Source organism: Rhizobium sp. NLR8a (assembly GCF_019685235.1).
GTDB lineage: Bacteria > Pseudomonadota > Alphaproteobacteria > Rhizobiales > Rhizobiaceae > Rhizobium.
In genome coordinates, this window is the sequence record NZ_JABDWI010000010.1 from 1 (window position 1) to 56,586 (window position 56,586).

Genomic DNA, 56,586 nt, shown 5'->3' on the forward strand with positions numbered 1-56,586 from the left:
ACGACGCCACGGTGCAGAAGGTGCTGATCAACGGCGTCAAGTGGGCCTACAACCCTGAAGGCGCGTTGACTGGCATTACCGACGCTCCAAATGTGCCCGTGGAAAAGGCATTGGAGCCGATCGTCGAGCGCGGCCCGAAACTGCACCAAGCCGGCGAAGCCGGTTATCGCTGAGGAGCATTCATGCGACTACTCGTTCTTGGCACGGGCGTGATGGCGAAAAACCAGCTCACCCACTTCAGCAAAATCGACGGGGTGACGGTGGTTGGCGCTGTCGACACCGACCCCGACCGGCTTTCCGCCTTTGCCGACAAGTTCAATATCGAAAAGCGGTTCCATTCCTTGGATGAGGCGATCGCCTGGGGCGAGTTCGAGGCGGCGACGAACATCACACCCGATCGCATCCATCACCCGACAACCATGGCGCTGATTGCGGCCGGCAAACATGTGCTCTGCGAGAAGCCGCTTGCGGAAAACTATCCGAAGGCGCTGGAGATGACGGAAGCGGCCGAGAAGGCCGGCGTCATCAACATGGTGAACCTTACCTATCGTAACGTCGCGCCGCTGCAGCGCGCCCGCGAGATGGTGCTATCAGGCGAACTCGGCACGATCAAACATGTGGAGGCGTCCTATCTCCAGAGCTGGCTCGTATCGCGCGCCTGGGGCGACTGGCGCACCGAATCGACCTGGCTGTGGCGGCTTTCCACCGGCCACGGCTCGAACGGCGTGCTCGGCGATGTCGGCATCCACATCCTTGATTTCGCCGCCTATGGCGCCGCCACCGACATCGACCATGTCTTTGCGCGGCTGAAGACCTTCAACAAGGCGCCGGGCGGCCAGATTGGCGAATATATGCTCGACGCCAATGACAGTTTCACCATGTCGGTCGATTTCGCCAACGGCGCGCTCGGCGTGATCCATGCCAGCCGCTGGGCGACGGGCCACCTGAATGAGCTGAAACTGCGCATCTACGGCGAAAAGGGCAGCCTCGAGGTCATCCACCGGCCGGCCGGATCGGAACTGCGCGGCTGCCTTGGAGACGATGCCGAGACCGCCACCTGGAAGGACATCGAGGTGGCGCCGGTGCCGACCAACTACCAGCGCTTCGCCGAGGCGGTGGCAAGCGGCATCCAGCCCGACCCTAACTTCCGCCACGCCGCCAATCTGCAGAAGGTGCTCGACCTCGCCATGGAGACGGAGCGCGAGCGGCGCGAACTGAAGGTCTGATCAGCGCCTCGAAATAATGAAACCACACGGTCGGTCAACCAGCTGGCCAGCCGCTGGTGCATGCGCACGAAAACGGCCCCGCCGAGGCGGGGCCGGAGGTGGCCGGGCCGCAGCATGCGGCCTCGGCGGTTTGATTATTCGATGACCTGCACGACGCGATGGGTGCGGGGTTCGACGATCACGCGGCGGTCATTGATGACCGTATAAGCATATTTCGGGTTGTCGGGCACCGGAGTGACGACGACATCGGCCGGAAGCGGCTTGCCGACGACGATCGGCTGCTCGACGACCACGCGGGAGGTCGGGGCCGGCTGCTGCTGAACGTAGGTGACGACCTCACGCGGCGGCGGATCGACCACGGCACCGGCAACGCCGCCGGCTATGCCGCCCACGGCAGCGCCTACGGGGCCACCGACGATCGCGCCGGTGATGGCGCCGCCGGCAGCGCCGGTCACGGCTCCGTCAGCCAGAGCGTTGGTAGCAAGCGACGACAGCGCAAGGGCGCCGGAGACAAGTAGGATCTTGTACATTTTGCTTCTCCTTTGCTGGGGTTGCGTTTGGGTAACGACGACGCCAAATCGAGGTTCCCGCAGCAAAGAGTCACGCTTTGGAAGGCCGGTTCATATTCTGTGAGGCGGCTGAGGCCTCCGCCGGATTGGATTATTCCAGGCGTCGGCGGAATAGCCAGGCGGCGGCGCTGAGCGTCACCGTGGCGATCAGCGCCAGCGGGATGGTCTGGTTCACCACCTCGCTCAACGGGATATCCTTGAGGAAAACGCCTTTGACGATCACCAGGAAATAGCGCAGCGGATTGACGTAGGTTATCGGCTGCAGCCAGCCCGGCATGTTTTCGATGGGGGTCGCGAAGCCCGAGAGCAGCATGGCCGGGACCATGAACAGGAAGGCGCCGAGGATCGCCTGCTGCTGCGTCATCGACAGCGCCGAGATGAAGAGGCCGAGGCCGGCGACCGAGCCGAGATAGAAGATCGCGCTGCCGTAAAGCAGGAAGAGCGAGCCGCGCAGCGGCACCTCGAAGAGAAAGACGGCGGCGAGGATATAGACGGTGATGTGGAAGAGGCCGATCAACATCGGCGGGATGAGCTTGCCGATCAGGATCTCGTGCAGGCGCAACGGCGAGACCATCAGCTGATCGAAGGTGCCGAGCTCGCGCTCGCGGGCGATCGACAGCGCCGTGACGATCAGGCCGATGAGGAGCGCGATGCTGGCGATCAGGTTCGGCACCATGAACCATTGATAGGTGAGGTTCGGGTTGAACCAGTTGCGCGGCACGGATGAGACGATGCTGGCGCCGGCGCGTTTGCCGGCCGTGGTATCGGCGGCAAGCGCCGCGCCGATCTGCGAAAGGTAGCCCGCAACGATCTGCGAGGCGTTCGAGCGGCGGCCGTCGAGCACCACCTGCAGGTCGCTCGGCGTTCCCGCTTCGATATTGCGGGAAAAATCCGGGCCGATTTCGACCGCGGCGATGACCGTCTGATTGTCGATCGCCACCTGGACCTCCGCCTGCTCGGCGGCGATCTCGATATTGCGGAAGGTCGGCGAGCCATCGATGCGCTCGATCAGCTCCTGGCCCCAATGGCCGCTATCGCGGTTGAGGATCATGACGTCGACATTGCGCACTTCGAGCGTCGCCGCATAGGAAAAGACGAGAAGCTGGACGATCGGTGGGCCGATCAGGATGGCGCGGCCCTTGGGGTCGCGCAGCACGGCGAGCAACTCCTTGACGATGAGGGCGTAAAGCCTTGTCCACCCCATCTCAGCCAATCCTCTTTCTGGTGCTGCGTGCGGCCAGCACGAACATGACGCCGCCGATCGTCAGCATGACCGAGATTGCTCGACCGAACATTGGCCAGATGTCGCCGGCGAGAAACACTGTCTGCAGGCTGGGGATCAGGTAGCGGGCCGGCACGATGAAGGTGATCCACTGGATGATCCTGGGCATAGAGTTGATCTCGAACAGGAAGCCCGAGAGCAGGAAGGCCGGCAGGAAGGCGGAGATCAGCGCCAGCTGCGAGGCGAGGAACTGGTTCTTGGTTGCCGTCGAGATCAACAGGCCTTGCCCCAGCGCCGGGATCAGGAAGGCGGCCGACAGGGCATAAAGCCCGGCGACCGAACCGCGGAACGGCACGCCGAAGAGAAAGACCGCAAGCAGCACGCAGAGCGTCATCGAGGTGAGACCGAGCAGAAAATAGGGCAGGATCTTGCCGGCGAGCAGTTCGACGGCCGTCGCCGGCGTCGCCATCATTGCTTCCATCGTGCCGCGCTCCCATTCGCGGGCGACAACGAGCGAGGTCAGCAGTGTACCGACAAGCGTCATGACAATGGCTATCGAGCCCGGCACGAGGAAGTTGCGACTGGTCAGCTCCGGATTGAACCAGAAGCGCTGCTCAACTGCGATGGCGGGACTGTGGGAGGCGACGTCCGCCTGCCTCTGCTGTTCCCAGTTGGCAACGGCGCCCTGCGCATAGTTCTGGACGAAATTCGCCGTGTTCGGATCGGAGCCGTCGACAATCACCTGGACCTCCGGGCGGTTGCCGGCGGTATAACGGGTGGTGAAATCGGCCGGGATGACGACGATGCCGCGCACCTTTCCGATCACGAGATCTTCTTCGAACAGGCGGCGGTCACGGCCGATCACCACGTCGAAATAGCGCGAGGCCCGAAAGCTGGCCGCGAGGTCCTGCGTCAGCGGCGTCATCTCTTCGGTCACGAGGCCAATGCGGGTGCGCGTTGTATCGAGCGAGACGCCGTAGCCAAAGAGGAAGAGCAGGATCAGCGGCAGTACAAAGGCGATGAGGATGCTGCTCGGGTCGCGGATCGCCTGGAAGCTTTCCTTGCGCACCAGAGCTGCAAGACGCCGGAGCCGGCCGGAGGAAATGCTCATGATGCATCCTCCGCTTCCGATTGCTGCACCAGCGCGATGAAGGCGTCCTCCATCGTCGGGTCCGGCGCATCCCTTGTCGCGACACGTGCCTTCAACTCATCGGGAGAACCGAGCGCGATCGAACGGCCGCGGTAGATCAGCGATATGCGGTCGCAATATTCCGCCTCGTCCATGAAATGGGTGGTGACGAGCACGGTGACGCCTTTTTCGACCAAGCCGTTGATATGCGTCCAGAACTCGCGGCGAGTGATCGGATCGACGCCGGAGGTCGGTTCATCGAGGAAGAGGGCGCGCGGTTCGTGCATGACGGCGCAGGCAAGCGCCAGCCGTTGCTTGAGCCCGAGCGGCAGATCCTTGGCGGGTTCGCGGGCGTGGCGGCCGAAATCGAAAATATCGGCCATTAGCGCGATGCGCTCGCGCCTGCGCTGCCGACGAAGGCCATAGACACCGGCGAAGAATTCCAGGTTCTGCATGACGGTAAGATCGCCGTAGAGCGAGAATTTCTGTGCCATATAGCCGAGCTGATTGCGCGCTTCCGCAGCGTCGCGGCGAAGATCGAAACCCGCAACGCGGCCTTCGCCGCCGGTCGGTTTCAGCAGGCCGCAGAGCATCTTGAAGGTGGTGGACTTGCCGGCGCCGTTTGGCCCAAGCAGGCCGAAGATCTCGCCGCGGCGGATATCGAAGCTGATGTCGTCGGCGGCGGTGAAATCGCCGAAGCGCTTGGTCAGGCCCTTGGCCTCGATCACCGGCCGGTCGCCCTCGGCCTTCAGCGGCTCTTGCGCTTCGGCAAGCCGGGAGCGGCCGCCGGGGCCGCCGCCGAGCATATCGACGAAGGCATCCTCGAAACGGGCCGGGGCTGGGGAAAGCGATGCGCCGTTACCGGCCTTGCCGATATCGGGCGTCTTGCCGCTGGCTGCGACGAGGCGGATCGCCTCGCCCTGGATCACGCCGTCGATGACCCCATCGGCCTGCAGGAGTTCGGCGAGAACCTGTCGACGGCGCCCCGTGACGTCGGAGACCCGGAAGACGCGGTCTTTGACGCGCTCGGTCATTTCGTTCGGTTTTCCCGAGAAGAGCAGTTTTCCCTGGTTCAAGAGCAGCACGTGGTCGCAGGCTTCAGCCTCGTCAAGGTAAGCGGTCGACCAGACCACGCCGATGCCTTCCTTCGTCAGGTTCTCAACCATCTTCCAGAGGTCGCGGCGCGAGATCGGATCGACGCCGACGCCCGGTTCGTCGAGCAGCAGCAGGCGCGGCTTTTTCAGAAGCGCGCAGGCAAGGCCGAGCTTCTGTTTCATGCCGCCGGAGAGCTTTCCGGCGAGCCGGCCGGTGAAACGCTTGAGGTCGGTGAAGGTCAACAGTTCGTCGAAGGCGCCGGCGCGTTCGCTCTTCGGCAGGCCGCGCAAATCGGCATAGAGATCGAGGTTTTCCTGGACCGAGAGATCCTCATAAAGACCGAAGCGCTGCGGCATGTAGCCGGTCGCCGCCTGAATGCCGGCGGCGTTCTTTCTGGTGTCGAAGCCCAGAACCTCCATCGTTCCGGTATCGGGCAGCATCAGGCCGGTCATCAGCCGGATCAGCGTCGTCTTGCCGGCGCCGTCGGGGCCAACGAGGCCGGTGATCGCGCCGCCGCCGATGACGCCGGAGACGGCGTCGAGGGCTGCAGGCGCACCCCCAAAGCGCTTGGTGACGCCGTCGATCCGAACGAGCGGCCTGGCGTCTCGACCGGGTTCGGGGGCAGTCATTGTCCGCCTGCCGGTGGCGCGGACAGCCGCACCGTGACCGGCATCCCCTGCCGCAGGTCGGGGCCGGGTTTGTCGATGACGATCCTCAGGCGATAGACGAGATCGGTCCTCAGTTCAGGCGTTTCCACCGACTTCGGCGTGAACTCGGCGACCGGCGAGATGAAGCCGATGGTGCCTTCATAGGGTCTATCCGGCAGGGTATCGGAGGCGACGGATACTTTCATCCCGGGGTGGATGCGGCCGAGATCGGGCTCGGCGACGTAGCTGCGCACCCAGACAGGTTCGGTGAGTGAAAGCACGAAGACGGTATCGGCCGGCGAGACGATCGCGCCATTTTCCCGCACCCGCGAGAGGATGACGCCGTCGTTCGGAGCACGCAATTCGGTGTCTGCGAGCGAGGTTCGGGCCGAGGCGAGTGTGGCCTCGGCGGCCTTCAGCTGGGCGTCGGCGGCGGCGATATCCTCGACGCGTGAGCCTTCCTGCAGCAGCTTCAGTGCCTCGCTGGCGGATTGCGAGCGGGCGGCGGCCATCGCCTTTGCGGCGGTCGCCTGGTCGAGGTTCGCTTCGGAAATCGTGCCCTGCGGGCGAAGCTGGCGGGCGCGGTCATAGGCGAGGTTGGCATTCTGCAGATCCGCGAGGCTTTCGTCGTAGGCAGCTCGCGCTTGGGCGATCTCGGTCGGCCGCGGGCCGGCCTTCAGCTTGTCGAGCGTCGCGCGAAGGGCAGCGGCATTGGCCTCGCCGGAGCGAACGGCGAATTCATAGGGTGCGGCGTCGAGGTTCGCCAGGACCGTGCCGCTCCTGACGACATCGCCCTCGTCGACGCGCAGTTCGGAGAGGCGGCCGCTGACGCGGAAGCCGAGCGAGACCTGACGGATATCGACATTGCCGTAAAGGACGAACTCGCGCCGCGCCTCGGGCAGCCAGCCGAACCGCTCGGGCAGGCCGTACCACCAGGCGGCGGCACCTGCCGCAACCAAGAGAAGGATCGCGAGGGGGAGGATGCGTTTCATGCTGCGCCTCCTTTCGGCGGGCCGATGACATCGGCCAGTTCGGCAGCAAGGCCCCGGAGGATTTCCACCTGTTCCGGGCCGAAGGCGTCCCATTCCATCTGGGCGAGTACGGAGGCATGGGCGAAGCGGAAGATGAGGATGCTGCCGACGAGGTTGAAAGTGCGAAGGCGCACATGTTCGGACGCCGGATCCTCGCCGAGAATGGCGCCGACCAGACGCCGGCCCATTTCGATCATCGGCCGCATGATGCCTTGATAAACCCGCTTGAAAGCTTCGGTCGGCTCCATCTGCTCGCGGATGAGGAAACGGGCCCAGGGTTCGGATTCCTTGGCGACGAAGAGCGTCACTAGGGTCTGCAGAACCTCGGTCAGGAAGAGTCGGGCGTCGGCTTCCCCGAGCGGCTCGCCGGCTGCGTCGAGCGCCATCAGATGCGCGCCAATGCGCGCCCGCATGCCGCTGACATGAGCGTCGATCTGCATCATCAGATATTCGGCGGTGGCGATATAGAGGCCTTCCTTACTGCCGAAATAATAGGGAATCGCCTGCAGGTTGACGCCGGCGGCTTCGGTCAGCTGGCGTGTCGAGGCGCCATCGAAACCGTAGCGCCCGAAGACGTCGAGAGCGGCGGTGAGCATCTTCTGGCGCGCGATCTCGGCGCGGGCTGAAGCTGGCGGGTTTGGCTTGTCGCGTTCTCGGGTCATGACATTTTTATAGCGTCGTTAGTGAAATAAGTCAATCGATTGATTATATCGCGGCAACCACTTTCGGGTGAGGACGCAAGCTGCGACTTTCCCTGCCTTGGATCAGGATGAATTCCACGCACGGGCCCCAATATGCCAGGTGTCATTCTCGGCGGCTCTGAAAGCATATTGTTTCGCGTTATACGCTCATTTTCTGACACAAAACTGCCTTGCTCTTTCCGTATCGGCAGATCGATGCGTATTCAGATCTATATTATCGCGCTGCTGTTGAGCGCCATTATGTGGTCGATCTCGTTCGATGCGGCGCGAGAATCCTATCATGCCGCCCAAAGTGCGGGATTGATGCCGAACCTGCATATCAACAAGAAGCTGGATCGCATTCTCTAGACTGCGATCAGCGTCCAATCATGGACGTTTTGCCGATGCCGCCGTCCAGCCGCCGGCCAAGGCGTTTTCATGCCTGTCTCGAGCCCTTCCGTATAGAAAGTCGAATTTCGTAAAATTTGATCGATCTGCTTAAAAGCCCTGCAAATACTGACCTGTAGAGTGTTCTCATGAAGGCGGCCGAAGCGTGGACAGACGCGTCGATCGCTTGGAGCCGGGTGAAACGAAAGCCCGCCGATCCGAAAACGGGGACTTCGACATGCAGAAAACTCTTGCCGCCATCGCCCTGACCTTGAGCATTGCCGCGGGGGCCGGTCCGGCCTTCGCCATCGGGCCTGCGAGCCTCGCCCGCGACCTGATCTACACTTCCGCCATCGGCCGTTCGCCTGAAATTCCCTTGACGACACGCGCCGGTTTCGTGCGGCCGAGCGCTCCCCTCGTTCTGCGCGGCCCAGCTGTGGTCGAGGCCAGGGGGTATCAGTTCAAGGCCTATTCGCGGAGCCTGAGCGTTGCCATCGAATATGTATTCTCGACGGCGGTCGGCGCTGTGGAAGCGGTCACGTTCCTCCGCTAAAGCAACCCGCTTCAGGCATCCAGTTCTCGACGTACGTCGATATACCAGTCGACGAAGGCCTTGACGCCGACGTCCAGTGTCGTGTCGGGTTTGTATCCCGTCAGTGCCACGAGAAGATCGGGTGCAGCGAAGGTGCGCGGCACGTCGCCCTTTTGCATTGCCAGCATCTTGCGGATGGCAGGGCGGCCGAGCGCTTTTTCCACCGTCTCGACGAAATCCATCAGGCTGACGGGCTGACCGCCGCCGATATTGACGACGCGGAAGGGCGCCTGGTGCGAAAGTGTTTCGATCCCAGCGTCACCGAGGCGATTTTCCTCGCTCGGGGCAATTGCCGACAACCTGACGATCGCTTCGATGAGGTCGTCGATATAGGTGAAGTCGCGGCTCATATTGCCTTCGCCGTAGATCTCGATTGGCTGGCCTTCGAGCATGTTCTTGGCGAATTTGAACAGCGCCATATCGGGCCGGCCCCATGGGCCATAGACGGTGAAGAAACGGAAGGCCGTCGTCGGGATCTTGTGGAGATGGGCATAGCTGTGCGCCATCAATTCCATCGATTTCTTCGTCGCCGCATAGATGGTCAGCGGCTCGTCGGCGCGATCGGTCTCGCGGAAGGGGACCGTCGCGTTGGCGCCATAGATCGATGATGTCGAGGCCAGCATCAGGTGGCGAACTTCAACCCGCCGGGCGATTTCCATGATATTCCAGGAGCCTTCGACATTCGAATGTATATAGGCTTCGGGATTTTCCAGGCTGTAGCGGACGCCGGCTTGCGCGGCGAGATGGATCAGGATGTCAGGCGCGGCCGCGGAGACTGCCCCCTCCAGCGCCGGCCGGTCCTCAAGCATTGATATGACAGGCCGGAAGGCCGGAAACTGAGAGAGTGCGGCGTGACGCATCTCTTTGAGCTTGACGTTGTAATAAGGCGTGAGGCCGTCGAAACCCGTCACCTCATGCCCTTCCTGCAACAGGCGCCTGGCCAGATGAAAACCGATAAAGCCGGCAGTGCCTGTAATGAAGTAGCGCATTCCCACCTTTTTCTCGGCTCCCTGCCGACGGCAAAAGCCGGTTCCGTAAAATGGCACCCACTTACAGGATAAAAAGAGGCCGAGTCGATAGGCCTTTGAAAGATAGCACCCGACGCGGCTCTGCTGTCCTCGTTTCCGGACATTATGCTGCATTGCACCATAGGGGCTTGCATGTTATGGGCGACGGGTCGTCTCGCGCACGATGCCGAAAAGGTTGAGCGGTTTTCGGGCGACATCCTGTTCAGGCGGAACCAGGGATTGATGAGAAACATAGTTTATTGGATTCTCTCTGCGTTTCTGACCCTGGCCATTGCGGTTGTGTCGCTGCGCTATCTCACGAATTTCTGGCTGCTCTCCTTCATCTACAGTTTTCAGATCCATCTCGGCCTCACATACGCCGCCGCCAGCCTCGTCATCCTGGCTGTCAGAAGACATGCTTACGGCGTTGCCCTTCTGCTTGTCTCGCTGCTCCTCACGGCGCACGGCGTTATCATGCTACGTGAATTTGCGGAGGACGACAGGGGAACGGGAACGGCGCCGCTTTTCCGTCTGATGTCGTTCAACGTTGCGATCGATAACTGGAAAAATTCGACCGCCATCGCGGATATGGTGATCGCTTCGAACGCCGATGTCGTCAATCTGCTCGAAGCCAAGCCGCTGACGTTCCATCTGCAGCGATTGTTCAAGGTCTATCCGTATCATATCGGTTGCGACAACGGCAAAGACAGCTGCGATACACTGGTGCTGTCCAAGCGCCCGTTCGTGACCCGCCAGGTCGCGAGCATCGGCAGCTTGCGAAAAGACAGGCTGGTCGCAGCGAGCGTCGATTTCGGCGGGCAAACCGTCAATCTCGTATCGGCCCATCTGACCAAACCCTATTACGACGATTACCAGATGGAAGAGTTGGGAGATCTCAGCAAAGCGCTTGATGCGATCTCAGGTCCGCTGGTGCTGTCCGGCGATTTCAATTCGTCGTCGATCGCCCCCAGCATTCAGGCTCTCCTGCGCAAGCAGAAGCTGAAGACTATGGCGCCCGAACCGGCGACATGGCCGATCGCGGCCGATCGATACGGCATCGCCATCGATCACATATTCGCGCGCGCGCCGCTTCATCTGACGTCATTGAAACGCCTCGACGACAATCTCGGCTCCAACCATTCCGGCCTGATCGCCGAATTCATTGTCGATAGGAGCGGCGAGACGGCGCCGGCACAATAAACAGGCAAGATAAGCCGGGCTGAAATCAGAATCTGGTTCGGCCGCCCTTGCGGTCGATCATCTGAAAATTCTTGCCGTCAGTCTTCACGTTGACGCAGTCGGTCGACTTGTCGGGAAACCGGACACAGACCTCGCCATTGTTGATCTTGTAGCCATTCTTGCTGCCTTCGCGATATTCATAGCCGTTGCTGCTTTCTTTCAGCTCCGACGTGCCGGGCAGATGCTGGCGGATTTCCGCCTCGCTTGCGGCGCGCATGTTCGCCGTTTGGGCAAAGGCCATTGCCGGCAGCAGGATTGAAAGAAATCCGGCGAGGGCGGGCAGGGTACGCATCAGAGGACATCTCCTGTCAGGTCTGTCGGCTCATTCATTCTACGAGAATCCCGGAGGGGAATTCAACAGGGATGGTGGTCATGCCGGAAGCGCCGGCGGGCTGATCTGGCCTGCCTGTCGTTCCGGCACTTGGCTTATGTTCTTCCGAATTCGTCAACGATGCGGATGATATCGTCCTCGCCGAGATAGGAGCCCGTCTGAACCTCGATGAGCTCGAGAACGATCTTGCCGGGATTGGCGAGACGGTGGACTTCTCCGAGCGGGATATAGACGCTTTCGTTCTCGCGCAGCATCTGCACGTTGTCGCCGATCGTCACCTCGGCCGTTCCCTTTACGACGACCCAGTGCTCGGAGCGATGGTGGTGTTTTTGCAGCGAAAGCTTCTTGCCCGGCGTGACGAAGATGCGCTTCACCTGGAAGCGGTCGCCGTTGAAGATCGAGGTATAGCCGCCCCAGGGGCGATAGGACGTCGGATGGGTTTCGGTGAATTTCGCCGTGGCGGAAGCGGAGGCCAGCATCTTGACCAACTGCCCGACATTCTGGCTGTCCTTGAGCGGACCGACATAGACCGCGTCCTCGCTGGCGATGACGGCGACGTCGTCCATGCCCTGGACGGCAAGGTGCACGCCGTGGGTCATGACGAGCGAGTTGCGGGTGTTGACGACGGTCGTGTTTGCGGCGGCGACATTGCCGTTGTCGTCGCGGACGCCTGATTTCCAGACCGCATCCCAGCTTCCCATATCGGACCACTTGAAGGGCGAGGGGACGACGGCGGCCTTCGAGGTCTTCTCCATGATCGCATAGTCGATGGAGATATCAGGGCTCTTTGCGAAATGATCGGCATCGAGGCGGGTGAAGTCGAGATCGCGGCTTGCCTTGGAAACGGCCTTGCCTGCCGCCTTCAGTACGTCGGGCGCATATTCCTGAAGTTCGGCAATCAGCTCTGTCACCGGGAACATGAAGATGCCCGAGTTCCAATAGAAGCCGCCATCGGCCAGCATCTGCTCGGCCTTGTCCAAGGCCGGCTTTTCCACGAAGCGGCTGACCTTGTGGGCGCCGTTTCCGAGCGCTTCGCCGATTTCGATATAGCCGTACCCGGTCGCGGGCTCGGTGGGGTTAATGCCGAAGGTGACGAGCTTGCCAGCAGCGGCCGCATCGCGGGCGATGCGGATGCAATCGAAATAGCTCTTGTCGGCAAGGATCTCGTGATCCGAAGCGAGCATCTGGATGATCGTGTCCTTGCCGAAGAGCTCGGCGGCGAGCGTCGCGGCGGCGGCCACCGCTGCGGCGGTGTTGCGGGCAACGGGCTCGAGCAGCACGGCGGCGAGCGGAATGGCAAGCGCGCGGGCCTGCTCGGCGACCAGGAAGCGGAATTCCTCGTTGGTGACAACGATCGGGGCTTCATAGAGCGCGGGATCGGAAACACGTTCGAGGGTGTCCTGGAACAGCGTCTTGTTGCCGACGAACTGAATGAATTGTTTCGGCGCGGTGGCACGGGAAAGCGGCCAGAGCCGGGTGCCTTTACCGCCGGCCATGATCACGGGAACGATTTTCTGCGTCATAGGCGGGTTCCTTGAAATACGTTTTCGTCGCATGATTGTCGGGCGCCTGCCCAGTCTCTAATTCGATTGAGCCCTGCCTGCAGCAGGGCCAGAGCTGCAGTTTCGCTTCCGGCCTCGACGTAGCAGCGCATTTCCGGCGCGTTGCCGGACGGGCGGAAATGGATGATCCCGCCATCTCCGAGCGTCACTCGAAGGCCGTCTATGTCGGATTTCGCCGCCACCTCGCCGATCGGCAGCAGGAAAGCGGAGAGATTTTCATCCGAGGCGCGCAGATATCCCATCAGCGCCGCACTGGTCTCGACCGCGAAATTCTCCAGGCGGTCGGCGGCGGCAAAGGGCAGGCGATAGGAGGCGGCGATAACAGAGAGCGGCTGCCGGCGTTTGGCGGCGAGCGACAGGATCGCCAGCATCGGGACGAAGCAATCGCGTGTCGGCAGGGCGCGCACGGCTCTGCCGTTAATAACGAAGGGGGTTGCGGTCAGCAGCCCGCCATTGGCCTCGAAGCCCATTACGTGATCTCGCCCAGCGGCGACGGCTTCTTCCATGCCTGTTATGACGAAGGGCGAGCCGACGCGGGTGCGCGTGACGGTAAAGGAGCCTGCTGCCTCGATGCCGGAATTGGAGGTCACCGGTGTCACCACCGTGCCGGCTCCAAGGAAATTGGCTGCCACCAGGCCGAGAAGATCGCCGCGCAGTGGCGTGCCGGTTTCGTCGGCGACCAGCGGGCGGTCGCCATCGCCATCCGTCGAGACGATTGTATTGAAGCTGTGATCGGAGACCCAGCGCTTCATCAGCGTGATAGTCTCCTCGGAAACGGCTTCTGTATCGACCGGAATGAAGCTTTCCGAACGCCCGAGAACGGTGACCTCAGCGCCATAATGGGCAAGAACGTCGACCAGGAGATCACGGGCTACGGTGCTGTGCTGGTAGACGCCGATCTTCAGGCCGGACAGCGCGCCTTGCGGAAGCAGGGCCGTATTGCGTTCGAAAAAGAGCTGTCGACAGATCGCCTCACGATCTTCCATCGCCGCTGGCGCCTGCATGACCGCTTCGCCGCTTTTCTCGATTTCGGCGGCCAAGGCGGTAATCGCAGCCTCGTCCGATTTGTCGATCTCGCCGTCCGAACGGTAGAACTTGATGCCGTTGCGGTCCGCCGGAATATGAGAGCCGGTTATCATCAGGCATGCGGCCTTGCTTTCAAGACCATAAAGAGCAAGGGCTGGCGTCGGGACATTGCCGCAGTCGAAAATGCGGAAGCCGAGCGCGGCAAGCGCGCCAGCGCAATTGCCCGAGATTTCGGGGCTGGAATCGCGAAAGTCGCGGCCGATCAAAATGACGTCGCCGGTCTGTGCCTTGCCGCTTTTCAGCAGATATTTGCCGAACGCCATCGCGTAGAGAGCCGAGGCACGACCCTTGAGATCCACTGAAAGTCCGCGAAGGCCGCTCGTGCCGAATTTCATTTGAAGAGGTGCCTCCAGTTTACAATCAAGGTTCTACTCAGGCCGCCTGCCGGCGTAAATACCGAAGCCGTCATATAGTTAAACACGAACGACGATGCCTCGGACAGCCTCTCGCAGTCTTCTCCCGCCGATCCTAAAGACGTAGACCCATTGCCGACAGGCATTGCAGCGTAGATCGATTTTGTTAGAACCGTGTGTCCATTGTTTCGTCCTATGCTGAAGGGTTCCTGATGAGCGATACATCCGTCAGTCTCGATGAGGGCTGGAAGGCCGCGCTGGCGGGGGAGTTTTCAAGCCCCTATATGCAACAACTCAAATCCTTTCTCGTCGCGCAGAAACGAGTGGGCAAGCGGATCTTCCCGAAGGGCAGCGAATATTTCCGCGCTCTTGATCTGACGCCGATTGTCAACGTCAAGGCCGTCATCCTCGGACAGGATCCCTATCACGGGCTTGGGCAGGCTCATGGACTATGCTTCAGCGTCCGACCCGGCGTGCGCATACCGCCCTCGCTCGTCAATATCTACAAGGAGATGGAGACGGATCTCGGCATAGCGCCAGCGCGCCATGGTTTTCTCGAACATTGGGCAAAGCAGGGCGTGCTCCTGCTGAACAGCGTGCTGACGGTCGAGGAAGGGCAAGCGGCCGCCCATCAGGGCAAGGGGTGGGAGCGCTTCACCGATGCCATTATCGGCAAAGTCAATGACGAATGCGAATCTGTCGTCTTCATGCTCTGGGGCTCCTATGCCCAGCGCAAGGCCGCATTTGTCGATACCACGCGGCATCTGGTGCTCAAGGCGCCGCATCCCTCGCCGCTTTCGGCCCATAACGGCTTCTTTGGCTGCAAACATTTTTCCAAGGCGAACGCCTTCCTTCAGTCCCGCGGACGGGCGCCGATCGACTGGCAATTGCCGGCAGATCCTTACGGCGCCTGATGTGAACGCGGCGCGATCTTCGTTCACTAATAATAGACAATGCGTTTTGGTCTCTGGGTCTATTCCGGAGGCCGGCTGAGGCGCATTTATGATCCATCAAAAGCCCGCGGACTGCGGGCAAGAAAGGGGTCTCACATGCTCGATCAGATCAAGGGTCTGCACCACGTCACGTCGATGGCGCAGGACGCCCGCACCAACAATCAGTTTTTCACCCATGCGCTCGGCCTGCGGCGCGTCAAGAAGACTGTCAATTTCGATGCGCCTGATGTCTACCATCTCTACTATGGTGATGAGACCGGTGCGCCCGGCACGATCATGACCTATTTCCCGTTCCCGAAGATGGCGCAGGGCCGGCCCGGGACCGGGGAAGTCGGCACGACGGTATTTTCTGTCCCGCAAGGCTCGCTCGGCTTCTGGAGCGACCGCTTCGCCACGCTTGGTCTCGGCGGTCTGAAGGCTGAGGAAAGCTTCGGCGAAAAGCGCCTGAACTTCTCCGGCCCGGACGGTGACGGCTTCGCGCTTGTCGAGGTCAAGGATGATGCCCGCCAGCCCTGGGCGCATGGCGGCATCAGCGAAGACCACGCCATTCGCGGCTTCCACTCCGTCGCCATGCGGCTGAGAGACGAGGGCGCGACGGCCGAACTCTTGAAGTTCATGGGTTATCAAGTGGCTGAGGAGCGGGACGGCATCAAGCGGCTGATCAAGTCTGACGGCAACGGCGCGCACCTCATCGACCTTGAGACGATGCCGAACATTGCCCGCGCGCTTCCCGGCGCCGGCTCCGTCCACCATGTCGCCTTTGCCGTCGAGAATCGCGAAAAGCAGCTCGAAGTGCGCAAGGCCCTGATGGATACGGGCTATCAGGTGACGCCTGTGATCGACCGTGATTATTTCTGGGCGATTTATTTCCGCACGCCGGGCGGTGTTTTGTTCGAGGTCGCGACCAATGAGCCCGGCTTCGACCGTGACGAAGACACGGCTCATCTCGGCGAAGCGCTGAAGCTGCCGCAGCAGCACGCTCATCTTCGTGCCTTGCTCGAGCAGCATCTGCAGCCGCTCGAAGCTTAGGGAGGGCAAGATGACCGAAACCGGATATGTGCACCGGCTGCGTGCCGGTGCACCTGACAAACCTATTCTGCTCGTGCTGCACGGCACCGGCGGCGACGAAAACCAGTTCTTCGACTTCGGCCGACGGCTGTTGCCCGAAGCAACGATTCTTTCGCCGCGTGGCGATGTTTCCGAATACGGCGCGGCGCGGTTCTTTCGCCGCACCGGTGAAGGGGTCTACGACATGTCCGACCTTTCACGCGCGACGGAGAAGATGGCGGCCTATGTCAAGGCGTTTGCCGACGAATATCGGGCTTCCCACATTCTCGGCCTGGGTTTTTCGAATGGGGCGAATATTCTTGCTAACGTGCTGATCGAAAAAGGCATCTTCGATGCGGCGGTTTTGATGCATCCGCTCATTCCGTTTCAGCCCCAGGCTCGCTCGACGCTCACCGGAAGAAAGGTTCTGGTGACAGCCGGGCAGCGGGATCCCATCGCTCCGGCCGCGGTGACCCAGGCGCTGTCTGCGCACCTGGAGGGCCGGGGCGCGGAAGTCAGGACGGTCTGGCATGCCGGTGGGCACGAGATCGCGCCATCGGAGATCAATGCGGTTAGCGACTTCCTCGGCGGCTATTGACCTTTGCCACAGTGGCCAAGACTGCGAACGGGGCCGGCGAATGCCGGCCCCGCATCGTCGCTGATCGACCAATTATCTGAAGCGCGTCGCGATCTTCCAGATTCGCTCCTTGCGCTTTAGGTCGCTGATTAGGCATGGCGTTGCTGCAAAACCGCAGCACAGTTTTGCGCGACATGCTCAGGGGCGATGAGGATATTTGCCCCTTATTGCCTTCATGTAAAAATTCCCCGGCGATTCTGCCATCGTCAAACCGACGACGACGCCTTTGGGGACACCTTCATATTCTCGTCTCTGGCCGTTGGTCAGATAGACCCGTAGATGCCGGCTGTCTTCGTCGTAGCTGATCGCCTCGATAAGTTTCGAATCAACCGCAGTTTCCACTTTGCACCCCGCAGTTTTGGATCTCAGATTCCTGATCAATAATCGTCATTCACGCTCGCACCGCACCATCTTTAAGCGGCGTCGCAGGGTCGTCAAGCGTGATCTGCTTTAACGTTCATTTTTTCCGGATGCCTCTCGCTGTAGTTGATTTATGCAGCTTTTCCGGAGGCCTCGCCTGTGGAAAGCCGTCGGTTTCGAGTTCTCCCCGGTCTGGAGACTTTGGGTGGCACAGCCGAATATGAAAGAATCGATCCAGTAGACAGAAGATTAACCGGCGATTAATCATCATGTCCTAAAATACAACTTGATATTGATGATGATATCTTCTCAACGAAAACATAAGTACAGAAACGCCGTTGTCCGTGGCAGCCGTTTAGCTATCGTTGGCGAGCTTGCCTCGCTTCGCACCCAGGATTCACGCAGGAGACCCTTGCGCTTTCACCTGGGAGCTACAGGGATGGACAATCCGCATTGTTTGATGTGTTGGACGCGCAGCGTTCTGTCGCGACCCCAGACGAGGCTGGTGAAGGCGATTCAGCAAGCGGCGAAAGATCAGGTCGTTTTGAATGTGGCAATAAGTTGCGGCTACATTGTCAACGCCGCGATCAGGCCAACTTCTTATGAACACTGAGTTGCGTGCCATTGCAGCGATGGATGGGAAATCGATCAACCCGCCAATCGGTCGGGTCTCATAAATGGGTTACATGTCTAATTATCTAGGACGGTGGCGACAACAGATACCGATACTGGCCGGCAATCGTAAGAAGCGCGCTCGGTTGAGCTTTGCCGAAGGCGACTTCGCTGCGGTCTACGCCATGAGCGATGTTCACGGATGTTACAACGAGCTCGTCGAGGTGCATCGCCGCATCGAGGAGGATGCAGCACGCATTCAGGGGCCGAAACTCATCGTCATGCTCGGCGATTATGTCGATCGTGGACCCGATTCGAGCGCGGTTCTGGAGTTCCTGAGCAAGAACCCGCCGCCAGGATTTCAGCGCCTGGTTCTTTGCGGCAATCACGATGCTGAACTGGTGAAGCTCTATCGCAAACCGGCTGGTATTCTCGAATGGCTGGGTTTCGCCGGGACGGAGACGCTGCACTCATACGGCATCGATATCGAGCATCTCCTGCAGTCGGCGGCGGGAAATGAAACGATCACCCGCGTCATTCGCAATATGATACCCGAGCGGCATATCCAGTTCCTGGAATCGCTGCCGATCATGGTGCGCCTAGGCAGGGTGGTTTTTGTGCATGCGGGCGTCAGACCCGGCATCGATCTCGAGAAACAAAAAGACAACGACCTGATGTGGATCCGGCAGCCCTTCCTGGACGAAGGACCGCAGCTTCCTATCCTCGTGATCCACGGACATACTCCGGGGCGAGCCCCGACATTCGGTCCGCAACGCATCGGCATCGACACCGCGGTGTCGGCGACGGGCCGGCTGACCGTACTGACGATCAAGGGGACGAGGGTAGGGCTGCTTTAGCGCGCCGTGCGACTTTTCAGACGAAGGACGCGCTCTCCGCACTTCTGGATTTGCGCATCGTATTTTTCCAAGAGTCATTTCTGATCTTCGTGCCGATGCGCTCGGCGAAGAGAGCGTGGCGCACGCTCCAAAAACAAACGCCGCGGGATTGTGCCGCGGCGTCAGAAGGTTCACATAGCTGCCAGGCTCCGTCAGGCGTCCTGGTAAAGATTGGTGCCGATACCGGTATAGGTAAAGCCGTGTTTGCGGATTTCGTCGCTGCGATAGATGTTGCGCAGATCGACCAGGACCGGAGCGCGCATCGACTGCTTCAGGCGATTGAAATCGAGTGCGCGGAACTGGTTCCATTCGGTAACGATGACGATGGCATCGGCGTCGGCCGCGGCTTCGTAAGGGCCGTTCGCATATTCGATGTTCTCGATGACCTTGCGGGCATTGTCCATACCCTCTGGATCATAGCCGACGACCTGGGCGCCGGCGTCCTGCAGCGTCTGAATGATGGCGATGGCCGGGCTGTCGCGCATGTCGTCGGTGTTCGGTTTGAAGGTCAGTCCGAGGATGGCGACTTTCTTGCCGCGAATGTCTCCGCCGACCGCCGAAATGACCTTGCGGCCCATTGCCCGCTTGCGGTTGTCGTTGATCGAGATCGTCGTTTCGATCAGACGGACCGGTGCGTCGAAATCCTGCGCCGTCTTGGCAAGGGCAAGCGTATCCTTGGGGAAGCACGAACCGCCGTAACCCGGACCGGCATGCAGGAACTTGGAGCCGATACGGCCGTCAAGGCCGATGCCGCGCGAAACGTCCTGGACGTTTGCGTCGACCCTTTCGCAGAGATCGGCGATCTCGTTGATGAAGGTGATCTTCATGGCCAGGAAGGCGTTAGCCGCATATTTGATGAGCTCGGAGGTGCGGCGGCTCGTGAAGACCAGGGGAGCCTGGTTGAGGTAAAGCGGACGATAGACTTCGGTCATGGTCTCGCGTGCCCGGTCGTCGTTCAGTCCGACGACGATCCGATCAGGACGCTTGAAATCCTCGATCGCCGCGCCTTCACGCAGGAATTCGGGATTGGAGACGACGGCGACGTCAGCCGAAGGATTGGTTTCCCGCACGATGCGCTCGACCTCGTCTCCAGTGCCGACCGGCACCGTCGACTTGGTGACGATGACTGTGAAGCCTTCCACATAGGTGGCAATCTCGCGCGCAGCCGCGTAGACGTAGGAGAGATCGGCATGGCCGTCGCCGCGACGGGACGGCGTTCCGACCGCAATGAACACAACGTCGGCGCCACGAACGCTTTCGCCGACATCCGTCGAAAACGACAGGCGGCCGGTGCTGGTGTTTTCAGCAACCAGTTGATCGAGACCCGGCTCGTAGATCGGAATACGGCCCTCGCGAAGAGCCTCGATCTTACTCAGATCCTTGTCGACGCAGATGACGTCGTGGCCGAAATCCGCAAAGCAAACGCCTGAAACGAGGCCGACATAGCCTGATCCAATCATCGTGATGCGCATATTTCCCTCAAATCATTAGAGTAGAACGTCATGCTGCGTCGCAGCATGGCGTTCGTCATACTGAATCTGGGCCAAAAGACAATATCGAAGATCGCTTAATACCCACATCGGAAGTCGTGTCGAGGGTGCCGCTGTTCGTTGCCGGCCACCCGCTCGACAGCAAAAACATAGGTTTATGTGGGCGATATGACAAGTCGAGCCGTTCGTGAGAGCCGGCTCGATTTCAATCCGGGAATGAGACGAACCGCTCTATCGGCTGCTCGGCTGCTACAGCCGGTACCAGAGGTACGGGTCCGTTCCCGATTGGATCTTGTCCCAGCGCAGATCTGTATCGCGCCAGTTCTTGATGCTGCTTTGCCTGTTGTCGAGGACCAGATCGCCCTTGTCGGTTCTGACCACGAGGACGGCATGCCCTTCGCCGGAGGGTGTATAGGCCGTTGCAATCCGCAAGGCCCGCGATGACCAGCCCATCGCTATCAGCCGGCTGCGCTTGGTCAATGCAAAATCTTCGCAGTCGCCGCTGCGCACATTCACCTTCCAGACATCGCCGTTCAGTTCGTTGCGGGAATCGTTGCGGCCGATCATGGTACGATTGACCGTGTTGTTCACATTCTTCAGCTGCAGCATTTCCTTGTCCGTCAGTGCGATGACCGCCAGACCGTTGTTGTCGCGGCATTCGGCAGGGTTCTGGGCGCAGAACAGCACCTGGGCGAAAGGCGGAACGATCTTTTCTTTTTCGGAGATATAGCTGACCTCGGAACTGCTGGTCAGGCCGCGGGCGAAACCTGCGGGGCCGGCCGCAAGTGCAGAGCAGGCATTTCCTACTGTAAAAGCCAGTGCCAGAAGTGTAACGAAGGTTTTCTTCATCTCTTAATCCCCGTCAGGGCAAGCGATTGAGATCAGGCTTGCCTTTTGGCTCAGTCAATGGCATGGCGATTTAGTGATCTGCCAAGTATTGGGCACAGAACGCCTGTCCCGTTTCTGCTACTTGAAGGAGCATAAGCGGGTCCTGTCTCGATTGGCTTAAGCCGTTCGCGACAATTTTAACGATGTGGAATTCTGTTGCACTTTAACACGCAAGCGCTTGATATGCAACTTATGTTAGTACGAGTATATTAACCGTAATGGTTGTGATTGCCTCGTTTTCCCTGCCGGTGAGTGAAGTCCCAAATGTTATCCAACCTCATCAACAGGCAGGTCTTGCGGGAGACGATTCTCGTTGCCTTCATCGGCCTGGTGATATTGACGCTCATTCCTTTTGGGAGTGTCACACCTTTGCCCTTCGCCTTCGCCGCAATCGGAATGTTTGCTCTCGCGATCGTTTCGATATTGCTGTTTGCCGAGCCAATACAAAGCAGGTGGGTGTTCAAGATCGCCTTGCTTTTGCTCGTCGTGCTGGCGAGCTGGGCATTCATCCAAACGATTGAACTGCCGGCCAACTGGCTGGCAAACCCCGCCTGGGGCGCTGCGCGCGATCTGGCGGGCGTCCAATATGCGGCGATCTCCGTCGAGCCGGCCGACACGCTTGCGTCGATACTCAGGGTGGCCCTGCCTTTCGTGACTTTTCTGACCGGACTTATCTTGTGCGATACCGATCAACGAGCGCGGAAAGTGCTCACCAGCCTGGGGCTCGCGGCGGGGGGCATCGCTGTTTTCGGCCTGCTGCAATTTTCGATGTTTCCCACCATCCTGATCGTCATAGAGAAACACGCCTACCTCGACAGCCTGACGGCCGTCTTCGTCAACCGCAATACGGCCGCGACTTTCCTCGGGCTAGGAACGTTGCTCATGCTGACGCTGGTCAGGGACAATGCCCGGTCTTACTCAGTCCATCCGCCCGGCGAACCAGGCCGAAACCTTCTGCTCTTGAGAACGTGGATCTATATTCTGCTCCTATGCGCATGTTTCACCGCGTTGATGCTGAGCCGATCACGCGCCGGAATATTCGCGACCTTTGTCGCCGCGCTCATTTATTTTCCCTGGCTTGCCCTCAATTGGAAGAGTTCAAGTCAACATTTAACACCGGTGTCGAAATGGCGTTCGGTAGTGAAGTTTCTCTCGGCGGTCATTTTCGTCGTCCTGTTGCTGAGCATGTTTGCAGGGCAGGCGATTTTGCGCGCGCAGGAACGGCGGCTCGAGGATGATGATCGTTTCTGTATTCTGCCCGGCATATGGCGTGCCATTTCGGATCACTGGCTAACGGGAACCGGCCTTGGAACCTTCCGCACCGTGTTTTCCGCCTACCGCGATCCCGCCTGCGGCATCTTCGGGATTTTTGACCGTGCACACAATTTCTACCTCGAAGGCATTCTTGGTCTGGGGATAATGTTTCCGGTTGCGACGTTTCTTGTTTTCGCAGTGCTTGCGAAAGTCTTCCGGCGCGGGCTCTCCGACAGGCGGCGCCTGCGACATTATGTTCTGCTCGGCATAGCGGGGACGGTTCTGGTCGCCCTTCATGCCGCGGTCGATTTTTCGCTGCAAATCCCTGGTTTCGCGGTATTTTTTTCCGCATTCCTGAGCGCCGTCGTTGCGATCAGCCTCGGCCGCAGTCGCGGCGAAATCGATCGGCAATATGGGTGATCGATCCGCGCCAAACGGCTTTAAATGAATGGAATTTATGAAGGTTTTTCGAAAATACCGATTGATTGGGGGCTGCGGGTTGACTCTTAAACGCAAGAAATTTTATAGCGGACCCAGCCTTTAGATTATTGCCGGCGTCAGAGAGCCGGGCTGAGCCGTTCGTTTACTGAAGGGCTCGGCGTTGCCGGGCTGCCACAGTTAGAGAATGATAAACGGCATTCGGTAATTATTGATCAGGGATTGTCTTGTAATTTGTCCGATTGCGGAGCAGTAGCTTCAAGGGCGTCAACACGGGTTATTCTATGGGTTGTTTTCCTGTCGGTAGTACACGCGTCGCCATTGTTGTAGCGCTAACGAGTATTTTGGCAAGCTGCACGTCCTTGCCAAGATCCGGTCCAGATCACAAAGATGTCGATCGAGGGGCCGCGGTAAAGGTAACAACGAAGGAGCGTCGCGTCGGTATCGACTACGCCCTGGTTGACCTCAGCAAGAACGTCCTGTCCTATTTCACCTCTCCGCAACCGACCTCCTTCAAGGGTTTTGGCGGTGGGCGCGGTGGAGCGCCTGAAATTCCGCTCGGTTATGGCGATGTCGTCGAGGTTGCGATTTTCGAAGCTCAGTCCGGCGGTCTCTTCATTCCCTCCGACGCCGGTAGCCGGCCCGGCAATTATATCTCTCTGCCGGCGCAGACCATCGATAGAAACGGAACGATCACGATCCCCTATGCGGGTCGCGTTCCGGCTGCGGGTCGCCTGAAGGAGACCGTCGAGCAGGATGTCGAAGATCGTCTGGCCAGCCGCGCAATCGAGCCGCAGGTGGTTATCACCACGACAACCAACCGCTCCAGTCAGGTGGCCGTGCTTGGTGACGTCAACAATCCGCAACGCGTTCAGATCAGCCCGGCCGGTGAGCGCATCCTCGACGTCATTTCCGCCGCGGGTGGTTTGACGACCAATAACATTGAAACGAATGTGACGCTGCAGCGCCGCGGCAGAACGGCGACCGTCGCCTACAATACGCTGTTGAAAAATCCGGCGGAGAATATCTATGTCGCGCCGGATGACACGATCTCGGTCGATCATGAGCGCCGTACCTATCTCGCGCTCGGCGCCGCCGGCGTCAGCGGCCGGTTCGATTTCGAAGAGTCGGATCTGACTCTCGGGGAGGCCATCGCGAAGGCGGGCGGCCTGCGCGACGACCGAGCGGACCCAGCCCAGGTTCTGCTCTATCGCCTTCTCCCGAGGAAGACGCTTGCGGCGATGCATGTAGATACGACGCGGTTTGCGGGCGATACGGTTCCCGTGATTATCCGCGCCAATCTTCGTGATCCGGCCACCCTGTTTGCCGCTCAGCAATTCAAGATGGAAGACAAGGATATTATCTATATTTCCAATTCGGACTCTGTCGAATTGGTCAAGTTCCTTGACATCGTAAACTCGGTATCGTCCACTGTCGCCGGCGTGTCGGACGACGCACGCGATACCCGTAATGCGGTGCAAGAACTCGGAAATTAAGTGGGAAAGAGCCGGCGCCGAACGCGTACGATCGGCGCCGCGGCCTGTTTTCGACAGCGGATTTGATGAAGGAAGCCACTTTTATGGCAAGGTTTAGTGTTCATCGTAAACTTGCATATAGCGGAATTGCCGCGGCAATTTTTGTCGGCATGACGTCGGGCGCCTTTGCGGCTGCTTGCCTGGGTCCTGCAAACCTGACTTCCATTGATGTCGGCGGATTTACGGCCAATCCCGCCGTTCTGCTCGATCTGTCCGATCCGTTGGTTCTGTCGTCGCGTGTTCGTGCGCTGGTCGGAAGCAGCAACGACGCGCTGTCGCCGGTGATCGAGCAGGCCAAGAAGGCGAATGCCGCACAGATGGCGGCCATCGGCTCCGGTCTCGCGCGGGCGGCAAACAGTTGCCAGGTGACAGATCCGCAATTCAAGCTGGTTATCGAAAAGGCTGTCGCCGAGGCGGCGAGCGCCGATCCGAACCTCGCGCCGCTGCTTGCTGCCTTTGCAAAGGTCCTGGCCGAAGGCGGGACCGCGGCGCTCGGCCCCGGCGCAAGTGCCGCCGCCGCAGCACCCGGCATCGGCAATGATGGGCAGGTTGGACAAACCGGCCCGGGGTCGGACGATGGCACGCCTTTCGACGGCGCTGCGACGACTGCCGGTACGCTGATAGTTTCGAACGCAGATTCCGACTCGTCTTCGAGCACTACTACCACTACTACGTTTGTCAGCACGAATGGGGGAGGACAGTCGTCCGCTGACACGACGGAGTCGACGAGTCAGAGCGTCCCGGTCACACAATAGCTGGAATTGCCTGTAGATCTTGGCGCTTGACGCCTTTGTTGGAGATCGAAATTGCTGTCGCCAGATAAACTTACGCCGCGTATCGACGCCTCCCGCGATACAGGAAACGAAGCTGATTTCATCGATTTCGACAAGCTGATCGCAATTGTTCGCCGGCAATGGCGGATCGTAGCGGTGTGCGCTTTCGCCTTCGCCATTCTTGGTGTCGTCTATGTGCTGACTGCGGTGCCGGTCTACACGGCCGAGACCAAAGTGCTGATCGACCGCAGCGACAATCAGATGATTAACCAGCTGGCGGCTTTCGGCCAGCTGGACGATGACGAGGGCACGGTCCTCAGCCAGGTCGAGCTGTTGAAGTCCGACACGATCGCCTATGCGGTCGTCGACAAGCTGAAACTTGTCGATGATCCTGTATTCACGGCGCAGAAGAACTCGCTTTTTTCTGTCGCAACGCTGAAATCCCTGGTCAATTTCCGCTCCTGGTTTGCCGACGACGGGGCCGTTGCTCCTGATGCGGAAATGAAGCGGCGATGGGCTGCGGAAACCGTCGCCGGAAATATCGATGTCGAGCGTGTCGGCAAATCCTACGTCCTCGACGTCAGCTATACCTCGCAGTCGCCGGATCTGGCGCGAGAAATCGCCGCTGCCATCGCCGATGTTTATCTGGTTGATAAGCTCAATTCGAAATATGAGGCGACACGCCGGGCCGGCGAGTGGCTGCAGGAGCGTATTGAAGAACTCCGGCAGCAGGCGCTGGACACCGACCTCGCAGTGCAGAAGTTCCGCAGCGAGCATGGACTTGTCGAGGCAGGATCGGGCACTTTGCTCAGCGAGCAGCAGCTTTCCGAACTGAACAGCCAGTTGATCAAGGCTCAGGCCGAAACGGCGCAGGCCGAGGCGAAATATACTCGCATCAAGTCGATCATCGAAGCCAAGCAGACCGATGCGATCGTGACCGATGTGCTTGACAGTTCGATTTCAAACGACCTTCGCAAGAAATATCTGGAAGCTTCGAAGCTCGAGGCCGAGATCGAGGCGCGGCTTGGTCCCGACCACGTGCAGGCAGTCCGGCTCCGTGCTGAGATGGCCGAATACGAACGGCTCATGTTCGACGAGCTGAATCGCATCGCCGAAAGCTATCAGAGCGAGCTCACCGTTGCGCAATCCCGCGAAAAATCGCTGCGCGACAGCGTTGATAAGGCAACGGGTGTGGCGGCAACGGCGGGCGAGACGCAGGTGCAGCTCCGCGAACTCGAGCGGACGCGGGATACTTACAAGAACCTCTATCAGAGCTTCCTGGCGCGCTATCAGGAAGCGATCCAGCAGCAGAGCTTCCCAATTACCGCCGCACGCATCATCACGACTGCGGAGACGCCGACGAAGCCGAGCGCGCCGAAAAGAAGCCTCGTCATCGCTTTCGCCATGTTCCTGGGATGCGCGTTCGGTAGCGGCATTGGCGCTTTCCGTGAATTCCGCGATCGCTTCTTCCGCACCGGTGACGATGTCAAGGATATGCTCGACGTCGAATCACTTGGCGTCATGCCGTTGATCGAGAACAACGTCGAGGATCCGACGCTCGTCGATCCCGGGAACCCGCGAAGCATCGCCAGGGGCGGCAAGACCACGACTTATGTCGAGGAGCATCCGCTGTCGGCATTCGCCGAGACGCTTCGAAGCGCGAAGATCGCGATCGATATCAGTGCCTCCGACCAGCGCTGCAAAGTCATCGGTGTGGTGTCGAGCTTGCCCGGTGAAGGCAAGTCGACGACCGCCATCAATTTTGCCAAGCTTTTGGCCATGCAAGGGGCACGGTGCCTGCTGATCGACGCCGATATGCGCAATCCGGGAGCGACGCGGGCCATCGGCCGCCACGCGGAGGCCGGCTTGCTTGAAGCAATCGTCGACAATCGCCCGCTGAAGGATCTCATTCTCCTTGACCCCAAAACAAAGCTCGCATTCCTGCCGACCGTGGCACGCTATCGCGTCCCGCATTCGTCGGAGCTGCTCGCGTCGCGCGGTATGGATCAGCTTCTCGAGCTTGCGCGTCAAAGTTTCGATTACATTATCGTCGACTTGCCTCCTCTGGCTCCGGTGGTGGATGCACGCGCCATTAACCCGAAGCTCGACGCGGTCGTTTTCGTGATCGAGTGGGGCAAGACTTCGCGGAAGGTGGTTCAGTCGACACTGTTGTCCGAACCGGATCTCTATACGAAGTGCGTCGGTGCCATATTGACCAAGGTCGATCCGGCGCAGATGAAGCTCTACCGGACATTCGGTTCCAGCGAGTATTATTATAAGCGCTATTCGCGGTACTATACCGAAAGCTGATGCTCGGCATTCCGTATGTTTCGCCCACGAGAATCGTTTTCCTCCTCGTCGCTGTGGTCTTTACGGCGCTGGCCGGCCGAGAACTCTATGCTTCGATAAGGACGGCCAGCATTTCGCTTGTCGCCGAGAGGATAGAACGCGGCGAAACTGTCGCGAACGATGTCGCGGCCAGATATGCGGCGCGCGCTGTCGAGGTGGTCGACGGACACTATTGCCGATCTGACATCGTCGCCGCCGGCGTCACGCTCATTCTGACGCAGCTCGATCGACAGAACGTCAATGTCAACTACGACGCTTGGGCCGCTGCGGCGTCAAATGCGCGTCAATATTTGCGGCATGCCCTCTCGTGCATGCCGACAAATAGCAACTTTTGGCTTCGACTTGCGGCCGTGCAGTCGAAAATCGCAGAAGATCCAGTCTCGATTGCGGAAATGATGAAGCGTTCGGTCGTGCTCGCGCCCCACGATCAAGGAATGATTTTATCGCGGTTTTATTTCTGGAACGATTTTACCAGCGTAACCCTTTCCGCTGCAAAGATTGCGCTTGATAGCGATCTCACCACAATGCTGAAACTTGGCGATCGCTGTATGGTCAATGCCGCGATAAGGAAGGTCAACCCGCAGCTCCGCCCGATCTTCGATCGAACTTGGGCGAGCGTAGGAGAGGGGGCTACAGCGCGGTTTCGACAGCGCTGTGGCAGATAATCGTTCTCCGCCATTCCTGAAGAGCGTAGCAAGCTTAAGCTGCCTAAACCCGCATCTGAGATGAAACATTGTCAGAGCGGACAAAGCAGGTCTTGATACAACATCAACAACGTCCGCCGCGTAAGCGGCGGGCGCTGCATCATCGATGGTTTATCGATGATCAGACGGTTGCGCCGGAGACGACGTCCGTGCCCGTGATGTTGAGCGTTAGAATGCCGACATCCGTATGGCCTTCACCGTCGGAGATCTTGTAGTACTGGATTGTTTCGGTGATATGGTCGCCTGGAGCGATATCCGAAGCTAGGTCATAGGTAAACGAGCCGTCCGCCTTGACATGGAAGGTCCCATAGATGCCGGCAATGTTCGTTGTTGCGGTCGGGTCGCCGTTTACGCTGGTGTTGGCGAACTGACGCAGGAAAAGATGGCCATTGTCGCCAGGAATGTCGTTGGTCAGCAGATTGCCGGCGATGGCGTCGCCCTCGTTGAAGCTGAGATGGTCGTCAACAGCAATCGGCTTTACCTGGGTGACACCCTGGATATTCAGCGTGAATAGGCCGAAATCGGTATGGCCGGCGCCATCGGAGATCTTGTAGGAAACCCGTTCGTGGAGCGTCTCACCGGCGGTGAAGCCGACCTTTGCAGCGTCACTCAATACGTAAGTATAGCTTCCGTCCGGCTTGACGTAGAACGTTCCGTAGTCGCCTGCGATTGCGGTAATCTGATTGTTGCCCTGCTTGGCACCAACGCTCTGGTGGTCGAAGGCGCGAAGGAAAAGGTTGCCATCGGATGTGTCGTTGCTGAGCAGGTTCCCGGAAATGACGTCGGTTTCCAGAAATGTTGCAGTATCGTCGGTTGCGTGAATAGCCATCTGTGTCTCTCCTTGAAATTGCTCTTCGCCGGTCACTTTTGACTTCGGCAAGCCGGATGATTAAGAGTATCTTAATACATGGAGTCAAGCGTGTAGTTAACAACAGACAAGCACTTCAGAGTGTATTGATCTGCAAGTATACGCGCGCAATGTGCATAAGTCGATGAAAGTCCTAAATATTATAGTTTTAACAATTAGTGATCGCCTGTGCCGTTGCAGCCTCGCTGTATGGTTCTTTCGCGATTAGAAAATCGTTGTTCCATGACAAATGTAGTAATCTTGTCCGACAGTGTATCACCCCGTAGGGCTATTGTGTAATCGCGACGGATTATTAAGCGGAATTGCAAAGTCGCAGGGCTCTCTCCCCTCGGTTGGTAAGTATATCGCCGAAAATAAACCCTTCCGTTTACCGCATATAGGTTCAGTTTGGGAACGTTGTGCTGCGCTGGAGCGGGTATATGCCGGCTTCAGCTTGCTGCGGATCACAGTGCGGTAGTGTGCTGCACCGAGGTAGAATGGGCGTCGGGGGGCTCTGCAACCTTACCGTGATGCAATACTTTGAGTACACTAGAATAATCATGCTTGGAATGTAAGAATATTCCGAGATATCGCGCATTTTAGTGTTTCATTTTAGCAGCCGGTGAGATGTCCGCAGTTAGAAGGTCTTCCATAACCTCGGGAGATCGCAGCATGACCGTCTATTACGTGAATTCAGTGACGGGATCCGACTATAACAGCGGAACCGGTGAGAGTTCAGCCTTTGCGACGTTGTCTGCCGTGGAAGCCTTGAAGCTGAATCCCGGCGACAGCGTGTTACTCGCTGCCGGAAGCGTCTTCAACGAACAGTTCGATCTGAAATATTCCGGGACTGTCAGCGCTCCGATCACCATCGGCAGCTATGGCATCGGTAATGCGCCGGTCATTCACAGCAGCAATGACGGGATCCACGGTTCCAAGGCCTCGAACATCATCATCGAGAATATCAAGATTGCCGATACCGGCGCCAACGCGATCTATGCCGGCAGTGTTTCGAACTGGACCGTGCGCAATGTCGAGGTTTCGAATACCGGCCTGTCCGGTAAACCTGGTTCGGTCAGCTTCCAGAGCAGCCAGAATATCACCATCGAGAACAGTACGCTGACCGGCGTGCATTCCGACGGGATCTGGATGGACAAGGTCAACGGCGTCACCCTCATCAACAATACCGTCACCAACAGTCTGGGCAGCGCCGCAGATGCGATCCAGCTCAACGACAGCAGCAATATATTGATCGCTGACAACCACCTTGATCAGACGGCTACCAACAGCGCGAAGGGTGTCCTGGTGCTGATCCGGGCGACCAATGCTGTGGTCGAGGGCAACACTCTGGTCGGCGGCGGCTTTGGGGTGAGCGCGCAGGCGGGAACGAATATCGCCATCCACGACAATGAGATCTCGGGATATGGCGGCTATAGTTGGTCGTACGGTATTGGTCTCGGCGATCAGGGGGATGCGAAGAACTACGACATCAGCGGAAACTACCTGCATGACGGCGTCTATGGCGTCTTGGTCAGCGCCGTCGGCAACCCGAGCTACATCCGCGAGAACATCGCTGTCCACGACAACGTCTTCGACGAACTGTCCTCGTCGGCTTTGAAAGTGGACAAACCGGCATCGGGCTCGTTCTACGACAATATCATCGACAGCGATGTATCGACGCTCACGATGCCGGCGACAATCGCCGCCCAGAATACGTTCTCCATCGGAGAGAACAAGACTCTCGAGCAGGCGCAGGCAGAACTAGACAGCGCCACAGGCAGCGCGAGCGGCAACACCTCGCCGGCTGTCGCCGAGCCGGTGGTGATGCCCCCGCCGACCACCACAACAGCTGCTCCCACCACAGATGCAGTCGTCATTCCCAAAATTGTCGCAGTGCATGACACCTTGAAGATTTCAGCCGATACCGGCGGCGGTTATCATGGCAATCTGCTGGAGAACGACAGCGCGAGCAACGGAATCGTATTGCTTCGCCGCTTCGGCGATAGCGCAGTTGACAAGCATGGCCTGACGCTGGCGGGAAAATACGGGGTTATTCATGTTGAGAGTGATGGCGACTACACCTACACGGTCGACGCCGCGAAAATCGCTGGTTTGACCGGAAAAGTGAGCGAGACCTTCCAATACAAAATCTCCGATGGCGCTTCCCATATCGATACCGACAGCTTGAGCGTCTCCATTAACATCGACGCATTCCACGGCACTCATGTCTCGCAAATGCTGGCTTGATGCAGATCCCGAAGCGCTTCCCCGAGCGGCGGAAGTGCTTCAACCTTCAAGTCCGTCGAATGCTGTCGCTATCGGCCGACGCTGAAGTCTCGCGATGATTTCGAAACGATTTTCCGCCGGCTCCCCGAAATTATTAACTAAAGATTGCATTTATAGTTAATTCCCCAGTAAACATCGGACCTAAGCGCGCCACATGTTTGCCGCTTTGAGCCGTTATTCGGCGGCTTGTGATTATCACTTGCTTCGGCCGGTATAATTATCATAGCGTTAAAGTTAGGGCCCCTGAAATTGTTCGTGATAAATTTGTATTTTCGGTCATTCTTCAGTGGGACTCATGGGCTAGGTTATAGGCCTGCAAGCGGGGGTCGGCATCGGTGCCGGGCCACCGAAGGCAGCCATGTCAATGATTGGGCTTGATAGGCCCGCAACTGCAGTGTGCATCCGCGTATTGACCGGATGCGCCATGCGGTAGGAGAGGATTGCTTCGTGTTTCAAAGTTCGACAGCTGACGTCAATGAACCGTCCAAAGCCTTGCGGAAATGCAAAGGAGGGCTGATCTTCATCGGCATAGCAAGCGCGCTTATCAACATCCTCTACCTCACAAGTTCATTTTTTATGCTTGAGGTGTATGATCGCGTCATTCCCAGCAAAAGCATCCCGACGCTGGCCGCCTTGGCAATACTTGCGTTAACTCTTTACGCTTTTCAAGGCGCATTCGAAGTTCTTAGGAGCAGAATGCTCGTTCGCGTTGCCGGTGCGCTTGACGAGATGGTCAATGGGCGGGTGTTTCGGGCGTTGATCAAAGCGCCGCTGAAGGTCAAGATCGGCGGAGACGGGCTTCAGCCCCTGCGGGATTTCGATCAGATAAGAACCTTCCTGTCCGGCATGGGCCCGACGGCAATGTTCGATCTGCCCTGGCTTCCTTTCTATCTCGTTATCTGTTTCCTGTTCCATCCGGCAATTGGATATATCGCGATCGGCGGATCGCTCGTTCTCGCCATTCTGACGTTCCTGACCAACCAGGGCACGCGCACGCTCTCCAAGCGGCAATCGGAAGCCGCCAACATGCGCAACGGATTTGCGCAGAGCTCGATCCGCAATTCCGAGGTCATTCATGCCATGGGCATGGCAGGCACCATGGCCGAGATCTGGGACCGCAAGAACGGCGAATACCGGAACATCACCCGGCAGGCATCGGATGTCGGCAACGGATATGCGACGCTGTCGAAGATTTTCCGCATCGCCCTGCAATCGGGAACGCTGGCAACAGGCGCGATCCTGGTCATTCAGGGTCAAGCCTCTTCGGGTATTATCATCGCCGGTTCCATCCTGACGTCCCGCGCTCTGGCGCCTGTGGAGGCGGCGATCGGAAATTGGCGCGGTTTCGTTTCCGCCCAGCAGAGCTGGGCGCGGCTTGCGAACCTGCTGAAGACAATTCCGGAGATCCAAGCCCCTCTCGCGCTGGCTGCACCTTCCAAGCAGGTCACGGTTGAAGGTGTCGCCAGCGGACCGCCGGCCGGCCAGCGGCTGGTCATTTCCGATATCAGCTTCGGCCTGAAAGCCGGGAGCGCTCTCGGGGTCATCGGCTACAGCGCCTCTGGCAAATCGTCGCTGGCGCGGGCGATGATGGGCATCTGGCCGACGGTCAGGGGATCCATTCGTCTGGATGGCGCGGCGCTTGACCAGTGGGACGGCGACGCACTCGGCCGGCATATCGGTTATCTTCCGCAGGATGTCGAGCTCTTCTCCGGCACCGTCGCGCAGAATATCTGCCGCTTCGCTAAAGAGATGTCGCCGGAAGCGGTGGTTACCGCGGCGAGGGCGGCGCGCGTTCACGACCTCATTCTGCGTCTGCCGAACGGTTACGAGACCGAAATCGGCGAAGGCGGTGCTGCGCTTTCTGCGGGCCAGAGACAGCGTATCGCGCTTGCGAGAGCGCTCTACGGCGAACCATTCCTCGTCGTGCTCGATGAACCGAATTCCAATCTCGATGAGGAAGGCGAGCGGGCGCTGAGTGCTGCGATCATGAGCGTGCGTGCACGTGGCGGCATCGTCGTTGTCATCGCGCATCGCTCCGGCGTTCTGGCAGTGTGCGACTTCGTGCTGATGATGCAGGAGGGCAGGATGATCGCATTCGGTCCTAAGGAAGAAGTTCTGGCGCGGGTCAGCCGGACCGAGGCAGCACGAACCCCGATTGCCGAGCGCGTGGCTCAGCTTAAGGTCGTGGTCGACGGCAATGCGGCGGAATAGGCCGGAAGGAAGATCGTGAGCAAAGTTATTAGTGAATCCAAACGCTCCCTCAATCGCCATGTGGCGGTTGTCGGCGCGCTCTCCATTGCGTTGGTTTGCGGCATTGGCGGTTGGGCGGCGACGACGGAACTTTCCAGCGCCGTCATCGGCGAAGGCGTCGTTGTCGTCGACGGCGACGTCAAGAAGATCCAGCATCTGACGGGCGGCATCGTCTCGGAACTTCTGGTCTCCGAAAACGAGCATGTGTCGGCCGGACAGGTTTTGATACGGCTTGATGGAACGGCGACAAGAGCACAGCTGTCGATTGTCGAGAGCACGCTTGCTCAGCTTTATGCGCGCCGCGCCCGCCTGAAGGCGGAGCGGATTGGCGCCGAGTCGTTCGAAGTCGAAGAAAACCTCAGCGATCTGACATCCAGCACCGCGGCGCAGCAGCTGCTCGACGGCGAGCGAAAGTTGTTCGACAGCCGCAGATCGGCGCTGACCGGAATGAAGAGCCAGCTGGCGTCGCGCAAGGATCAACTGGGCGAGCAGATCAAGGGCTTGGTCGTTCAGATTAACGCCACAAGCGATTCCCTCGGCTTAATCGAACAGGAGCTCGAAGCCGTCGATGTTCTCTACAAGAAGGGTCTGGTCACGCTTCAGCGTTTGAATACGCTCAAGCGCGCCCGCGCCGATCTCCAGGGTAACAGCGGTCAGGAAATCGCTGCAAAGGCAGAGGCCGAGGGCAAGGCGATCGAAATCGACCGACAGTCGATTCAGCTGGATGAGGATCGCCGTTCGGAGATCGCAAAGGACCTGACCGATGTCGAAGCTCAGATCGCCGAAAATGAGGAGCGCCGCGGCACTGCGCTCGATCAACTCCGCCGTCTCGACATCACCGCGCCGCTCAGCGGCCGCGTTCACGAATTGTCGGTGCACACCGTCAATGGCGTTATCGAAGCCGGTCAGACGCTGGGGCTCGTCGTTCCCGAAAATGACGATCTTACCGTCCAGGCGAAGGTCGCCACCCGCGATATCGACCAGGTCCATGTCGGCCAATCCGTCGATGTGCGTTTCAGCGCTTTTGATCAGCGCACGACGCCCGATGTGCAGGCGGTGATCACCTCAATTGCGCCTGATATCGTCAAGGATGAGCGGACGGGGATCAGCTACTATCCACTGCGCGTCAAGCCGGAGGCTCAAAGTATCGCGAAGCTGAAATCGATAAAGCTCTATCCCGGCATGCCGGCCGAAGTCTTTATCAAGATCGGCGACCGGACCGTCATCTCTTATCTCACAAAACCTCTGACCGATCAGATGCAGCACGTATTTCGTGAGGAGTGATTGGCGCTCCTCGGCGTCGTTGCGGCATGTCGAGGCAGCTGCTATCCCGGTTGGATGCGAGGCTGATTTGCGCACTGAAGCGGACGTGACAATCTGTCCTTCATGATATTGTCTCAAGCCTGCTGCAAGGTCGGCTCCAAGGGCCTGCCAGCCGTTCCACAAGGTTCTCCTGCCGGGCGACGTATAGCTCTCGCCGAGATATGGTTCTGTCATGATATGTTTGCGGCTTTGGCGAGCGGCGCCGACCGAGAGGCGACTGGCATCGGTTCTGGTTCTGCTTTTAGCGTGCCTCGTAATGGTTTTGATGACTGGAAAGAGTGATGCCGAGAACCTTCCGCCGCTGAAAATTGTGGCTTTCGGAACATCGCTGACAGCGCGCGGGGGATGGCAGCCCGGCCTCCAGACAAGGCTTTCTGCCTGCCTGCAGAGATCCGTGAGAGTGGAGAGCGTCGCAAAGAGCGGCGAGACGTCGACATGGGCTTTGACCCAGCTGGATCGGGTCGTTGCCGAGCAGCCGGATATTATTCTGATCGAGCTCTACGCCAATGACGCGACATTGCATCGGTTCGTGTCCCTGGCACAAAGCCGAAGGAATATTGCCGACATCCTCGATCAGCTTCGTCAACGCCTGCCGCGGGCGCGGATCATCCTCATGGCGATGAATCCATTTTCGGGACTGCGGGGGCTGATCCGTCCTTTTGCCGGTAGCTATATCTCGGCTCATCAGGCGGAAGCACGGAAACGGGGCCTGGAGTTTATCGACTATCGGCCCGATTGGGAGCGTCTGACCCCTGACGATCTGGCCGCTGCAATTCCTGACGGCGCCCATCCGCGGCCCGAAGTCGCATCTAAGATCATCGTTCCCCAACTCGCCCGGCACATAGCCGGCCGAGATTGCAGAGAATGAATCTCCTCTGTCTCGAGGGCGTCTGCGCCTGTTGGCGGGTTCAACCTTCCGCGAGATAACCCTTCAAATACTTGACCAGCGACGTCCGGCCGGCATCGGAAACATCTTCATGAGAGGGGCTTTCCAGGTCCTGCAGGAGATAATCCTTGAGTTCGTCATCGCTTTGGGCGACATAGATGCCCGGCCGGCCGACAAGCTGACTGACCGTGGCAAGCTGGTGATCGTTTCGATGCTCACCAAGAGCCGCCTTCCGTGGAACAAGAATGATCGGTTTGCCGAAACGCTTCGCCGTGAGGACCGTGCCGATTCCCGCGTGAGAGACGATGACAGTCGCATCGCGAAAGACCTTATCGAAGTCCGCAGGCTCGATATTCTTGATCCATTTCATGTTCTGTGGAGTATAGGTGCCCTTGCCGATCTGAGCCAGCACCGGTCTGGTCAGATCCTTGGCGAAGGTATCGACGGCCTTGACGAGGCGATCAAACGGCAGCTGCGTTCCGACGGTGACAAGGATCAAAGGACAGCTCCTGCGTAATGGGGGCCATCCGGCCGCGAGAGATGTTGCCATTGCGTGAGCCAGAGCGTTGCAATATGGCCGGCCAATTTTCCCGATAAAGACAGTTTCTCGACATTGGCGACGCTATCGATCCAGATCGTGCGTTTGCCCGTCATCTTGCCGGCAAGCAAGCAAAAGAGTCCAGGCGCCGCACCGGTGGAGATGATGACGTCGGGCCTGTGCTTGATAACGATGGCAAAAGCGCTGAAAAAGCACCGGATTGACATGGTTATTGAGTCACGGCTGCAATCAGGAAGGACCAGTCCGTCGCGAATATCATATTTCGAAAGAAGCCCCGGGATGGTCGTTGCAAAAATTATGTCGCAGCCGTCGAACGCGCCGCGCATGGCCATCAGTTGTTCCCAGTGACCGCCCCCTGATGAAGCAGCGAGAACTTTCAATTTTTTCTCAGCCATAGACAGGCATCTCCTATGTTTGACCGATGACGAGAGGGTAAGTTCGTTCCACTGAAACCGTGGCTGTATCGCGGCAGTTCAATGGAATTCTAACATTATTAACCAGCACGTCGAAGCTCGCGGATTAAGAAAAATCTCAGCTCCGGACAATCTTTTACCTGACATATTTATAAATCGGCCCCGCCATAGGCGCCGCCTGAAGCGCCATCTTGGCGAGAATTGGCAGTAACGTTCCGGAAATCATCAATATAACGACCATAAACGCAAACCACGGACCGTGATACGGCAGGATCTTCACATAAATACCCTTTGCTATGCCAATGAAGATTGTGTTGAACAGATAAATCACCATCGAATTCTGGCCAAACCAGAGAAGAATCTTGTCGTTGTCAAATATCGGCATTCTGACAAGAGCGTGCAGGAACGGAATCGATGCCGCCCCGCACAGAAGAAGCCAATAAGGAAAGCTCCGACCGACATAAAGTGCGGCTGCGAAAACGACCAGCCAGAGAATGATATATTTGGAGAATATCTTCAGAAAGTATTCGGAATATCTGCAGCTCACCATTCCAGCCACGAAAAATACGAAATAACTCAGAATTCGTGCGACATAAAACCTCTCTGAAGCGGGAATGAAGAAGATTGCCAACGAGAAAAGGAAAAGAATACCGATGTGTCGGCCGCTCAGCCGCCACAGGATTGGTGTCAGCACCGAATAGACGAAAAGCACCAGGAGATACCAGATCGAAATTGTCGGGTTGTTCGGGCTGTTCGAAATCACCGCCCATGGCCCCTGCCAAAAGCCGCTGACGCCGTCATCGACATGAATAAACGTCTCGGCGATCTGTTTGCCAAAGACGTTGATCAGGCACATCACGATAAAGGGGATCAGCAGCCGATCAAATCTCTTGGCAAAGAACCGGCCGAAGTTGCGATCAAGAGCATTATGGGCGCCTGTGAACAAGAACACGAAGCCGCTGAGATACATGAAGAAGGGCATGTGGAACGTATAGATCGCGGATTTCGTCGCCTGGTACCACGCCTGCTCGCCCAGCGTGCCTTGCATCACAAGGTGGCCGTAGACGACCAATAGGATGCCGACGCCTTTGCCGCGTTCGATATCCAGCAGTTTTTCGCGTTCAACGCTGACCGCGGCTCTTTTCGCTTCCGGCACGGCCATTGGGGCGCTGGTCATTGCCTATTCTCCTAAAGCGGGTTGTGGATAGCGGAGGCTGCGCCGCCCGGTCGGTCCCTTTAAAAGAGACCGCTGACGTGGCCGGGGGACAACAGGTTCCGTCCTCATCGGTAAGACAGAGACGAGGACCGGCCACAGACCAATCGGCGCGAGCATCATTCCCGCTTCGGTCATCGCGCCGATCATGACGAGAAGGATCAATGCAACTTCTTTGGCCTGAACGGTCTGAAGCTGATGGCTCCGGTAGACGACGGCGATCTTCTTGAAAAGTCGCGTCAACAGGAAGCTGATCCAACAAAGAAAGCCCGGAATACCAATGTTGAGACAAATCTCAAGGTAGGTGTTGTGCAGAGAGTGGACGGTATGGCCGAGACGGACATATTCCTCGACAATATCTGCCTGCCGGAACGTGGCGAAGCCATAGCCGAAGATTGGCCGATCATAAATCAGCGGGATGACCTGTTCCCAGATATCCGACCGTCCCGACAGCGTCAGGTCCTTTCCGAAAGCCTGAGCGACGGCCTGTGCGACGCCGAGATAGGCGATCGAGCCGGCTAAGCCGATGAGGAGGCAAAGGAACAAGACAATGAAAGCACGCGTCATGCTGTGTCGGACATTTTCCATCATCTTCAGCCCGACGATCGTGGCGAGACCGATCGCCACCATAACCACCGCCGTCGACGACAAGGAGACCACGACGAGGAGCAGGGTCAGCATGATGGCGATGCTTTTCAGCAAGCCGCTGTAGCGGAGCCGAGGGGAGGGCAGCCGATGTGAAATCAGCACGATAAAGCAGATCGCACTGAACTGCCCCATTGTATTTTTGTGATAAAACAGTCCCTTCACCGCTCCTGCCAGCGAGCCGCCCATGATCCCGAAACGCGGGAACGCTGCCGTATAAAGGACATTTGCGAAGGCAGAGAAAATGGCAAAGTTAGCGAGCAGGCGTACGGTTTCCTCGTTGCCGTAGCGCAGCCGAAAGAGCAGGGGGCCAAGGGCCAGCAGACCTACGGCCGCCGCACCGCGAACAGAAGCGCCGAAATCCAGCGAGCCGATGAATGAGGCGACGATCGAAAAGATGACGACACAGACGAGGGGCGAAATGCCGCGGAAAAAAGCGAGAAACCGGTTTGGCTCAAGAAGGCCATAAAGGCCGATCAATGGGATCAGCGAATAAAGCATCAGTTTCTGCGGCAGCGGATCGACGGATGCCCCGTCATCGAAATTCGAGGGATAACCGTACCACATGCCGGTTGCCCGCAGCAGGGCGATGTAGAAAATGCCCGTCAGGAGCAGGCGGACGAGCGTCTCTTTTCTGATGCCATGGCGTGACCGCGCACGGACGGCCGGCCGCACGCCAATATCTCCGTCTCGAACATATGTAGGGCCGAAACTCATCCGAGGGCGCTCCTGCAATCAGTATCAGAGGGCGGCATTGGGCTTGTATTCCTGGTATGCATGTCCAAGGATCCCGTTGACCATGCCCGCGCCACGCAGAACATGAGTGAGCGCCCGCATGCCCCAATAGGGTGAAATCAGGATCGTCGGCAGCATGGCCACCCCGAGCATCACTCTCGTGGCGCCGTAGGCCGCGCGATAGAGCCGGCGTTTGAGATTGCCGTGCAGGACCTCGCTGACGGCGAAAGTGTTGCCGAGCCGGTATTGCCGCTGCAACACCCATTTCCAAGTCATGCGGCTGGCGGGAACAATATCATAGACGAGCGCCCTGTCAGCCCAGAAAACCTGCATGCCACGGCGAATTGCCTGATTGAAGAAGAGATAGTCAGTGCCCCCGGTGAAGCGCATTTTCTCTTCGAAGCGTAGATTCCATGAGCGGATGAGGCGATAATCGAACATGACATTGTTCGAAGCCGCATAGGAAATGCGCTGACCGTCCTTGTTCTTCTTGCGCTCGAAAACTTTTGCTTTGATGAAATATTCCGGCGGATTTTCGGGGTAGACCGGCTGGACCGGACCGTAGACGCAATCGGCGCGGTTTGTCTCCCGGGTCTCCAGCATCGCATCGAGCCAGCCATCGACCGGCCATTCGTCATCGTCAAGAAAGCAGAAGAGGTCGGTGCCGGCAGGGGCAGAATCGAGCGCCCGATTGCGCGCAAAGGGGATGCCCTGGTTCTGTTCGACGACATAGATCAGATCATAGGCGCCCGTTTGGCCGAAAGCCTCGACCGTGGCTCTTGCGCTGCCGGCGGCATCGTTGTCGACGATCACCATCGTCAGATGATAGGGGCGAGCCGGATGCCTGGTCTGGCGTGTCATCACATCGAGCAGCTTGGCAATCCCGTCCAGCCGCCGATAGGTCAGCACGCCGACGGCGATGTTCAACGGCGACACAACTTGCTGATCAGCTCTGGCAGATGAAGGCGGAAAGGTGTCTTGCTGGTTCATGACTGCCCTCTCCGCAGCATATTTCCCAAACGCTTGCGCGCGGCCATCAGGGCCACTTCGTTTACGGCATCATCACCGAAGGGTCCACCCGCCACGGTACTGCGAGCTTCACTCCTCAGCTTGAGGAGCGACGTCGTTTCGGCAATGCCGCCGGCCACCAAGCTCTTGCCGAGCGCATGCAGCCCGTCATAGCGGCGTGCCAGTTCCAATCCTGTCGCAATCATGATGCGCGGGCGCAGCGTTCTTGCCCTGCTCGTGCCCGTATAGCGGTTCGTGGCATGAATACGTTGAAAGGTCAGTGGTGTTTCGACGATGGCCCCGCGTCCCAGATATGCGGCTGCAAACTTGATGTAATTGTCGCTGAGGACGACGTCTTTCGCGACAGACATCGGCAGGATCTGGGACAGCAGGTTGCGGCGGAAGCTCAAGCCGGAGGTCGGCACCGGAAGCGAGGGAAAGCCGCCCCTGCGCAACGTGTCGCGCTTGTCGAACAGCGTCACCTGCAGTTCCGCGGGAGGCTGGTCGCCGTCATTGGTCGTCACACGGTCGAAGCACCAGTCGATCTCGTTGCGGTCATAGACCTCGGCAATGCGCGCGAGTTTTCCGGGCAAAAACGCGTCATCGGCATCGAGAAGAAAAAGGATATCGCCGCTCGCGGCCGCAAAACCGGCATTGAAGCTTGAGGCTTGGCCCCCATTTTCCTTCAAAACGGTCTGGATCCGCTCGCCATAGGAAGCAAGGATCTCTTGGGAATCATCGGTGGAGCCATCGTCGACGACGATCACTTCGAAATCTGGATAGGTCTGCGACAGAACGCTGTCGATGCATGGACGCAAATACTGGCCGTAATTGAAATTGTTGATGAGCACCGATAATTTCACCGCACGACCTCCTGCACCAGTCGACCAGAATGATTTCCCGCCGGTGCGTATCGGCGAAGTCCGGCGCGGTAGCCGCGCATGTAGTAGTACTTCCAGATGGCCCAGAACCGCTTCTTTGATCGCGGCAAAGGATAAAGAAGAGCTGCCCGAACCGCCCAGTTGGCGCTCTCGATCCAAGTTCTTAAGGGCACTCCCGCGATCCTTAAACCCTTGGGAATGTCCTCAGCGAAGAGCGCCGGCATTCCGTAGCCAAGACGCTCCCCACGTTTCTGTACCCAAGCCTCTGTCACACTCGAGGCTGGAATCCAATGATGGACGACGGCCTCGGCGCACCGATATGTTTTCACGCCGTTTCGGGACAGGCGATTGACAATTTCGGTATCCTCTCCCATTGCGAAAAGACCTCCGGGAAGCGGCCCGATGTCTTCGCGGAACCGCACAGTGCTGCCAAGCAGTTCACGACGCACTGTTGTGTTCGGACCCCAAATCTTTGTCGGGTCGCATGGGCCGCTGGATTCCTGGTCGGCTATGGCGAAGGTTGACCCCATGGGAATCCAATCCAACAGCGGGTCTCCATGAGGATAATGCTCCCAATTTGGAAGTATCCGGCCGCCGATAACGCCGTAATCCGGATTCGTCTCTGCGCAGCTCGCAATCGAACGCAACCAATTCGCATCCGCCTCGATGTCGTCGTCCGTAAAAACGATCAATGCTCCTCGAGCTATTGCCAGAGCGGCGTTCATGGCTCCTGATTTTCCTGGCCGGGGATGATTGACGACAACCATTGGAAGCTTCTCCGCATATTGATTGAGAAGCTGCTGCGTCTCGTCTTCACTGTTATTGTTGACGGCAATCAGTTCCCATTGTTCAGCCGGAAGGTTTTGGCCCAGCATCGACTCCAGCATCTGCTGAAGCCGTCTACTAGCGCCGTTGAAGGACGAAAAGATGACACTAATTTTTAAATCAGTCGTCAAACCGATTCGCCTCCCGAAGTGCGAAAATCCTGCTCCTTGCCTTCGCAGCTGGAGCGTTTCCTGTCGGTGCTGTGGCTGAGGGCTGTCATCATTTGGCGCCAACCTGAGAATAGATCGTTTTGTTCGTCGCAGATCGCTGCTTCAGAAATTGGCGCAGGATTCCCTGTCTCACCGACTGCGCCCACAGCAATTTGAAGCGAAGGCCGCTTAGGGGAAACCTTTTGACGACGACATTGGCCGGCGCCATCAGAAGCCATCTCAGGGCGCTGACGACCGGCAGACCGGCGATTTTCGTTTTGCTCTCGAACAGGTCCGGCCGAACGATAACCAGACCCATGCCATAGCGCTCGCCGCGTCGCAAAACCCATCCTTCTTTGACATAGCCCTTTTTTACAATGTGCCGAACCCTGGGATGCCGCGAGTGAAAAGCCTTGGCTCCATTCTTCTCCAACCTCAGAGCGAAGGCAGTATCCTCACCCATCGGGAACTGAGCGACAGTGGCATCCGGACCGAGACCGTCGTGTACGATATAGCCGGGCCCCAAAACGGAACGGCGGAAGGCCGAATTCGGCCCCGATATTAACGCCGCTGAAATCGGGCCCTCGGGAAGATCGTCATTGAGAGCATAAAGAACTCCCAGGTGCCCATACTTAATCAACCATGGCGCAGGTTTTTCCTCCCATTCGGGCGTGATCAAACCTCCGAATATGGCAAACTGCGGTTGCTCATCTGCCAAGGTCAGAAACTGCTCGATCCAATCCGGCGCGGGAATGACGTCGTCATCGGTTAAGATGACGAGTTCTCCCTCCAGATGGCGGAAGCCCAAAGTCAATGCATGCTGCTTGCCTTGTTTCGGCTCAAAATAAACTTCCAGCGGAAGCCGCTCCTTATAGGAATTCAGGACTGCTGCGGTGTTGTCGCTGCTGTTGTTATCGACAGCAACGATTTTCCATTCTTCTTTCGGCAGGGTGGAGGCGCAGAGTGCCTCAAGCATCGCTGGTAGAGTCTTCTCTCCGTTGTAGGTCGAGAAAAGTATTGTAACCTTGACTTTGCTCATTTGCTGCTCCAGACCCTCATTTCCGTCGGATCGCCTGCCAGTACGAATTCGGCTCACGTCTTGCCGATGACTTGGGCCTCCGATAGAACGCTGTCGATGCGTGGACGCAAATACTGCCATAAATGACTGGTAAGCACCGATAGTCTCAAATTACTGCCTCCTGGGCAATCGATCACTGTGCCATTGTCTGAGGCACGTACCGGCGAATACCGGCGCGATAGCCACGCATGTAGTAATATTTCCAAATCGCCCAGAAACGCTTCTTTGAGCGCGGCAGGAGATAGAGGAGGGCAGCACGGAAAGCCCACTGTGCGCTTTCGATCCAGGTCGGCAATGGAACGCCGCTTATCCTCACGCCCTCCGGCACCTCATCAGGAAAGAGTGCCGGCATGCCGTAGCCAAGCCGCTCGCCGCGTTTCTGCACCCAATCCTCGGTCACGCTCGATGCCGGGATCCAGTGGTGAACCACGGCTTCGGCGCAACGATAGGATTTGGCTCCGCCCGCGGCCAGGCGGATGATGATTTCAGCGTCTTCACCCATTGCGAACATCTTTCCCGGAAGAGGGCCGATATCTTCTCGATAGCGTACGCTTGTCCCCAGCAGCTCTCGCCGAACGATTGTGTTCGGGCCCCAAACCTTTGTCGGATCGCACGGTCCGCTTTGTGTTTCATCGACGATCGCGAACGTCGATCCCATGGGAATCCAGTCGATAAAGCGGTCCTTCGGCTCCTCCTCCCAATCTGGAACGATTCTGCCGCCGAAGACGCCATAGCTCGGATGGGCTGCGGCACAGTCGACGATCGCTTTCAGCCAATTTGGTTCGGCGCGGATGTCGTCGTCGGTAAGGACAACGAGATCCCCCTTCACCCGATCCAAGGCCAGATTCAGCGCGCTGGACTTTCCCGGCTTGCGCTGCTGCAGGATGGTGATCGGAAGCTTCTCGCTATACGATTTCAGAAGGTCGAACGTATCGTCCTTGCTATTATTGTCGACAGCGATCAATTCCCATCGATCATGGGGAAGCTCCTGGCTCACCAATGAATCCAGAGTATGGCGCAGCCGGCGGCTGGCGCCATTATAGGATGAAAAGAGCACGCTGACGAAAAGATCCGACATCAGTTACCAACCCTCTTGGTGAAGTCGAAAGAGAAAAGCCTCATGATTTGACTACCTATGCCTATTGGACGGATCGTTTTGCTATGCGGGATTCGACCGCGTCCCGCCGAAGAATTCGCGCCGATAACCGCCGCCGAGAACCCTCAGCTTGCGAAAATTGCGCAACAACCGTCGCGGCTTCAGAAGTACGCCACGATTGAGAAAATACTGCCGCATCAGGCTCGGCGCGCGGCTGTGCGATCCGCCATGGGCGACCCGGTAGACTGCTCCCCGGAAAGGCAGTTTGGTCAAGGGCGCTCCGCGCTGGGCAAGAATGTCCGCAATGCGGACGTGGCTGCCCAGCATCGACTTGATCCAGTCGAGAGAGGCGTCTTCAAACCGCTGCGGCAGTTCATACAGATCGGCGCGAATGATCAGCGAGGTGCCGCAGAGATGGCTGAAGTCGTCATGTCCCAGCAGAAAATTGCCGCCGTCGTCCCAGATGTAACCGTTGTCGATCGTCCATCCGTTGGCATCCCGGTTTTCCGATACATATTGCACGATCCGGGAGCTGACGAAATCGTCATCATCGACAATCATGAAAAAGCGGCTGTCGGCCGCGGCCAGCATGCCGCTCAGAACGCGCCGGCCTTTGTCGGCGCGGAAGGCATCGAGGAAGTCTTCCTTGCTGCCCTTTCCGAGTTCGTGCATGTCGTTCGGCGGAAACGTCACACGAACGGCGGAAAATTTTTCCGGCAGATCAGGCAGGTCGGCGCCTTCGTTGGCTACGATGATGCCGCGCCAATCTCCATTGGTCTGATTGGAAATGGAGGCCACGGTCTGGCTGAGATTTGCCTTCAGCTTGCTCCAATCGCGCGCGTTGTCCTGATGTCGGACCGGGATGATGAAGGTGACAAGTGGCATCGAATTCCCCCTTAAGCCCGCAGGCCCACAGCTTCTTTCTCCGCGACGCGTCCGTTGGCAGCCTGCTGACGCGCCCACTCGATTCCGTCTTCGAGCGATGTCGCTTTGTAGGAAAGGTCGGTACCGCCGGAGAAAGCATTCATGAAGCGGCGGATCTTTCCATAGCTGTTGTCCAGCACCGCATGCGGACGGCCGAGCAGCAGCGAGCAGATATGGACGTGCAAGCGATCGGTCACGATCGCGCGGGCGCGCGAAATCTGACTGATGCCCCGCTCGAAGCGGTTATGAGCCGCAGCGTCCAGCCTGCGCAAGGCAACTTCGCTCGGCTTCAATGCGAGATAAGCCGAGGCTACGCCCAACTTCTTGGCGATGTCCACCTTCCGCTTCGATTCTGTAATCCAGTCTTCCACAGGAATATCGGAAGGAATCTTGCGATCACCGCCGCCGACGCGTTCCGCATCCTCGCGCAACATGGCGAGGACGGGAATCTGCGTCGCCCTTTCCGGCAGCGGGCCGATGGCAAAGGCCATGTCCGGGCACAGCCGCACGGTGCAGTCGAAGTGCTTCTCGGAAAACTCCTTCGATTCTTCGTCGCGCACCAGCAGTACGAAATTCTTGTGGCGTCCGATGGCCTTTTTGGACTGCTCGATGCGCTCGGGCGAGCTGTAGTGGATCGACTGCGGGAACTGGATGATCTGCCGATCCGGGAAGCGTTCCATGATCATTTCACGGAAGTCCTGGTGGGCGACCCAGATATCGCCGAAATTGCCGCCGCCGTGAATGAAGATCGGGCCGGTCGGCACACGCCGTTTCAGCTCGTCGGCGGAGAAGTCGTGAAGCCTGGAGACATAGTCCGGGCGCTTTCCGAAGCGATCCCTGAGATAGGCCATCTCTCCCAGCCAGATCGCCGAGTCGCCGCAATTGCGGATGTCGGGAAAGTCGAGAATCGCAAGCGGTTCATCGCGCGAGACATAGTCCTTCAGGCAATCATGGATCATGCCGTTGAGTTTTGCGATCAGCTCCGATCTGGATTGGCTGGTCATTCTGCCTCTCTTGTTGATGTTCGTTTTAACTTCAGGCCGATTTGGGTACGGCAATACGTTTTGCTTTTGACAGGAACTTGACAGCGATACGCTGAACTTCAGTTTCCGGGCCGTTGGGCCTTTTCATCGCAACCCAGAGAACAAAGCTCGACCCGGCGTAGATGATGCCGCCCGTGATGACGAGCAATGCGAGATAGAGCGCCAAGTGCAGCTTGTCTGTAGGCATGCTCAGAATGTGCGACAATCCCCAGACGCCGGCGGCCATCAAGGCGACGCTGGCAAGCGCGCGGAAATTGGCTGCGAGCTGCTGGAAGAACGGCAGATTGATCAAGCGCTTGACGAGAAGCATGTTGACCACGGTGGAAATCAGGCCGGTCAACACGCGGGCATAAACGACGCCCGGAAGCCCGGCCATCATGAGGCCGGCGATGATGATGGGAATGCGGACCACCAGCATCTGCGTGTCGCGGATGAACAGCATCTTCGTATGGCCCTTCGCCATGCCGAGCGGCTGGACGAGCGAGCCGAGTGTCTGCAGGGCAAACACCGATGCGAGCGCCTGGACGATGAAGATGGCGGGAATCCACTTCTCTCCCAAGGCAAGCCGCATCATTGGCTCGGCCACCACGGCCATGCCGATGCCCGCCGGAAGCGCCACGGCGGCCAGCAGCGCCTGGGCGCGCTGATAGGCTGCGACCAGCCGGACCGGATCGTTGCGGACCTTGGAGAAGCCTGGGTAGATCGTCTGGTTCAACGGCGCCGTGGCCTCGCGCGTCGGCAGCGTCGAAAGGGTGTTGCCGACCGTGTAGTGGCCGAGCTGCGTGGCGCCGAGCAGCTTTCCGATCAGCAGATATTCGATCCGCCAGTTCAGCGTGTTGACGATCTGTCCGGCCGTGAGCCACACCGAGAACGAAAACAATTCGCGTGCATGCCGAAAGGTGATGCGCGGCCAGAACGGCAGGACGGTATAGGAAACGATGATATTGGTCACCTGATAGGCGAGGGTGCCGATCACGAGAGCCCAGTAACTCTGATAGATGGCCGCAATCGCCACCGTCACGATGAAGCCGACCAGCTTTTGCGAGACGTTGAGGACGAATTCCTGCCAGAAGATCAGATCGCGCTGGAGCATGACACGGCGCGGATTGGCAAGACCGCTCAAGAGCAGGCTGAAACTCAAGGCGAGCATGACGCTCGTCAGCCGCGGCTCGTTGTAAAACTCGGCGATCGGATAGGATGCGGCGGCAAACAGCAGCGCCAATATCGCGCTTCTCGTCACGCTCAGGGTCCAGACCGCGCTGAAGTGCGTTTCGCTGGGCGACTCGTGGCGGATAAGCGCCTGATTGAGCGAGAGTTCGGTGACCGAACTCAGAATGACCTGGATCGTCGTTGCAATGGCGACGAGACCGAAATCAGCCGGCACCAGATACCAGGCGAGCACGAAGGTGCTAAGCGCCGAGAGCCCGTTGACGATGGCGCGGGACAAACTCAGCCACATGCTGCCCTGAATCAGCCGGTCGGTAACACTGCTCATGGGCGAACGGCTCCTGAGGTCGATGACGTTGACCATTTCAGCGGGCTGCGGTCCCATCCGGAGTGCTTCTTGCCCTTGCGGGAGCGGTGAATATTGGCGGAATTAGAAAGCTTCATGCCTTATTGCCTCGTCACGGGGTCTGCGACATCAAAGGGCGCTGGCCGTTGGAAAAATCCTGCTTCAGCCGATCCAGCTCGACCAGCATTTTCTCGTGCGCTCTTCCGATAGCCTCGTCGGAGCTGAGCTGTCCGGGCTTCTCAGCCACCCGCTGCAGCGTCTTGACGGTCGAGCCGAACACATAGTTGCCGGTCAACTGCCGGATGCGGCGGTGACGGAACGTGATGTTCTTCAACAGATATGTGTTCTTCCGCACCAAAGATGCGCCTGCCTCGACGAGGTTGGAAGGGCCGATGGGATCGAAATCGATCTCCAGATCGAGCGCACTCGCCCAATCATACCACTTGGCGCGATTGCTTGGTGCGATCGGCCGGATCGCCCGCCACGGAACGCGCAGCGCATCCGATATGATGCAGCCATGCATCGCCTCGGAGACGACCTTATGCGATGCGCTGATTTCGGTCAGAACCTTTTCCACCGACCAGCGGGGATCGATGTAATGGATGCCGGCGAGCTCACAGACCTTGTCCCAGCTGCCGTACATGGCGCTTTCGTAGTGCGGCATAAAGGAGACGGGGTAGCGCTTCTCAACGCTCTTTGCATCCCAGCAACTGCGCGTGAGGATGCCCGAATCGCCGATGGCGTAGCTCGGATCGATGCCGAGGGCCTCGGCAGTCTTCTTTCCGCGCACGAAGTAGAAGGTCCAGGTGCCGTCGACCTTCGGCGCGTTGGTGTAGCCGCCATAGCCCGAGCCGAAGACGATCTTCTGTATGTTCGGGTCGAAATTGTCGTAGAGGATCGAACCGATGCCGAGAAAGAGCCGGCTCTCATCGTCATTGAAGAAGCCGGGCAGCAGACGTTCCCAGAGCCAATGGTTCAGTTCGTCGCCGAAATTCTCGTGTTTCCCGCGATAGGCAAACATCTTCATCGTGCTTCTCCAGTCGGCAAGTGCGTCACGATCTGCGTGACCGTTTCGTCCTCGCGGGCCATGCGTCCGTAACGCGAAATGATCTTGATGTCGCTGCGGATTATCTTGGCCGGGTTGCCGGCCACGAGCGAGCGCGGCGGCACGCTCTTGGTCACCACCGAGCCGGAGCCGATGACGCATTCGTCGCCGATCTCGACGCCGGGCAGGATGATGCTGCGGGCGCCGATGAAGCAGCGTTTGCCGATCCTCGTGTGAAGGTAAAGCCCGCGCGTGAGGTCGTGGGTCAGGATGGCGGCTTCAAAGGCGACGTAGGTTTCGGCGCCGATGTGCAGTCCCTTCGGATTGGTCTTGTCGAAGCGCACGCTGAGTGAAAAGCTGGCAGTCGGATCGATGTCCATACCCCAGAATTTCGTGTAATAGAGCCACTTGGCCTTAACGATCCCGTTCCGCAGCGGCCGAAATACGTTCAGTCCCCATTTCGGCTTCTTTCCTGTCTGCACCATCAAGTCCGACCCCGGCTGGAAAATTCGTCTAGAACGGAACTGTAGTAGTCCTCTAGCATCCCCGTTTGACGACATATGTCGAAGCGCTCGGCCACCAGAAGCGGTGCCCGCGCGCTGAAGGCTGTCCACAGGGCCTGATCGTTGAGCAGCCTTCCGACCGCTTCCGCCATGCCCGCGACATCCCGCTCCTCCACGAGATAACCAGTTTTCCCCTCTTCGATCGCTTCGCCCACGCCCCCCGAGCGGAATGCGACCACCGGAGTACCGACGGCTTCGGCTTCCAGATTGGCGAGGCCGAAGGCTTCCGCATGACCATTGTCGAGCGTCACGCTGCCATGAAGATAGAGTTCCGCACTGGCGAGCAGATCCCTTATCTCAGTCTGAGACAGATTTTCATGGATCGTGACGCTTGGCAAGGAACGGCGCGCCAAGGCCTCGATTTCCTCCTTCAATGGTCCCTGGCCGACCATGACGAATTCAACCGGGGTACCGGCGGCCGCCACGCGTGAAAGCGCGTCGATCATGAAGCGGTGGCCCTTATAGTCGACGAAACGGGCGATGGAAACCACCAATCCCTTTTTTCGGGGACGCGGCTCCATTTTGAAGAGATCGAGATCGATGCCGATGTGATGGCGAAAGACGCGGTCGGCGCGGAAGCCGAGCGCCAGCAGCCGCTCTCGGATGAAATCGGAAACGGCTATGTTCCAGCTGTTCCAGCCTGCCATCTCGCTCCGGCCCTTGGCGAAGAAACGCACCTGATTGAAGCCGCCCGGTTTCTTAGGATCGCCGCGATAGGTGGCGTCGAAGCCGTGAAATGTCGTGACCAGTGGCTTGCCGGCGGCCCGCGCCAGGGGGCCGATGACATAGCCGTTCTTGCCGAAATGGGCATGGACAAGATCGGCTTGGCTGATCGCGGGAAACAGGAAGGGCAGCCCGATCTGCGGGATTTTCAGAAGCAGCTCACCGGCCCGCGCGACCGGAGACCGGCGGATGTCATGAACCGGGACAGTGGATTTTTTCGTATGGGCGGAAGAGATTCGCGAACCGGCAAGAATTTCAGCTTCGAAGGAGCGAAACGCCACTGCCTGGTTGAGAACAAATGCCTGGCTGGCAGGCAGAAATTTTTCCACGTAAATAACGGCTTTTCTCATGAATCTGTTCGCGTCTCCACTGTCTTGGCGATCACATTGCCTCTATTGCCCGCTTGATGCCGTCAATCGAACTTCTCGGATCGTTGTTTTCGTCGTAAAGATTAACGCGCTTCGTGCATGTGGCGCCGGGTTTGGTGTCCTTCTCGTCAAGCCCGCCATATTTCTCCGACATGCCCCAAACGGTGGCGCCTTTCAAGTCACCACGCTCGGCTGCGATGGTGATCACGTCACCGAAAATCTCGGCATAGGAGACCGGCGTGGAGCTCGTCTCCCGGCTGAGGAAGTGGCAGGACGCATCGAGTTCGGTGATAAAAACCCCGACACCCATACCCTTCAGCGTTGCACAGAATCGGCCCATTCCCTCCGGATCAATCCGATCGAGACCGGGGCGGAAATGCGATTGCAGCCCGACGGCGCCGATCGGCGTCTTTCTGGCGACGAGATCCTCGACAATCTTCAGGATGCGTGCACGCTTCTGTTCGAACACGCCGGATTTTTTCTCCAGGTGCGTCTCGTTGAGAACCAGCACCGCGTCGGGATTGGCCTCGTGTGCCATGTCGAAGCTCATGCGGATATAGTCGTCGCCAAGAAGGCGTCGGAAAATACAGTCCCGCAGATCCGGCGCATCATATTCCAAAGGTTCGTTCACCACATCCCACGCATCGATCGACCGCTTATAGCGAGCGACAACCTGTTTTATATGACGGTTCATCGCCTCCCGAATGGTCTCAGCGTCGGTGATGGCGGACACCCAGTCGGGCGTGCGATACCAGACGAGCGTGTGTCCATAAACCCTCATGTTGTTTTTGCGTGCAAACGCAACGATTTGATCGGCGGGCCCGAAGGAAAAGACGCCTGGCCGCCTTTCCGTTGCATTCCACTTCAGCGCATTTCGCGGCGTTATCGAATTGACGTTGTCGATGTATATCTGAGACGCAATCGGATTGCCGACATCCTCCGGATCGATCGCCGAACCGAATCGAAACGATTTTCTGTCGGCAAGGGCGCGCAGCCCCGCGGACGGCGGCACCTGCGCCAAAGCCTGACCCTCGCGCGCATATAACAGGGCGAGCGGAATGGAGGCGAGGAAACGTCTTCTATTCACTCTTTCTCTCACTGTTGGCTGTGTTTAACGTCTGCGGCGGAATCAACGGGTCAAGCTTGCGGACTGCGATCCATCGCCGTCGATCTTAATTAGGATATCGGTACAACTTTCGATGTCTTTTCAGCGATGTGGATAACGACGGTAATTTCCAGATTCTTCTGCATGATCCAAGATATCAAACCGCTGCGGGAGGAAGCTCGCTATGAAAGATTGGTTTAATTACCTGATGAGCTATTTTTGTATGGCATTTCAAAATGCCGCTTTTTTTATGGCGCCTGTTCGCAGCGGCGTATCCCTTCTTGATGATCGGCAGTTCGCGACGTTTGCTCTCGGGGTAGTCGGCATCATTCTCCTCCTGTTCGGCGCGCTCGTCAGAACCTCGTTGCGATTGCGTCGATCGGCACGCGTCATCCGCTCGCTCAACGACGAACTTGCGCAGGCTACTCAGGACCTCAATGTGGAGCGTCTCTGGCGTCTGGCCGGCGGTGAAGGGGCCGAACGGCCAGGTTCAGTCAGCTTGATGGAGCTTTACAGGATCCTGTCCAGATATCACGGTGATGCAAGTCGCATCGTCTGAAGTGCGCCGCACGCGGCTCTAATTGCGATTTTCTGCCGGCGGCTCTTGACGGGGAAGTTGCGGCTGCATGCGGTTGGCCGCAATTGTGGGCTCCGGCGCAGGAAGCCATGTTCTGCCGGAAAAGTAATTCCTCGCCCTTCTTTGGGGGCCCGACGTTGCATCCAGCGAGAGGGTAAAATTGTAGCGCTCCGGATTGAGCACTTCGTGGGTGAAGGCGATGTTGGCTCCGAAGCCGTCTTCCTTGACATCCTTCAGGTTTTTTATCGCATTCAGGGTCTCATGAAAATCGAGCCATTGCGGTTGACGCAGCATGGTTTCGAAAATGCGCAGGATAGCCGGATCGAGCTGGCCGTTCTGATCCGTTCCGGGATTGACGACCTTCACGCGCATACTGCTGATCGTGCCGGCGGCATCGCCACGAACAATGACGAAGATTGAATTCGCGAGCTGATCCTTTTCGCGCTTGGCGCTGTGCTCGTAAAAGCACTCGAACGTGCCGGCGTTGAAGCTGGCCGCCGCCCATTCGCTGGTCTGAACGCCAGCTTGGCGCAGCGCCGCGCACATTGCAGGCCCGGATATGCGCCATGTGCGCAGAAAGGCCGACGCGGTCTGTGCCATGGGCGCTTCGGTGGCATGCAGGGGAAGCTTGTAGACTGCCGGCGGCGCCGGTCGGGGAAGGGTTTTGGGCGGTGACGGCTTAACCTCAGGGGGGGAAAGGTCGAAGCCGAAATAATGCCCAACCGCCTTTAAATGTTTCATGTCGTTGGACAGAAGCACCGTTCCGATGACCAGCGAGAGGGAAATCGTCAGCAACAACCAGAAGATCACGGGAATCCGCGGTTTTCCTGCCGGCTGTTTCGCATATGCGGGCGACGAATTATCGGGCAAGCTTGTCTTCTCCGGCACGCGAGAAGGGTTTCGTTGGTCTGTCTGGAGTATACATGATCCGGTTAAATATCTTTGGCTTCGTGTCTGCAACCGAGCGCGCTCTTTCATCCGCGCCCTCATGAAAAGCGCGACAGGTTCGCCGAAAGCGCTTCAACAGCATTCCAGCCGAGAATTCCACCACAGCGTTCGGCAATTCCGCGAGAGGTAGCCGCTGATCTTGCCGCTTCTGTGATCGCATAAACGGGCATTCTCGGAACTGGATTGAAATAAATTCGAGTTTTTTGAAAAGATTGTTGAATTGACATGTTTATTTCAACTAACGGTCGGTAATATTTGGATATTTCCTATCTTTATCGGGTAAATTAGCTTGATTTCCGCAATTTTTTCGCGCAAAGCATTTAAAATTATCCAACGAATTCCAGGTTTTGCAGAACATATATTTATATGCTGACGAATTTAGGTGAAATCGATCAAATTTTCGACGTATTAATCGATAGGGTTTGCGCGCAACAGCAGAAAGGAGAGACCATGTCCATCGAGCTAGACGCAACCACCTATATTCACGCCAAACCGACAACCGCACACTCCTACATATTGCCCAAAATCTTCGATGTACTGGGGGATCATTTCGACGGGTCTGCGGAAAATGACGTCTTCGATCTCGGATGCGGCACCGGCGGGGCCGCCGCGGCTCTTGCGAAAGCAGGATATGATGTCGTCGGCGTCGATCCCTCCAGCGACGGGATCGGAAAGGCCAATATCCGTCATCCCGGGCTGGCGCTGAGCGTTGGCTCGGCCTATGACGACCTGTCCCGGGATTATGGCAGTTTCAGTGCCGTTATCAGCCTGGAGGTCGTCGAGCATGTCTACGATCCGAAGAGCTTCACCTCGACGATGTTTGATCTCGTCAAGCCGGGCGGCATCGCGGTGATATCGACGCCCTATCACGGCTATCTGAAGAATCTTGCACTGGCTGCGACGGGAAAAATGGACGATCACTTCATGCCGTTGAAGGATCATGGGCATATCAAGTTCTGGTCGAAAAACACGTTGCGCACACTGTTGCTGGAGACCGGCTTCGATAACGTCCGTTTCGAATATGTTGGAAGAATTCCTGCCTTCGCCAAATCAATGATCGCCGTCGCCGACAAGCCGCTTTAGCCAGTCGGCGCGACATCGTGTCGTTCGCCGCAGTAGTTCAGGGTTGGTTTCTACTGCATGCTGTGCTGAAAAAAAACGTTACGAAATATTTACTTTTAGTTGCATTCTTGCTTAAACTCTCCATTATACAGCGCGCGTACTGATGAAGCGGGAGACTTAAGCAGATGAAGGCCAAATCGCCGAATTCCATCGATGTCTATGTTGGCAACCGCGTGAGAGTTCGGCGAAAGACGCTCGGGATGACCCAGCATGGTTTGGCCGAACTTCTTGGCATCACCTTCCAACAGATTCAAAAATACGAAAAAGGAACGAACCGGATCGGCGCCAGCCGCCTTCAGCGCATTTCCGAGATCCTTCGCGTGCCGGTCGGCTTCTTCTTCGAGAACGGTGGTTCCGGGCCGATCGAAGGCGAGACGAGCGAATTGAACAAGTTTTTATCCTCGAAGGAAGGGCTCGCGCTCAATAAAGCGTTCATCGCCATCGAGGATCCCAACATCAGGCAGAAGCTGGTGGCCTTGGCCAAAACTCTGGCGATGACGGGATTGCCTGACGTCGACAGCGACCTGCAGGATCCTTTTATACACAACTGAGGACGGGCCGTGCTTCATCTGCAGACATTCGGCGATCTGCGGCTGACTGAATCGGATGGCGAGCCGGTTCGCTATCCGATCAAAGGTCTGTTGATGATGGCCCATATCTATGCGGGTGGGAGCCATGAACTCAGCCGTTATGAACTGGCCCAATTTCTATGGAGCGACGTCGAGCCCGAGTTGGCGCGGCTCAACTTGCGCAAAATGCTGTCCCGCATCCGCGAGGTGGACGGCGGACGCACCGAAATAGCTTTCGATTTCAGTGCCACGATGGTGTGCCTCAACAAGCAGGCGGTTTCCAGCGATCTGGATGTCTTTCGGGCCAGCGGCCCGCCGCTGGATCGACTACAGGCGATCGCCGAATCGACCCAGCGCGGTTTCATCGGAAATATCAAGCCGGCGACAAAGCAGATAGATGCTTGGATCAGGGCGCAGCGTGACGCCCATGCGCTGCAGTTGCGGCAAGCATTGCTGGAGGCGGTGCCCGATGTGCAAAAGCCGGGTGCGGCGCGCATCATTTCCAGCGCCGCCCTGCAAATCCTCGAGCGGGATCCAAATGACGAGCAGGTCAGGGCATTGCTGCATCGGCTATCCGGCGGCTCATCGTTCGGCGAGAGATTGCCGGATGGCGGCGGTCATGCAAGGGTGGAGGTGAAGCGTCCCGAGTCCGGCAGCCAGTCGACCGATATCGAACGCATATCGCCGATCCCGCGGATCCTTCCCCGTCTGGTGTTGCTTCCCCCGACGGCGAAGCACGCCGATGCCGGACTTGCCCTTGCCAACGCCCTGATCGAAGACGTCACAATCGAACTCTGTGCGCTTCGGCATATTTCCATTGTCGCTCCGCACACGGCCGGACAGATCCGCCGCGACTCCGAAAAAGCCGCGGTGGTCGCCAGGCACTCGATCGCCTATCTTCTCGATACCCGACTTTCCGAAGAGGGATTGTTCGCCCAGTTGATCTATTTCCCCACGGATGAGATCGTCTGGGCCAATCGCTTTAAGATGACCCCCGATATATTGCCGCGTCAAAGGCGGGTTATCGCCCAGCAATTGACCGAGTCGGTGGCGCGTGAGCTGGCTGAAAACGAGGAGGAACGGCTACGTTTCGAAGCCAATCCTGAGGCTTATCACGCCTATCTCGTCGGCTCGAGCCTGATGAGCAAGCTGACGCTGCCGCATATCCGGCGGGCAAGGAAGGCATTCAGGCTGTCGCTGTCGCATAGGTCGGATTTCTCCCCGTCATTTACGGGGCTGGCAAGAACGTTCACCAGCGAGTGGCTCGTGACGGCGCAGGGAAACGATGAACTGCTGCACCTGGCGGAGCAGCATGCGCTTCGCGCAATCGAGCGAGATCCGGAATCGGCGGCGGGCCATCGTGAGCTCGGGGTCACCAGACTTTATCTGGGTGATGTGGATGCCAGCGTCGCAGCCCTTAATCTGGCGGAAGAGCTCAGTCCGCATTTTGCCGATGTCATCTACAGTCATGCCGACACGCTCGTGCATGCATCCCGCCCCGGCGACGCGCTCGCCAAGATCAGAAAGGCAATTTCGCTCAATCCGATCGCACCTGACGCCTATCTCTGGTGTGCCGCGGGAGCAAGTTTCTTCCTGGAACAGTATGAGGAGGCCATCGCCTATGTCGAGGCGATGAAAGACAAAGCACCGGCCCATCGTATCGCCGCGGCCAGTTGCGCAATGATCGGCGATCGAAAACGGGCACTCTTCCATCGGCAGCGCGCCGAAAGCATCAACCCGGTGTTCGACGTCGAGAAGTGGCTCGCCATCGTTCCCTTCAAGGAGCACTGGCAAAAAGAG

53 protein-coding genes and 1 pseudogene (1 of these 54 only partly in view) are annotated in these 56,586 nt (G+C 58.3%); 22 read left to right on the forward strand and 32 right to left on the reverse strand.

The window, feature by feature from the left end; all coding sequences use genetic code 11:
- Both HJC04_RS19610 and HJC04_RS19615 read left to right on the forward strand, forming a co-directional pair.
- Positions 1 to 173: pseudogene (locus HJC04_RS19610) on the forward strand (trehalose utilization protein ThuA); the annotation flags it as partial.
- 9 nt (positions 174 to 182) lie between these two features.
- Positions 183 to 1,226, forward strand: a complete 1,044-nt coding sequence (locus HJC04_RS19615) for a Gfo/Idh/MocA family protein (RefSeq protein WP_210630184.1) — start codon at positions 183 to 185, stop codon at positions 1,224 to 1,226.
- Positions 1,227 to 1,360: 134 nt separating this feature from the next.
- Here the strand turns inward: HJC04_RS19615 and HJC04_RS19620 are convergent, their stop codons facing one another.
- The 6 genes from HJC04_RS19620 to HJC04_RS19645 all read right to left on the reverse strand — a co-directional run bounded on the left by HJC04_RS19620 (position 1,361) and on the right by HJC04_RS19645 (position 7,581).
- Complete coding sequence (locus HJC04_RS19620; RefSeq protein WP_210630185.1) at positions 1,361 to 1,756, reverse strand: DUF1236 domain-containing protein; 396 nt, start codon at positions 1,754 to 1,756, stop codon at positions 1,361 to 1,363.
- Positions 1,757 to 1,886: 130 nt separating this feature from the next.
- Positions 1,887 to 2,999, reverse strand: a complete 1,113-nt coding sequence (locus HJC04_RS19625) for an ABC transporter permease (protein ID WP_221123074.1) — start codon at positions 2,997 to 2,999, stop codon at positions 1,887 to 1,889.
- Between the two features lies 1 nt (position 3,000).
- Entirely contained in the window at positions 3,001 to 4,128 is a 1,128-nt protein-coding gene (locus tag HJC04_RS19630) for an ABC transporter permease (RefSeq protein WP_210630189.1), read from the reverse strand.
- The gene (locus tag HJC04_RS19635; RefSeq protein WP_221146889.1) at positions 4,125 to 5,870 is read right to left on the reverse strand and encodes an ATP-binding cassette domain-containing protein; all 1,746 of its coding nucleotides are present in this window, start codon (positions 5,868 to 5,870) and stop codon (positions 4,125 to 4,127) included. Before HJC04_RS19635 ends, HJC04_RS19630 begins: the two co-directional genes overlap by 4 nt.
- Positions 5,867 to 6,880, reverse strand: a complete 1,014-nt coding sequence (gene hlyD, locus HJC04_RS19640) for a secretion protein HlyD (protein WP_210630193.1) — start codon at positions 6,878 to 6,880, stop codon at positions 5,867 to 5,869. The genes HJC04_RS19635 and hlyD overlap by 4 nt, the downstream gene beginning before the upstream one ends.
- Complete coding sequence (locus HJC04_RS19645) at positions 6,877 to 7,581, reverse strand: CerR family C-terminal domain-containing protein (RefSeq protein WP_221146890.1); 705 nt, start codon at positions 7,579 to 7,581, stop codon at positions 6,877 to 6,879. Before HJC04_RS19645 ends, hlyD begins: the two co-directional genes overlap by 4 nt.
- 234 nt (positions 7,582 to 7,815) lie before the next feature.
- On the opposite strand from HJC04_RS19645, the gene HJC04_RS19650 reads away from it, so the two are divergent.
- Together HJC04_RS19650 and HJC04_RS19655 are read left to right on the forward strand one after the other, a co-directional pair.
- Positions 7,816 to 7,968 (forward strand): hypothetical protein, encoded by a 153-nt coding sequence (locus HJC04_RS19650; RefSeq protein ID WP_009988813.1) that lies wholly within the window; start codon positions 7,816 to 7,818, stop codon positions 7,966 to 7,968.
- 184 nt (positions 7,969 to 8,152) lie between these two features.
- Positions 8,153 to 8,539 carry a hypothetical protein gene (locus HJC04_RS19655; RefSeq protein WP_221146891.1) on the forward strand — a complete coding sequence of 129 codons (387 nt, stop codon included), beginning with the start codon at positions 8,153 to 8,155 and terminating at the stop codon, positions 8,537 to 8,539.
- An 11-nt stretch (positions 8,540 to 8,550) separates the two neighbouring features.
- On the opposite strand, the gene HJC04_RS19660 is transcribed toward HJC04_RS19655, so the two are convergent.
- Complete coding sequence (locus HJC04_RS19660) at positions 8,551 to 9,567, reverse strand: NAD-dependent epimerase/dehydratase family protein (RefSeq protein WP_210630198.1); 1,017 nt, start codon at positions 9,565 to 9,567, stop codon at positions 8,551 to 8,553.
- Between the two features lie 261 nt (positions 9,568 to 9,828).
- Between HJC04_RS19660 and HJC04_RS19665 the strand changes: the two genes are divergently transcribed.
- Positions 9,829 to 10,785 (forward strand): endonuclease/exonuclease/phosphatase family protein, encoded by a 957-nt coding sequence (locus tag HJC04_RS19665; protein WP_221123068.1) that lies wholly within the window; start codon positions 9,829 to 9,831, stop codon positions 10,783 to 10,785.
- A 25-nt stretch (positions 10,786 to 10,810) separates the two neighbouring features.
- On the opposite strand, the gene HJC04_RS19670 is transcribed toward HJC04_RS19665, so the two are convergent.
- The 3 genes from HJC04_RS19670 to HJC04_RS19680 form a co-directional block, all read right to left on the reverse strand.
- Positions 10,811 to 11,116: a hypothetical protein gene (locus HJC04_RS19670; RefSeq protein ID WP_210630202.1), complete on the reverse strand. Its 306-nt coding sequence runs from the start codon at positions 11,114 to 11,116 to the stop codon at positions 10,811 to 10,813.
- A gap of 134 nt (positions 11,117 to 11,250) precedes the next feature.
- Positions 11,251 to 12,678: a mannose-1-phosphate guanylyltransferase/mannose-6-phosphate isomerase gene (locus tag HJC04_RS19675; RefSeq protein WP_020922051.1), complete on the reverse strand. Its 1,428-nt coding sequence runs from the start codon at positions 12,676 to 12,678 to the stop codon at positions 11,251 to 11,253.
- A complete protein-coding gene (locus tag HJC04_RS19680) occupies positions 12,675 to 14,138 on the reverse strand; it encodes a phosphomannomutase (protein ID WP_221146892.1) in 1,464 nt (487 codons plus the stop codon). The genes HJC04_RS19675 and HJC04_RS19680 overlap by 4 nt, the downstream gene beginning before the upstream one ends.
- A gap of 230 nt (positions 14,139 to 14,368) precedes the next feature.
- On the opposite strand from HJC04_RS19680, the gene ung reads away from it, so the two are divergent.
- The 3 genes from ung (at position 14,369) to HJC04_RS19695 (ending at position 16,754) form a co-directional block, all read left to right on the forward strand.
- On the forward strand, positions 14,369 to 15,070 hold the full coding sequence (ung, locus tag HJC04_RS19685; protein ID WP_210630205.1) for a uracil-DNA glycosylase: 702 nt from the start codon (positions 14,369 to 14,371) through the stop codon (positions 15,068 to 15,070).
- A gap of 135 nt (positions 15,071 to 15,205) precedes the next feature.
- Positions 15,206 to 16,138, forward strand: a complete 933-nt coding sequence (locus HJC04_RS19690) for a VOC family protein (RefSeq protein WP_221146893.1) — start codon at positions 15,206 to 15,208, stop codon at positions 16,136 to 16,138.
- A gap of 10 nt (positions 16,139 to 16,148) precedes the next feature.
- Positions 16,149 to 16,754 carry an alpha/beta hydrolase gene (locus tag HJC04_RS19695; RefSeq protein ID WP_210630209.1) on the forward strand — a complete coding sequence of 202 codons (606 nt, stop codon included), beginning with the start codon at positions 16,149 to 16,151 and terminating at the stop codon, positions 16,752 to 16,754.
- Positions 16,755 to 16,931: 177 nt separating this feature from the next.
- Here HJC04_RS19695 and HJC04_RS19700 read toward each other — a convergent pair whose 3' ends face one another.
- Entirely contained in the window at positions 16,932 to 17,174 is a 243-nt protein-coding gene (locus HJC04_RS19700; RefSeq protein WP_064804427.1) for a KTSC domain-containing protein, read from the reverse strand.
- A 656-nt stretch (positions 17,175 to 17,830) separates the two neighbouring features.
- Between HJC04_RS19700 and HJC04_RS19705 the strand changes: the two genes are divergently transcribed.
- Positions 17,831 to 18,622, forward strand: a complete 792-nt coding sequence (locus tag HJC04_RS19705) for a metallophosphoesterase (protein ID WP_221146894.1) — start codon at positions 17,831 to 17,833, stop codon at positions 18,620 to 18,622.
- Between the two features lie 191 nt (positions 18,623 to 18,813).
- Here the strand turns inward: HJC04_RS19705 and HJC04_RS19710 are convergent, their stop codons facing one another.
- Positions 18,814 to 20,133: a UDP-glucose/GDP-mannose dehydrogenase family protein gene (locus HJC04_RS19710; RefSeq protein ID WP_221146895.1), complete on the reverse strand. Its 1,320-nt coding sequence runs from the start codon at positions 20,131 to 20,133 to the stop codon at positions 18,814 to 18,816.
- Between the two features lie 267 nt (positions 20,134 to 20,400).
- Positions 20,401 to 21,000, reverse strand: a complete 600-nt coding sequence (locus HJC04_RS19715) for a transglutaminase-like cysteine peptidase (protein WP_221123064.1) — start codon at positions 20,998 to 21,000, stop codon at positions 20,401 to 20,403.
- A gap of 303 nt (positions 21,001 to 21,303) precedes the next feature.
- Between HJC04_RS19715 and HJC04_RS19720 the strand changes: the two genes are divergently transcribed.
- From HJC04_RS19720 to HJC04_RS19740, 5 genes are all read left to right on the forward strand, one after another.
- Positions 21,304 to 22,713, forward strand: coding sequence for an O-antigen ligase (locus tag HJC04_RS19720; RefSeq protein WP_210630217.1), 1,410 nt, complete (start codon positions 21,304 to 21,306; stop codon positions 22,711 to 22,713).
- Between the two features lie 302 nt (positions 22,714 to 23,015).
- Entirely contained in the window at positions 23,016 to 24,227 is a 1,212-nt protein-coding gene (locus tag HJC04_RS19725; RefSeq protein ID WP_210630219.1) for a polysaccharide biosynthesis/export family protein, read from the forward strand.
- 83 nt (positions 24,228 to 24,310) lie between these two features.
- Positions 24,311 to 25,021, forward strand: a complete 711-nt coding sequence (locus HJC04_RS19730; protein ID WP_210631575.1) for a sugar transporter — start codon at positions 24,311 to 24,313, stop codon at positions 25,019 to 25,021.
- A gap of 51 nt (positions 25,022 to 25,072) precedes the next feature.
- Complete coding sequence (locus tag HJC04_RS19735) at positions 25,073 to 27,349, forward strand: polysaccharide biosynthesis tyrosine autokinase (protein ID WP_210630221.1); 2,277 nt, start codon at positions 25,073 to 25,075, stop codon at positions 27,347 to 27,349.
- Positions 27,349 to 28,053 carry a hypothetical protein gene (locus HJC04_RS19740; protein ID WP_221146896.1) on the forward strand — a complete coding sequence of 235 codons (705 nt, stop codon included), beginning with the start codon at positions 27,349 to 27,351 and terminating at the stop codon, positions 28,051 to 28,053. Before HJC04_RS19735 ends, HJC04_RS19740 begins: the two co-directional genes overlap by 1 nt.
- A 160-nt stretch (positions 28,054 to 28,213) precedes the next feature.
- On the opposite strand, the gene HJC04_RS19745 is transcribed toward HJC04_RS19740, so the two are convergent.
- Positions 28,214 to 28,921: an Ig-like domain-containing protein gene (locus tag HJC04_RS19745; RefSeq protein WP_221146897.1), complete on the reverse strand. Its 708-nt coding sequence runs from the start codon at positions 28,919 to 28,921 to the stop codon at positions 28,214 to 28,216.
- Between the two features lie 690 nt (positions 28,922 to 29,611).
- Here HJC04_RS19745 and HJC04_RS19750 point away from each other — a divergent pair.
- The 4 genes from HJC04_RS19750 to HJC04_RS19765 all read left to right on the forward strand — a co-directional run bounded on the left by HJC04_RS19750 (position 29,612) and on the right by HJC04_RS19765 (position 35,666).
- Entirely contained in the window at positions 29,612 to 31,186 is a 1,575-nt protein-coding gene (locus tag HJC04_RS19750; protein ID WP_221146898.1) for a right-handed parallel beta-helix repeat-containing protein, read from the forward strand.
- Between the two features lie 486 nt (positions 31,187 to 31,672).
- Positions 31,673 to 33,436: a type I secretion system permease/ATPase gene (locus HJC04_RS19755; RefSeq protein ID WP_221146899.1), complete on the forward strand. Its 1,764-nt coding sequence runs from the start codon at positions 31,673 to 31,675 to the stop codon at positions 33,434 to 33,436.
- A 15-nt stretch (positions 33,437 to 33,451) separates the two neighbouring features.
- Positions 33,452 to 34,759: an HlyD family type I secretion periplasmic adaptor subunit gene (locus HJC04_RS19760; RefSeq protein WP_210630230.1), complete on the forward strand. Its 1,308-nt coding sequence runs from the start codon at positions 33,452 to 33,454 to the stop codon at positions 34,757 to 34,759.
- Between the two features lie 211 nt (positions 34,760 to 34,970).
- Positions 34,971 to 35,666: an SGNH/GDSL hydrolase family protein gene (locus tag HJC04_RS19765; RefSeq protein WP_210630232.1), complete on the forward strand. Its 696-nt coding sequence runs from the start codon at positions 34,971 to 34,973 to the stop codon at positions 35,664 to 35,666.
- 40 nt (positions 35,667 to 35,706) lie between these two features.
- On the opposite strand, the gene HJC04_RS19770 is transcribed toward HJC04_RS19765, so the two are convergent.
- From HJC04_RS19770 to HJC04_RS19845, 16 genes are all read right to left on the reverse strand, one after another.
- Entirely contained in the window at positions 35,707 to 36,183 is a 477-nt protein-coding gene (locus HJC04_RS19770; RefSeq protein WP_221146900.1) for a glycosyltransferase, read from the reverse strand.
- Positions 36,180 to 36,638, reverse strand: a complete 459-nt coding sequence (locus tag HJC04_RS19775) for a glucuronosyltransferase (RefSeq protein WP_221146901.1) — start codon at positions 36,636 to 36,638, stop codon at positions 36,180 to 36,182. Before HJC04_RS19775 ends, HJC04_RS19770 begins: the two co-directional genes overlap by 4 nt.
- 154 nt (positions 36,639 to 36,792) lie before the next feature.
- Positions 36,793 to 37,833, reverse strand: a complete 1,041-nt coding sequence (locus tag HJC04_RS19780; protein WP_221146902.1) for an acyltransferase family protein — start codon at positions 37,831 to 37,833, stop codon at positions 36,793 to 36,795.
- Positions 37,834 to 37,836: 3 nt separating this feature from the next.
- The gene (locus HJC04_RS19785) at positions 37,837 to 39,231 is read right to left on the reverse strand and encodes an O-antigen ligase family protein (protein WP_221146996.1); all 1,395 of its coding nucleotides are present in this window, start codon (positions 39,229 to 39,231) and stop codon (positions 37,837 to 37,839) included.
- Positions 39,232 to 39,255: 24 nt separating this feature from the next.
- Positions 39,256 to 40,239 (reverse strand): glycosyltransferase family A protein, encoded by a 984-nt coding sequence (locus HJC04_RS19790; RefSeq protein WP_221146903.1) that lies wholly within the window; start codon positions 40,237 to 40,239, stop codon positions 39,256 to 39,258.
- Complete coding sequence (locus HJC04_RS19795) at positions 40,236 to 41,120, reverse strand: glycosyltransferase family 2 protein (RefSeq protein WP_221146904.1); 885 nt, start codon at positions 41,118 to 41,120, stop codon at positions 40,236 to 40,238. The genes HJC04_RS19790 and HJC04_RS19795 overlap by 4 nt, the downstream gene beginning before the upstream one ends.
- Positions 41,117 to 42,100 (reverse strand): glycosyltransferase family 2 protein, encoded by a 984-nt coding sequence (locus HJC04_RS19800; RefSeq protein ID WP_221146997.1) that lies wholly within the window; start codon positions 42,098 to 42,100, stop codon positions 41,117 to 41,119. Before HJC04_RS19800 ends, HJC04_RS19795 begins: the two co-directional genes overlap by 4 nt.
- A gap of 82 nt (positions 42,101 to 42,182) precedes the next feature.
- Positions 42,183 to 43,151 carry a glycosyltransferase gene (locus HJC04_RS19805; protein WP_221146905.1) on the reverse strand — a complete coding sequence of 323 codons (969 nt, stop codon included), beginning with the start codon at positions 43,149 to 43,151 and terminating at the stop codon, positions 42,183 to 42,185.
- A gap of 172 nt (positions 43,152 to 43,323) precedes the next feature.
- Positions 43,324 to 44,268, reverse strand: a complete 945-nt coding sequence (locus HJC04_RS19810) for a glycosyltransferase family 2 protein (RefSeq protein WP_221146906.1) — start codon at positions 44,266 to 44,268, stop codon at positions 43,324 to 43,326.
- An 81-nt stretch (positions 44,269 to 44,349) separates the two neighbouring features.
- A complete protein-coding gene (locus tag HJC04_RS19815; protein ID WP_210630249.1) occupies positions 44,350 to 45,171 on the reverse strand; it encodes a galactosyl transferase in 822 nt (273 codons plus the stop codon).
- 11 nt (positions 45,172 to 45,182) lie between these two features.
- Positions 45,183 to 46,214, reverse strand: a complete 1,032-nt coding sequence (locus HJC04_RS19820; RefSeq protein WP_210630251.1) for a polysaccharide pyruvyl transferase family protein — start codon at positions 46,212 to 46,214, stop codon at positions 45,183 to 45,185.
- A gap of 31 nt (positions 46,215 to 46,245) precedes the next feature.
- Positions 46,246 to 47,748 carry a lipopolysaccharide biosynthesis protein gene (locus HJC04_RS19825; protein ID WP_221146907.1) on the reverse strand — a complete coding sequence of 501 codons (1,503 nt, stop codon included), beginning with the start codon at positions 47,746 to 47,748 and terminating at the stop codon, positions 46,246 to 46,248.
- A 130-nt stretch (positions 47,749 to 47,878) separates the two neighbouring features.
- Positions 47,879 to 48,793, reverse strand: coding sequence for an exopolysaccharide glucosyl ketal-pyruvate-transferase (pssM, locus tag HJC04_RS19830; protein WP_221146908.1), 915 nt, complete (start codon positions 48,791 to 48,793; stop codon positions 47,879 to 47,881).
- The gene (locus HJC04_RS19835) at positions 48,790 to 49,296 is read right to left on the reverse strand and encodes a DapH/DapD/GlmU-related protein (RefSeq protein ID WP_064804382.1); all 507 of its coding nucleotides are present in this window, start codon (positions 49,294 to 49,296) and stop codon (positions 48,790 to 48,792) included. The genes pssM and HJC04_RS19835 overlap by 4 nt, the downstream gene beginning before the upstream one ends.
- A complete protein-coding gene (locus HJC04_RS19840) occupies positions 49,296 to 50,447 on the reverse strand; it encodes a glycosyltransferase (RefSeq protein ID WP_210630255.1) in 1,152 nt (383 codons plus the stop codon). Before HJC04_RS19840 ends, HJC04_RS19835 begins: the two co-directional genes overlap by 1 nt.
- 31 nt (positions 50,448 to 50,478) lie before the next feature.
- A complete protein-coding gene (locus HJC04_RS19845; protein ID WP_221146909.1) occupies positions 50,479 to 51,552 on the reverse strand; it encodes an endo-1,4-beta-xylanase in 1,074 nt (357 codons plus the stop codon).
- A 202-nt stretch (positions 51,553 to 51,754) separates the two neighbouring features.
- Here HJC04_RS19845 and HJC04_RS19850 point away from each other — a divergent pair, with 202 nt between their 5' ends.
- Positions 51,755 to 52,129 carry a hypothetical protein gene (locus HJC04_RS19850; RefSeq protein WP_210630258.1) on the forward strand — a complete coding sequence of 125 codons (375 nt, stop codon included), beginning with the start codon at positions 51,755 to 51,757 and terminating at the stop codon, positions 52,127 to 52,129.
- An 18-nt stretch (positions 52,130 to 52,147) separates the two neighbouring features.
- Here the strand turns inward: HJC04_RS19850 and HJC04_RS19855 are convergent, their stop codons facing one another.
- On the reverse strand, positions 52,148 to 53,017 hold the full coding sequence (locus tag HJC04_RS19855) for a DUF6030 family protein (protein WP_247241711.1): 870 nt from the start codon (positions 53,015 to 53,017) through the stop codon (positions 52,148 to 52,150).
- Positions 53,018 to 53,133: 116 nt separating this feature from the next.
- Positions 53,134 to 53,322, reverse strand: a complete 189-nt coding sequence (locus HJC04_RS19860) for a hypothetical protein (protein ID WP_210630262.1) — start codon at positions 53,320 to 53,322, stop codon at positions 53,134 to 53,136.
- Between the two features lie 223 nt (positions 53,323 to 53,545).
- On the opposite strand from HJC04_RS19860, the gene HJC04_RS19865 reads away from it, so the two are divergent.
- The 3 genes from HJC04_RS19865 to HJC04_RS19875 form a co-directional block, all read left to right on the forward strand.
- Entirely contained in the window at positions 53,546 to 54,178 is a 633-nt protein-coding gene (locus HJC04_RS19865) for a bifunctional 2-polyprenyl-6-hydroxyphenol methylase/3-demethylubiquinol 3-O-methyltransferase UbiG (RefSeq protein ID WP_184453866.1), read from the forward strand.
- A gap of 164 nt (positions 54,179 to 54,342) precedes the next feature.
- The gene (locus HJC04_RS19870; protein WP_210630264.1) at positions 54,343 to 54,768 is read left to right on the forward strand and encodes a helix-turn-helix domain-containing protein; all 426 of its coding nucleotides are present in this window, start codon (positions 54,343 to 54,345) and stop codon (positions 54,766 to 54,768) included.
- A gap of 9 nt (positions 54,769 to 54,777) precedes the next feature.
- On the forward strand, positions 54,778 to 56,586 hold the 5' portion of the coding sequence (locus HJC04_RS19875) for a peptide antibiotic resistance protein (RefSeq protein WP_221146910.1). Its footprint extends 36 nt past the window's final position; only the first 1,809 of its 1,845 coding nucleotides appear in the window; its start codon is at positions 54,778 to 54,780; its stop codon lies off the right edge, out of view.

Excerpts from the sequence above, each read along its gene's own strand:
- HJC04_RS19740 (WP_221146896.1), top strand. The coding sequence starts at position 27,349 with ATGCTCGGCATTCCGTATGTTTCGCCCACGAGAATCGTTTTCCTCCTC.
- HJC04_RS19810 (WP_221146906.1), bottom strand. The coding sequence starts at position 44,268 with ATGTCGGATCTTTTCGTCAGCGTGCTCTTTTCATCCTATAATGGCGCC.
- HJC04_RS19835 (WP_064804382.1), bottom strand. The coding sequence starts at position 49,296 with ATGGTGCAGACAGGAAAGAAGCCGAAATGGGGACTGAACGTATTTCGG.
- hlyD (WP_210630193.1), bottom strand. The coding sequence starts at position 6,880 with ATGAAACGCATCCTCCCCCTCGCGATCCTTCTCTTGGTTGCGGCAGGT.
- HJC04_RS19625 (WP_221123074.1), bottom strand. The coding sequence starts at position 2,999 with ATGGGGTGGACAAGGCTTTACGCCCTCATCGTCAAGGAGTTGCTCGCC.
- HJC04_RS19750 (WP_221146898.1), top strand. The coding sequence starts at position 29,612 with ATGACCGTCTATTACGTGAATTCAGTGACGGGATCCGACTATAACAGC.
- HJC04_RS19725 (WP_210630219.1), top strand. The coding sequence starts at position 23,016 with ATGGGTTGTTTTCCTGTCGGTAGTACACGCGTCGCCATTGTTGTAGCG.
- HJC04_RS19665 (WP_221123068.1), top strand. The coding sequence starts at position 9,829 with ATGAGAAACATAGTTTATTGGATTCTCTCTGCGTTTCTGACCCTGGCC.
- HJC04_RS19695 (WP_210630209.1), top strand. The coding sequence starts at position 16,149 with ATGACCGAAACCGGATATGTGCACCGGCTGCGTGCCGGTGCACCTGAC.
- HJC04_RS19815 (WP_210630249.1), bottom strand. The coding sequence starts at position 45,171 with ATGCCACTTGTCACCTTCATCATCCCGGTCCGACATCAGGACAACGCG.
- HJC04_RS19635 (WP_221146889.1), bottom strand. The coding sequence starts at position 5,870 with ATGACTGCCCCCGAACCCGGTCGAGACGCCAGGCCGCTCGTTCGGATC.
- HJC04_RS19730 (WP_210631575.1), top strand. The coding sequence starts at position 24,311 with ATGGCAAGGTTTAGTGTTCATCGTAAACTTGCATATAGCGGAATTGCC.
- HJC04_RS19840 (WP_210630255.1), bottom strand. The coding sequence starts at position 50,447 with ATGAGAAAAGCCGTTATTTACGTGGAAAAATTTCTGCCTGCCAGCCAG.
- ung (WP_210630205.1), top strand. The coding sequence starts at position 14,369 with ATGAGCGATACATCCGTCAGTCTCGATGAGGGCTGGAAGGCCGCGCTG.
- HJC04_RS19790 (WP_221146903.1), bottom strand. The coding sequence starts at position 40,239 with ATGAACCAGCAAGACACCTTTCCGCCTTCATCTGCCAGAGCTGATCAG.
- HJC04_RS19615 (WP_210630184.1), top strand. The coding sequence starts at position 183 with ATGCGACTACTCGTTCTTGGCACGGGCGTGATGGCGAAAAACCAGCTC.
- HJC04_RS19680 (WP_221146892.1), bottom strand. The coding sequence starts at position 14,138 with ATGAAATTCGGCACGAGCGGCCTTCGCGGACTTTCAGTGGATCTCAAG.
- HJC04_RS19745 (WP_221146897.1), bottom strand. The coding sequence starts at position 28,921 with ATGGCTATTCACGCAACCGACGATACTGCAACATTTCTGGAAACCGAC.
- HJC04_RS19645 (WP_221146890.1), bottom strand. The coding sequence starts at position 7,581 with ATGACCCGAGAACGCGACAAGCCAAACCCGCCAGCTTCAGCCCGCGCC.
- HJC04_RS19780 (WP_221146902.1), bottom strand. The coding sequence starts at position 37,833 with ATGACCAGCGCCCCAATGGCCGTGCCGGAAGCGAAAAGAGCCGCGGTC.
- HJC04_RS19865 (WP_184453866.1), top strand. The coding sequence starts at position 53,546 with ATGTCCATCGAGCTAGACGCAACCACCTATATTCACGCCAAACCGACA.
- HJC04_RS19690 (WP_221146893.1), top strand. The coding sequence starts at position 15,206 with ATGCTCGATCAGATCAAGGGTCTGCACCACGTCACGTCGATGGCGCAG.
- HJC04_RS19710 (WP_221146895.1), bottom strand. The coding sequence starts at position 20,133 with ATGCGCATCACGATGATTGGATCAGGCTATGTCGGCCTCGTTTCAGGC.
- HJC04_RS19825 (WP_221146907.1), bottom strand. The coding sequence starts at position 47,748 with ATGAGCAGTGTTACCGACCGGCTGATTCAGGGCAGCATGTGGCTGAGT.
- HJC04_RS19805 (WP_221146905.1), bottom strand. The coding sequence starts at position 43,151 with ATGAGCAAAGTCAAGGTTACAATACTTTTCTCGACCTACAACGGAGAG.
- HJC04_RS19705 (WP_221146894.1), top strand. The coding sequence starts at position 17,831 with ATGGGTTACATGTCTAATTATCTAGGACGGTGGCGACAACAGATACCG.
- HJC04_RS19630 (WP_210630189.1), bottom strand. The coding sequence starts at position 4,128 with ATGAGCATTTCCTCCGGCCGGCTCCGGCGTCTTGCAGCTCTGGTGCGC.
- HJC04_RS19620 (WP_210630185.1), bottom strand. The coding sequence starts at position 1,756 with ATGTACAAGATCCTACTTGTCTCCGGCGCCCTTGCGCTGTCGTCGCTT.
- HJC04_RS19765 (WP_210630232.1), top strand. The coding sequence starts at position 34,971 with ATGATATGTTTGCGGCTTTGGCGAGCGGCGCCGACCGAGAGGCGACTG.
- HJC04_RS19820 (WP_210630251.1), bottom strand. The coding sequence starts at position 46,214 with ATGACCAGCCAATCCAGATCGGAGCTGATCGCAAAACTCAACGGCATG.
- HJC04_RS19670 (WP_210630202.1), bottom strand. The coding sequence starts at position 11,116 with ATGCGTACCCTGCCCGCCCTCGCCGGATTTCTTTCAATCCTGCTGCCG.
- HJC04_RS19775 (WP_221146901.1), bottom strand. The coding sequence starts at position 36,638 with ATGGCTGAGAAAAAATTGAAAGTTCTCGCTGCTTCATCAGGGGGCGGT.
- HJC04_RS19860 (WP_210630262.1), bottom strand. The coding sequence starts at position 53,322 with ATGTCAATTCAACAATCTTTTCAAAAAACTCGAATTTATTTCAATCCA.
- HJC04_RS19675 (WP_020922051.1), bottom strand. The coding sequence starts at position 12,678 with ATGACGCAGAAAATCGTTCCCGTGATCATGGCCGGCGGTAAAGGCACC.
- HJC04_RS19715 (WP_221123064.1), bottom strand. The coding sequence starts at position 21,000 with ATGAAGAAAACCTTCGTTACACTTCTGGCACTGGCTTTTACAGTAGGA.
- pssM (WP_221146908.1), bottom strand. The coding sequence starts at position 48,793 with ATGAAGATGTTTGCCTATCGCGGGAAACACGAGAATTTCGGCGACGAA.
- HJC04_RS19650 (WP_009988813.1), top strand. The coding sequence starts at position 7,816 with ATGCGTATTCAGATCTATATTATCGCGCTGCTGTTGAGCGCCATTATG.
- HJC04_RS19870 (WP_210630264.1), top strand. The coding sequence starts at position 54,343 with ATGAAGGCCAAATCGCCGAATTCCATCGATGTCTATGTTGGCAACCGC.
- HJC04_RS19850 (WP_210630258.1), top strand. The coding sequence starts at position 51,755 with ATGAAAGATTGGTTTAATTACCTGATGAGCTATTTTTGTATGGCATTT.
- HJC04_RS19720 (WP_210630217.1), top strand. The coding sequence starts at position 21,304 with ATGTTATCCAACCTCATCAACAGGCAGGTCTTGCGGGAGACGATTCTC.
- HJC04_RS19660 (WP_210630198.1), bottom strand. The coding sequence starts at position 9,567 with ATGCGCTACTTCATTACAGGCACTGCCGGCTTTATCGGTTTTCATCTG.
- HJC04_RS19785 (WP_221146996.1), bottom strand. The coding sequence starts at position 39,231 with ATGAGTTTCGGCCCTACATATGTTCGAGACGGAGATATTGGCGTGCGG.